The 41,261-nt window shown below is 67.2% G+C and carries 27 protein-coding genes; 11 read left to right on the top strand and 16 right to left on the bottom strand.

Translation table 11 applies throughout. The annotated features are described in order from the left end of the window. Positions 1–230: 230 nt before the first annotated feature. From fabF to O9271_RS16855, 7 genes are all read right to left on the bottom strand, one after another. The gene (gene fabF / locus O9271_RS16885; RefSeq protein WP_298272309.1) at positions 231–1,517 is read right to left on the bottom strand and encodes a beta-ketoacyl-ACP synthase II; all 1,287 of its coding nucleotides are present in this window, start codon (positions 1,515–1,517) and stop codon (positions 231–233) included. Next, the gene (locus O9271_RS16880) at positions 1,514–2,041 is read right to left on the bottom strand and encodes an SRPBCC family protein (protein WP_298272306.1); all 528 of its coding nucleotides are present in this window, start codon (positions 2,039–2,041) and stop codon (positions 1,514–1,516) included. The genes fabF and O9271_RS16880 overlap by 4 nt, the downstream gene beginning before the upstream one ends. A gap of 33 nt (positions 2,042–2,074) precedes the next feature. Beyond that, entirely contained in the window at positions 2,075–2,782 is a 708-nt protein-coding gene (locus O9271_RS16875) for a methyltransferase domain-containing protein (protein WP_298272304.1), read from the bottom strand. 11 nt (positions 2,783–2,793) lie between these two features. Beyond that, complete coding sequence (locus tag O9271_RS16870) at positions 2,794–3,267, bottom strand: flavin reductase family protein (protein ID WP_298272300.1); 474 nt, start codon at positions 3,265–3,267, stop codon at positions 2,794–2,796. Positions 3,268–3,302: 35 nt separating this feature from the next. Continuing rightward, a complete protein-coding gene (locus O9271_RS16865; RefSeq protein ID WP_298272298.1) occupies positions 3,303–4,520 on the bottom strand; it encodes an NAD(P)/FAD-dependent oxidoreductase in 1,218 nt (405 codons plus the stop codon). 65 nt (positions 4,521–4,585) lie between these two features. Continuing rightward, on the bottom strand, positions 4,586–5,392 hold the full coding sequence (locus tag O9271_RS16860) for a DUF92 domain-containing protein (protein WP_298272296.1): 807 nt from the start codon (positions 5,390–5,392) through the stop codon (positions 4,586–4,588). Positions 5,393–5,398: 6 nt separating this feature from the next. Next, positions 5,399–5,776, bottom strand: a complete 378-nt coding sequence (locus O9271_RS16855; protein WP_298272293.1) for a hypothetical protein — start codon at positions 5,774–5,776, stop codon at positions 5,399–5,401. A 135-nt stretch (positions 5,777–5,911) separates the two neighbouring features. Here O9271_RS16855 and O9271_RS16850 point away from each other — a divergent pair, with 135 nt between their 5' ends. The 3 genes from O9271_RS16850 to O9271_RS16840 are packed head-to-tail and all read left to right on the top strand — an operon-like array spanning position 5,912 to position 8,742. Then, a complete protein-coding gene (locus O9271_RS16850; protein ID WP_298272290.1) occupies positions 5,912–6,607 on the top strand; it encodes a hypothetical protein in 696 nt (231 codons plus the stop codon). Positions 6,608–6,631: 24 nt separating this feature from the next. Then, entirely contained in the window at positions 6,632–7,810 is a 1,179-nt protein-coding gene (locus O9271_RS16845; protein WP_298272287.1) for a M24 family metallopeptidase, read from the top strand. 5 nt (positions 7,811–7,815) lie between these two features. Further along, entirely contained in the window at positions 7,816–8,742 is a 927-nt protein-coding gene (locus O9271_RS16840) for a carboxypeptidase-like regulatory domain-containing protein (protein WP_298272284.1), read from the top strand. 1 nt (position 8,743) lies between these two features. On the opposite strand, the gene O9271_RS16835 is transcribed toward O9271_RS16840, so the two are convergent. The 3 genes from O9271_RS16835 to O9271_RS16825 all read right to left on the bottom strand — a co-directional run bounded on the left by O9271_RS16835 (position 8,744) and on the right by O9271_RS16825 (position 12,084). Further along, entirely contained in the window at positions 8,744–10,489 is a 1,746-nt protein-coding gene (locus O9271_RS16835; RefSeq protein ID WP_298272282.1) for an ABC transporter transmembrane domain-containing protein, read from the bottom strand. 403 nt (positions 10,490–10,892) lie between these two features. Further along, complete coding sequence (locus O9271_RS16830; protein ID WP_298272280.1) at positions 10,893–11,774, bottom strand: heme o synthase; 882 nt, start codon at positions 11,772–11,774, stop codon at positions 10,893–10,895. A 61-nt stretch (positions 11,775–11,835) separates the two neighbouring features. Then, positions 11,836–12,084 (bottom strand): hypothetical protein, encoded by a 249-nt coding sequence (locus O9271_RS16825; protein ID WP_298272277.1) that lies wholly within the window; start codon positions 12,082–12,084, stop codon positions 11,836–11,838. A 66-nt stretch (positions 12,085–12,150) separates the two neighbouring features. On the opposite strand from O9271_RS16825, the gene O9271_RS16820 reads away from it, so the two are divergent. Continuing rightward, complete coding sequence (locus O9271_RS16820) at positions 12,151–13,536, top strand: amino acid permease (RefSeq protein WP_298272274.1); 1,386 nt, start codon at positions 12,151–12,153, stop codon at positions 13,534–13,536. Between the two features lie 200 nt (positions 13,537–13,736). On the opposite strand, the gene O9271_RS16815 is transcribed toward O9271_RS16820, so the two are convergent. After that, positions 13,737–17,042 carry a carboxypeptidase regulatory-like domain-containing protein gene (locus O9271_RS16815; protein WP_298272271.1) on the bottom strand — a complete coding sequence of 1,102 codons (3,306 nt, stop codon included), beginning with the start codon at positions 17,040–17,042 and terminating at the stop codon, positions 13,737–13,739. A 321-nt stretch (positions 17,043–17,363) separates the two neighbouring features. On the opposite strand from O9271_RS16815, the gene O9271_RS16810 reads away from it, so the two are divergent. Further along, positions 17,364–20,690 (top strand): TonB-dependent receptor, encoded by a 3,327-nt coding sequence (locus O9271_RS16810; RefSeq protein WP_298272269.1) that lies wholly within the window; start codon positions 17,364–17,366, stop codon positions 20,688–20,690. Positions 20,691–20,901: 211 nt separating this feature from the next. Beyond that, positions 20,902–21,285, top strand: a complete 384-nt coding sequence (locus tag O9271_RS16805) for a four helix bundle protein (RefSeq protein ID WP_298272268.1) — start codon at positions 20,902–20,904, stop codon at positions 21,283–21,285. A gap of 102 nt (positions 21,286–21,387) precedes the next feature. Here O9271_RS16805 and O9271_RS16800 read toward each other — a convergent pair whose 3' ends face one another. From O9271_RS16800 to O9271_RS16785, 4 genes are read right to left on the bottom strand one after another with little or no spacing between them, the layout of a single operon-like run. Beyond that, positions 21,388–22,275 carry an MlaD family protein gene (locus tag O9271_RS16800; RefSeq protein WP_298272265.1) on the bottom strand — a complete coding sequence of 296 codons (888 nt, stop codon included), beginning with the start codon at positions 22,273–22,275 and terminating at the stop codon, positions 21,388–21,390. Between the two features lie 19 nt (positions 22,276–22,294). Continuing rightward, the gene (locus tag O9271_RS16795; protein ID WP_298272263.1) at positions 22,295–23,086 is read right to left on the bottom strand and encodes an ABC transporter permease; all 792 of its coding nucleotides are present in this window, start codon (positions 23,084–23,086) and stop codon (positions 22,295–22,297) included. Positions 23,087–23,125: 39 nt separating this feature from the next. After that, positions 23,126–24,211, bottom strand: a complete 1,086-nt coding sequence (locus O9271_RS16790) for an LptF/LptG family permease (RefSeq protein WP_298272261.1) — start codon at positions 24,209–24,211, stop codon at positions 23,126–23,128. Further along, entirely contained in the window at positions 24,208–25,920 is a 1,713-nt protein-coding gene (locus O9271_RS16785; protein ID WP_298272258.1) for an LptF/LptG family permease, read from the bottom strand. Before O9271_RS16785 ends, O9271_RS16790 begins: the two co-directional genes overlap by 4 nt. 195 nt (positions 25,921–26,115) lie before the next feature. On the opposite strand from O9271_RS16785, the gene sprA reads away from it, so the two are divergent. The 5 genes from sprA (at position 26,116) to O9271_RS16760 (ending at position 37,454) form a co-directional block, all read left to right on the top strand. Then, entirely contained in the window at positions 26,116–32,286 is a 6,171-nt protein-coding gene (gene sprA, locus O9271_RS16780; protein ID WP_298272311.1) for a cell surface protein SprA, read from the top strand. A 239-nt stretch (positions 32,287–32,525) separates the two neighbouring features. Continuing rightward, positions 32,526–33,089, top strand: a complete 564-nt coding sequence (locus O9271_RS16775) for a ComEA family DNA-binding protein (protein ID WP_298272256.1) — start codon at positions 32,526–32,528, stop codon at positions 33,087–33,089. Between the two features lie 14 nt (positions 33,090–33,103). Beyond that, on the top strand, positions 33,104–34,945 hold the full coding sequence (locus O9271_RS16770; protein ID WP_298272253.1) for an ATPase, T2SS/T4P/T4SS family: 1,842 nt from the start codon (positions 33,104–33,106) through the stop codon (positions 34,943–34,945). Between the two features lie 88 nt (positions 34,946–35,033). Then, positions 35,034–36,197 (top strand): type IV pilus twitching motility protein PilT, encoded by a 1,164-nt coding sequence (locus O9271_RS16765; RefSeq protein WP_343213933.1) that lies wholly within the window; start codon positions 35,034–35,036, stop codon positions 36,195–36,197. A 60-nt stretch (positions 36,198–36,257) separates the two neighbouring features. Next, on the top strand, positions 36,258–37,454 hold the full coding sequence (locus O9271_RS16760) for a type II secretion system F family protein (RefSeq protein WP_298272249.1): 1,197 nt from the start codon (positions 36,258–36,260) through the stop codon (positions 37,452–37,454). A gap of 162 nt (positions 37,455–37,616) precedes the next feature. On the opposite strand, the gene O9271_RS16755 is transcribed toward O9271_RS16760, so the two are convergent. Then, positions 37,617–40,226 (bottom strand): hypothetical protein, encoded by a 2,610-nt coding sequence (locus O9271_RS16755; RefSeq protein WP_298272247.1) that lies wholly within the window; start codon positions 40,224–40,226, stop codon positions 37,617–37,619. Positions 40,227–41,261: the final 1,035 nt, after the last annotated feature.

Raw genomic sequence — 41,261 nt, 5'->3', positions numbered from 1 at the left:
AGCCCTTCGGCCTTCTGCGGGCAGTGTGCAGCCGTCTTGTGGCGGGCGTGCACGCGATGCCAGCCCGCAGCGGGCCGCGCCCCCCGCCGCGCGTCTCTGAGGGGGTGACGCCGGCGCGCCGCGCGACAGCGCGGCGGTGCTCGGCCACCCCCAAAGCCACGCGCGAAGGGGTGGTGCGGAACCGCGGAGGGCGGGAGGACGCGAAACGCCCCCCCGACCCCATCGCCGTCTCAAGACGGCGCCCGCAACACCAGCGCGGCGTTGATGCCGCCGAAGCCGAAGGAGTTGCTCACCACCACGCGCGGCGACAGCGCGCGCCCGCTACCGGGCACGAAATCCAGGTCGCACGCCGCATCGGGCGTGCGCAGCCCCACGGTGGGCGGAATCCAGCCGCGCGCAATCGCCAGCGCGCAGATCGCCGCCTCGAACGCGCCGCTCGCCCCCAGGGCGTGGCCGTAGTACCCCTTGGTGCTCGAAATCGGAATCGTGTACGCGTGTGCGCCGAACACCCGCTTGATCGCCTCCGTCTCCGTGGGATCGTTGAGTGGCGTGCTGCTGCCGTGCGCGTTGATGTACTCCACGTCGTTGGGCGCCGCACTCGCATCGACGAGCGCCATCTGCACGCAGCGCGCCGCCTGTGCCCCACCCGGCAGCGGCGCCGTCATGTGATGGGCATCGTTGGTCGTGCCGTACCCACCCAGCTCGGCATAAATGCGCGCGCCGCGACGCGTGGCATGCTCCCACTCCTCCAGCAACAGCACCGCGGCCCCCTCGCCCATGACGAAGCCGTCGCGGTCGGCGTCGAAGGGGCGTGACGCCGCCGCCGGATCCTCGTTGCGGGTACTCATCGCGCGAATGAGCGCAAACGCGCCGAAGCAGAGTGTCGCCAGCGGCGCCTCGCTGCCACCCGCCAGCATCACGTCGGCACGGCCATCGCGGATCTGCCGGAACGCCTCGCCAATGGCCATGCTGCCGCTCGCGCAGCTCATGGCGTTCGTGGAGTTGGGACCGCTGATGCCGAACTCGATGGCCATGTTGCAGCTCGACGATCCCCCGAACACGGCCAGCGCCAGCGTGGCATCCACCGCCCGCAGCCCCGCCTCGGCAAAGCGGGCCGCCTGCTCCTCGGCATACCCCACGCCCCCCAGCGCCGTCCCCATCATCGCGCCCATGCGCTCCCGGTCCACGGTCTCCAGATCGAGCGCCCCATCGCCCAGCGCCAGCATCGCACTCACGACGGCAAACTGACTGTAGCGGTCGAGCCGCTTCACACGCTTGGCGTCGATCCACGTGGTGGGATCGAAGTCGTTCACCTGCGCCGCGCACTGCGAGCGGTAAATGCTGGCGTCGAAGCGGGTGAGGCGCTGCACCACCGACTGCTCGGCACGCAGCCCGCTCCAGAGCGCGTCCACCCCCGTGCCGATGGGGGTGACGCAGCCGATGCCCGTGATGGCGACACGTCGGCGCGACGGACCAACGCCCGAGGCGGGCACAGGAGAACGGTGGGGGTGGTTCATGAGGCGCGCTCCGCGACCTTCGCCAACCCCGCCAGGGTGCGCGACGCGATGCCGTGCACGAACACCGGGGCAATGACCTGCGTGGCCGCAAACGGGCCAATGAGTGGCCAGTTGGGGCCGTCCCACACGTGCACGATGCGCGCCAGTGTGCCGCCGTCCACCGGGGTGAAACTCCACTCCACGTCCATGCGCGTCGTGACGCCGCCAATGTGCCGGAAACGCACCCACGGCACCTCGCGATTCACCGCCATCTCGGAGAGCCACCAGGTGGGCCAGTTGAACGGGCCGAACGGCCGGTTGGCCGCCATCTCCACGATGCCGCCGCCGTCGCGTCGCGATTCGCGAAAGCGCACGTACCGGTAGTGCGGCAGATAGGCGGGCCAGTGCTCCACCGCCGCTGCCACCTCGAAGATGCGCTGGGCCGGCGCCCGCACCACCAGCTCGTCCACGGTGGTGACAAGACGCCCGGTGGGAGGCGGCCCCAGCACGAAGGGAGCGGCGGCGGAGTGCAGTGGAGACGTCATGATCATTGGGAGGAGAAGGAAGCCGTCACGGCATCATGGTGCATGATACTGCGGTGACCAGTGCGCCGTGACGCGAAAGCCGAGCCGGTGCCGAACCGTGGCGGGGCACCGGGTCGCGCGCTCGACCAGCGCCTGTAGCTCGTCACGGGTATACCCGCGCAATACCGACAGCACACCGTCGTGGCGACTCACCGGGTGAAAGCCCAGCGCGAACGACGAGACCCACAGTCCGGCCACGGCCAGCCAGCTGCGTCGCAGATCCCCCACGATCACCGCCACGCGCGCCACCCGCGTGCACTCCTGCAGCAGGTGCTCGGCCTCAGCGCCGTCGAAGTGGTGCAGCACCTGCGACATGGTCACGATGTCGATGCTGCCGGTGGCGAAGGGCAGCTGCATGGCGTCGGCGGCCAGCCCGTGTGTACAGCGCGCCGCCGCCGCGCCCGCCAGCAGCGGCGCCCGTTCGAGACCAATGGTGCGCAGCGCCACGCCCTGCGCGCGCGCCACCCGTTCGGCCGCCGCCGGGATATCGCCCAGCCCGGTGCCAATGTCGAGCAGCGTGAGCGGCGCATCGCCGGCGGGACGGGAGGCCAGCACGGTGCGCAGGGTGTTGACCACGGCGTCGCGGCCGCCGAAGAATCGGTTGGCCAGGGCAATGTCGCGCAGCGACCGCAACGAGAGCGCGGGGTCTGCGTTCGGGTCGTCGAGTATCTCCGACCCGCGGCGCCGCGCCGGGATGAACACGTGCGCCCCGGCTACCGCTCGAGCACGGCGTAGCCGCCGCGATAGTAGAGCAGCGGCTTCCCTTCGTAGGTCGCGCCCGCCACGACTTCCCCCACCACGATCATATGATCGCCCGCGGGATGCCGCGCCACGATGCGGCACTGCAGCGAGGCCAGCACCTCGTCGAGCACCGGGTCGCCCAGTTCGCCCGTGGTGTAGCCAACGCCCGCGAACCGATCGTCCACCTTGCCCGCGAAGCGACGCGAAATGGCCTCCTGGCCCGCGCTCAGCACATTCACCGCAAACGAGTGTGCCGCGTCGATGACGGGGGCCATGGTGGCATCGTTGCCGATACACACCAGCACCAGCGGCGGCGACAGGCTCAGCGACGAGAAGGCGCTCACCGTCATGCCATGCGGCGTCTTGTTGGCGTCGCAGGTCGTGATGACCGTAATGCCCGTGGCAAAACGGCCGAGGACGGCGCGGAACAGGTCGGAGTCGATCACACGAGATAGGAGAGAGGAAAGGGGGAGCGCGCGGCTCATCCGAGAAAGCGCAGCAAGGTGCGGGGAGTGAGGACGGCACTTGGCGGGACGAAATCGCCGGTCACGCCAATGAGCAGGTCGGCGAGATCACGATCGCGCGACAGCACGCGCGCCGCGTGGTTGAGCAGCGGTGGCATGCCCACCGCCAGTCCGATCAGCTGCTCCACGCGCCACTTGCCGCCGAAGGTCTGCTGCCGGGCACGCTCGTAGCCGCGTAGCGCACGCACGTGCACCTCGCGTGACGATGCGCGCACGGCCGACAGGGCGTACTCGGCGAGCAGTTCGCCACCGCGCAGCGCCGAGTAGATCCCTTCACCGGTGAACGGATCGTAGAAGTCGGCGGCATCGCCGGTGAGCATGGCCCCCGGGTGCCACGGACGGCGGGCACGCGACGCGAAGGGTCCGGTCGCGCGCACGGGGGTGACCCGCGTCGCGCCGGCAAAGCGCGACGCCAGCGTGGGGTGCGCCTCGAGCCAGCGCGTGAGATACGCTTCCGTGCCGTCGCGCATGTCGCCGGCGTGCCGGCGGGGCACGACGAGGGCCACATTGACCAGTCCGTCGCCCACGGCCGCCAGCCCGACGTATCCGCGGCGGGTCACGTGCATCTCGCCCAACGTGCCCACGCCGCTCACGTGGCGGTAATGTGCCACCAGCGCCACGCGGCGCGGCCAGCGCGACTGGTGGGCAAGGCCGAGGCGGCGCGACACCACGCTGCGCAGCCCGTCGGCGCCAATCACCAGCGCGGCGTGCACGGTGCGCTCCCCCTCCGGCGTGCGCAGGGTGGCGCCGGTGACGGTCCCGTCGGGGTGCTGCTGTAGCTGCTCCACCTTGGCCTGCTCGATGACCTGCACCCCGGCGGCGCGGGCGCGATCGAGCAGTACGGTATCGAGCACCTCGCGTCGGACCCCGAGTCCGCGATCGCGGAAGCCGCGGAAACCATGGCGCGCCACGAACTCGCCGTGAATGCGGTCGCCGGACGGGGCGTGCACGACCATCCCCGACAGTGGGGCGGCCTGCGCCTCGAGCATCTCGAGCGCCCCCATGGCGTGCAGAATGCGCGACCCCTCGGGGCTCACGTACTCCGCGCACGGCTTGGCGCGCGGGAAACGCGCCCGGTCCACCAGGCACACGTCGAGCCCTGCCTGGGCGCAATGCCAGGCAGCGGCACTCCCGGCGGGCCCGCCGCCGACGACAAGGACATGGACACGGGGCATGGAATTCACGAGAGCATAACTCCCAAATCGGCTGGTTGGTTCGCCCGGGGAACACCACGGGCCGGTCAGCGCCCCAGCAGCAGCGCAGCAAGGGCACCCGCCAGCGTGCACAGCAGGTTCACCCGGTCGTTGTCGAGCCAGGGTATCCCGCGCCACGGCTGCGTTGGCGTTCCGCACCGGTGCACGATCTGCTCCGTTTCGCGTGCGCAGCTGGCGCACCAGCGCCGAACCTGCCAGAACGCGCCCACCACGGTGTCGGCCACGGCCCCGGCGATGCCGGCCGTCGCGACCAGGAGCACCGTTGATGACGGGATGAGCCCGGTACCCGCAGCGGCGGTCGCCAGGGCCCACGCCCCCAGTACCATCCCGGCAGAACCGGCAAGGCTGACGGCTCCTGAGGTGCCGACGGGCACCGGCCCCAGCGTGCGCAGCGACCAGGGGCGTCCGCGCCACAGCGTCCCGATTTCGGTGGCCAGGGTGTCGGCCCCGGCGGCCACGAGCGCCGCGGCGCCCATAAGGGCGGCGGTGTCACCGGCGTGGGCCGCCAGCAGGCTCGTGAGGGCACAGGCGGCGAACACCCCGCCGTTGGCCAGCACCTGCGCCGCGTCGCGCTGCCCGCCCTTGGCAACCACATCGGCCGTGGCCCGCTCCTTGGTGCGCTTCCCCAGACGCGAGGCCAGCGATGCCGTGATGAACCAGAGCACGAGGAACAGCCCCCAGCTTCGCCCGGCCGTCATGGCCACCCCGCCAACCACCGTGGCCGTGAGCGCGCCGCCGCGCGTGAGGGCCCCGGTGCGCCACGCGATGGTGGCGATGACGGCGGCCGCTCCGAACCCCAGCAGTACGTCGGACCGCAACGCCGACGGCAGCACGCAGGGTCAGCCGGCCAGCAGGCGGGTCATGCGCACCCGGAACTCCGGCGAAACGCGCTCCTCCGCGTTGGCCGCGGCGCCCGCGGCGTACTCATGCAGCCGCCGTCGCAGCGCACGGACCTGCTGCTCGAGACGAGCGCAGCGCGCACAGTGCCGCAGGTGCGCGGAAATGATTTCGCGCAATGCGGAACCGGGCACATCCGTATCGAGCTCGCCATCCACGTAGTCGTGGAGGTGCAGTCGACTGATGAAGCAGTCAGCGGCCAGGGGGAGTGAACCGGCTGGGGGAGGTTCGAGGGCGGGAACTACGGTCGTGCGGTCCCGTACGGCGGCCCCGGCCATACGGTCGGAGCGGGGAAGCACGGGAAAGTGCAGCGCATTCATGCTAGGCCAACGCTGACGACCTGCCAATTGGTTCGCAAGCGCGACCATGAATTGCGCGGCACGCCCCCCAGACACGCCATCTGGCGACCGGGTCCGCTTGTTTGCCATACCGGGAACACGTTAGCATGGACGACTATGCAGCGTACGTCACTCGCCAACGATGGCCGGAGCTACCGGGCCACCCCGCTCGCGTCGGACACCGTCCTGCCGCTCAGCGGTGGGTCCCTCGACGCGCGCCTGCCGCTGGCGCTGCTGGAGGCGGTCAAGGCCATCGATACGCCGGCGGCGGAGCTGGATGCCGACTTCGTGCACGAGCTGCGCAACAAGCGACTGGGGCTCAGCGACACCGTCCTCCAGCAGATCCGCCGGTACGGCGATGCCGTGCGAGCGCGTCAGCGTATCACCTACGACGAGATCCTCGCTCTGGCCCGCCTCATTGGACGGCGTCCCGACGCCGATCTGGCCTTCCGGGAGGCAGGACGCCGCTGGGCGAAGGCCATCGTGGACACCGTGGGCGGTGCACGACGCGGGGCGGCCCGCTCGCTGCCGGCGCTCCTGGCTCGCCCCATCGCCCTGGGGGCACTGCGCCGGCTTGCCCGCCGCCACATGGACGGTACCTTGGTGCGGCAGGGCAGTACGCTTCTGCTCGATGTGCCGGCCCCCGTGTCCGCCGATGCGGCCCCCAAGGGCGCCGGATGCGGGCTGTACGAGGCGGCGTTCCGCGAATCCCTGCTGCTCCTCGCCGACGCCGATGGTGCCGTGGAGCATGTCATGTGTCGCACCCGTGGCGACAGCAGCTGCCAGTGGCGCGCCGAGTGGCGTCGTCGCTGACCCCCACCTCGTCCGATTCTCCCCATGCTTAGCCCTGAGTTGCTGCCGCGCCTGCAGCAGCTGCTGACCGACGCGGACCTCGACGGCTGGCTGCTGTACGACTTCCGCGGCACCAACGCCATCGCCGCGGGGTTGCTGGGCTTCGGCGGCCTGTGTTCACGCCGCGTGTTCGCGTTCATTCCGCGGACCGGACTCCCCGTTGGCATTCAGCACGCCATCGAACCGGGGCCGTGGAAGCAGTGGCCCACGGGCTGGCCGCTGCGCGTGTACAGCGGCTGGCGCGCCCTCGAGAGTGAGCTGGCCACGTTGGTGCAGGGCAAGCGCGTCGCCATGGAATACTCGCCGGGTGATGCCATTCCCTACCTCGACCGCATCCCCGCCGGCGTGCTCGAAATGGTGCGCGCGAGTGGAGCCACGGTGGTGAGCAGCGCGGAGCTGGTGTCGCAGGTCTACGCCACCTGGACGCCGGCGCAGCTGGCGTCGCACCAGCGGGCGGCCGAGCACATTGCCCGCATCGCGCGCGACACGATTGCCCATGCGGGCGCGTGTGTGGCGGCGGGCACCCCGGCGGCCGAACACGAGCTGCAGCAGCGCATCCTCGATGCCTTCGGGCGGGCCGGGCTCCTCACCGACCACGGCCCCGATGTTGCGGCTTCCGAGAATGCGGCCAATCCCCACTACGTCCCCTCGGCGTCCCGGCCGCGCCTCGTGCAGCAGGGTGACGTGCTGCTCGTCGATCTCTGGGCAAAGGAGCCCAACGGCATCTATGCCGACCAGACGTGGATGGCGTCGCTCGGCACGCCGGCCACGCGGGTGGTCGAGGTGTGGGAAGCGGTGCGCGATGCGCGCGATGCGGCGCTCACCCTGCTGCGGGACCGCATTGCCGCGGGGGAGGTCGTGCGTGGCGGTGAGGCCGACGATGCGGCGCGCGCGGTGATCACGGCGCGCGGCTTCGGCAAGGATTTCTGGCACCGTACCGGCCACAGCATCGATGCACGCGAGCTGCATGGCAGCGGCCCGCAGATCGACAACCTCGAGTCGCGCGACGATCGCATACTCATTCCCGGCGTTGGCTTCTCCATCGAACCGGGCGTCTACCTCACGGGCGAGTTCGGCGTGCGCAGCGAGGTCAACGCCTACGTGGGCGACGACGCGCTGCTCGTCACGCCGGGCGAGATTCAGCAGGAGCTCTGGGTCGTTTGACCCGTTTGCGGCGTCCTGCGTCCCGCCTCCTGCCCCCGGCTGCCCGTCGGGCGAAGACGCGGGCAGGTCGCAGGGCGCAGGAGACAGGACGCAGGCGCCGGTCGATCACCGGGTCGATCACCGGGCTGTTCCTGCTGCTGGCGATCGGCTGCGCGGAGCAACCCGAGGCGCGCACGCGCATCGCGGAGGTCGAGGCCACCATCGGTACGGGGCCGAATGCGGCGAGCGGGCCCAGTGACGTGCCCCGAGGCGGGTCGCTCGCCCGCGCCGCGGGGGGGCCGGCCGGGACCGACTATCGCGTGCAGGCCGCTCCCACGCCCGGTGTGGTGCTCGGCACGATCAGCGGCGGCTCGCCCAAGGACACGAGCATTACCCCCACGCACGATCTCGCCGTGTGCCGCCCCTTCAGCGAAACGCTCGTGCTGAGCCGCGAGGGGGGGGTGGGCGATGCGGTGGTGTGGCTGAGCGGCGTTGACAGCGGCCCGCGCGACGACGCCCCGCGGCGCGTGCGCCTCACGCTCGACGGCTGCCGGCTGTCGCCGCGGGTGCAGCGCATAGCCGCCGGCAGCACGGTGCTCGTGAACAGCCGCGACGCCATGATGTCCCGTCTGCAGTTCACCGCCAACGGCGAGGCCGCGCCACGCGCCACGCTGCTGCTCTCCGATGCCGGGCAGGTGGTGCCCACCGCACAGGCCAGTGCGGCCCCCGGCCTTGTGCGCGTGAGCGACGATATGCATCCGTGGGTGCGCGCCTGGCTCGTGGTGGCGCCGCATCCGTTCGTGGCCGTGACCGCGGCCGACGGCAATTTTCGCTTCGACGGCGTGCCGCCAGGCCGCTACACGCTGCATGTGTGGCACGAGCGTCTCGGGACGCGCGACGCGCGCGTGCGCGTGGACGGCGGCGTGCAAACGCGCCTGCAGCTCGCGTACTAGATCAGCCCCCGATCGCGTAGAGACGGGCGTACACGCCGTCTTCGCGTTCCAGCAGTTCGGCGTGCGTGCCGATCTCCACGATCTGGCCGGCGTCGAGCACCACCACCTTGTCGGCGCGCCGCACGGTGCTGAGGCGGTGCGCAATGATGAGCGTCGTGCGCCCTTCCAGCAGCTCCTCGAGCGCCTGCTCCACGTAGCGTTCGCTCTCCGTGTCGAGGCTCGACGTGGCCTCGTCGAGAATGACCACCGCGGGGTTCTTGAGGAAGACCCGCGCAATGGCGATGCGCTGGCGCTGGCCACCGGAGAGCTTGACGCCACGTTCCCCCACCAGCGTGTCCATGCCGTCCGGAAGGCGCGTGATGAACTCCCACGCGTGTGCCGCGCGCGCCGCGCGCAGAATGTCGGCGTCGCTGGCGCGCGGATTGGCGTAGGCGATATTCTCGCGAATGGTGCCGCTGAAGAGCACGGGCTCCTGCGGCACGATGCCAATGGCGGCGCGCAGCGTGTCGAGCGTGAGGTCGCGAATGTCGATGCCGTCGAGCGTGATGCTGCCGCCGCTCGCATCCCAGAAGCGCGGCAGCAGACTGGCAATGGTGGTCTTGCCGGCGCCGCTGCGCCCCACCAGCGCCACGATCTCTCCCGGCGCCATGGTCAGGGTGATGCCCCGCACCACGTCGGGCTGGTTGGGCTGATAGCGGAACGACACGTCGTGGAAGCACACGTCTCCGCGCAGCGGAGCCGGCAGCGAAAGCGGAATTTCGGGGTCGCGCACGCTGGGCCGGGTATCGAGCAGCTCCCACACGCGCGTGGCGGCGCCCACCGCTTCCTGAAAGTTGCCGAAGAGCGTGGCGAGTGAGCCCACCGCTGCCGCCACGAACAGGGCATAGAACAGGAACGCCACCAGGGTGCCGGCGGTGAGCTTGCCGGCGAGCACCTGCGTGCCCCCCTGCCAGAGCACGGCCGCCACCGCGCCGAAGGCCACGAAGCCCACCACGCTGAAGAACAGCGCCCGCGTACGGGCGCGCGTCACCGCCACGCCCACGAGCTCCTTGAGGGCCGCCCCAAAGCGCCGCGTCTCCTCGGCCTCGCGGTTGAAGCTCTGCACGGTGCGGATGGCGCCGAACGATTCGTCGGCCATGCCCATGGCCTCGGCGATGCGATCCTGCACGCTGGTGCTCGCCGCGCGCAGCGAACGGCCGAAGAAGATGGCAGCGCCCACCACGACCGGCACCACGGCGAGGGTCGTGAGCGTGAGGCGGAAGTTCGTGACGAACATCATGAGCGCGCCGCCCAGCAGAAAGAGCACCTGGCGGGAGAGCTCGGAGACCCACGTGCCCAGCAGCGACTGCAGCAGACCGAGGTCGCTGCTGAGGCGGCTGGTGAGCTCGCCGGTGCGCCGCTCGGTAAAGAAGGCGGGGGAGAGCCGAATGAGATGCGCGAAGGTGCGCGCGCGCAGCGCCGCCACGATGCGTTCGGTGGAGGAGCTGAGCAGGTAGACCTGCACGAAATTGGCGCCGGCCTGCACCGCGAACACCGCGAGCAGCATGATGGCGATGCGATCGAGCGCCGGGCGATCGCGCTGCTCGAAGGCCGCATCGAGCAGGAAGCGCATGACCGCCGGGAAGACCAGCCCCGCGCCGGCGGCAATGACGAGAAACACGAAGGCAATGGCCAATCGGCCGCGATACGGGCGAACGAGCGGCAGCAGCCTGCCGAGGGGCTGCAGGGAAAGAGAGGCCTTGGGCACGCCACAAGATTGCGGACGGAGAGACGGCTGTCTACCGCCGGGGCGGGCGAACTACGCGAGGGGGACAACGCGCGATCGACGACGCGTTGGCGAACACGCGTTGGCGACGACGCATTCGCACGGACGCGTTGGCACCAACGCGGAGAGGCGCAGGCGGGCACGCCGGCAACCACGACGGGCACCAACGCGGGCAACGACGAGGGGCAACGACGAGGGCGACCTGGCCTTCGGCCTCGGTCGCCCTGCGTTGGTGCCTGCGTTGGTGCCTGCGTTGGTGTCCGCGTCGGTGTCCGCGTCGGTGTCTGCGTCCCCGCCAACGCGTTGACGCCAACGCGTCCTTTCCAACGCGTCCCCGCCAACGCGTCCTCGATCGCGCGTTGTCCCCCCCGCGTCGTTAAACCCGCTACCGGGCGAGCGCCCGGTCTATCCCCATCGCCACGAACAGCAGCGCGAGATACAGCAGCGAGTACTTGTACACCCACCACGCCGGCCCCGTCCACGGCTGCCCCTGCTGCGCGGCCCAGAGCACCTTGAGCACCCCCCACATGAGCAGGCCGCCCAGCACGAGAGCGCTTGCGAGGTAGAGCAGGCCGAAGGCCCCGTACAGCACCGGCAGCACCGTGAGCGCCAGCAGAATCACGGTGTACCACACCATCTGGTGCATCGTCTCGCGCTCGCCCCACACCAGCGGCGCCATGGGCACCTTGGCGCGGCCGTAGTCCACCTGCTTGAGCAGCGCCAGCGCCCAGAAGTGCGGCGGGGTCCAGTAGAACACGATGAGGAACAGGCACAGCGCCGTCACGTCGAGCGTGCCCGTGACCGCCGCCCATCCCACCAGGGGCGGGAAGGCCCCGGCGGCGCCGCCAATCACGATGTTCTGTGGGCTCGTGCGCTTGAGGATGCGCGTGTAGATGAACACGTAGAAGTAGAAGCCCGCCAGCGCGAGCCCCGCCGTGAGCACATTCACGAAGTGCGCCAGCATCCACGTGGCCAGCGTGGCGCAGAACACGCCGAACGCCAGCACCTGCGTGGGGGACATGCGGCCGCTCGGGATGGGGCGCAGCCGCGTGCGCGCCATGACGTCGTCGATGTCGCGGTCGATGTACATGTTCACCGCGTTCGCGCCCCCGGCCATGAGATACCCGCCCACCATCACCAGCAGCACCGTCCAGAGGCTCGGGCTGCCGGCGGCGTACATGGGCGCGGCGGTCGTGACCAGCAACAGCGAGATGATGCGGGGCTTGGTCAGCGCGACGAGGTCGCGCGACAGCGGGGTGTCGGCCACAGGGCTCGGAGGAGCCCCGACTGGCGGGTTCCCGTTCACAGGGGCGATGCCGGTTGCCATATCACGCGGAGTGCATGGCGCGCCAGGCGCCATAGAAGAGAGCCACAAGGCCGGCGATCGGCAGGAGGACCTGCACGATCTCCGCCCACCGTCGCGGAACGGGCACGTCGCTGTTGGCCGGGGCGGTGGGCAGCGTGCGGAACACGGCGCGCATGATGAACCACTGCGCCACGCTGCAGGCAATCACCGCCGTCCAGAACAGGACGGTCCCGAGGGTGGTCGGGAGCCAGGAGTCGATCGGGGAGTTCATGACCCCTGAAAACTAGACGGTGGACCGAGGTGGTGAACCCCCGTCCCGTGCACTACCATAGCGCCCATGGCCAAGCCCCCGTCGTCCGTTCCCGCCGCTGCCGCCGCCCCCGCCTCGGCAGCCCCCGCCACGGAGCTCCCCCGCTCCCTCGGCCTCTGGAGTGCCATCGCCGTGCTGGTTGGTACCACGATCGGCTCCGGGATCTTCCGGTCGCCGGCTGGCATCGCCGACAAGCTGCCCGGCCCACTGCCGCTCATGGCCGTCTGGGCCGTGGGCGGCCTCTTTGCCCTCTGCGGCGCCCTTACGCTGGCCGAGCTGGCGGGGGCCATGCCGCGCACGGGCGGCTATTTCATCTACATCCGGGAAGCGTGGGGGCGGCTCCCCGCCTTCCTGTACGGATGGGCCGAATTCACCCTCATTCGCGCCGCGGCGCTGGGGGGGATCTCCCTCACCTTCGGCCAGTACGCCCTGCGCGCCGTGGGCATCGACCCCAGTGTGGCGCCGTACGACGACTACGCGCACTACCTCGCCGCCGCCGCGCTGGTGCTCATGGCCACTATTAATGTGGTGGGACTCCGCTGGGGGTCGCTCGTGCAGAACGTCACCACGATTGCCAAGTACGGCGGGCTCGTGATCATCGTGCTGCTGGCCTTCGCCCTGGGCCTCCCCAAAACGGGGGGCAATTTCACCCCCGCCGCCCCCCCGGGCAGCTTCTCGGTCTCGGCCTTCGGGCTGGCGCTGGTGAGTGTGCTCTGGGCCTTCGACGGCTGGGGCGACCTGGCCAAGGTGTCGGGTGAGGTGAAGGACCCCGAGCGCACCCTCCCCAAGGCCATCGTGCTGGGCACGCTGGCGATCATCGCCATCTACCTGCTCGCCAACATCGCCTACCTCAGCGTGCTCAACGTGGAGGAAATGCGCCGGGCGCCACTCGTGGCCGCCGACGTGGCGCTGCGCCTCATCGGCCCCGTGGGCGTGACGCTCGTGTCGCTCACCGTGCTGCTGTCGACCTTCGGGAGCGTGAACGGCTCGCTGCTCACCGGGCCGCGCATCTTCTTTGCCATGGCCGACGACGGGCTCTTCTTCAAGCAGGTCGCAAAGGTGCACCCCACCTTCAAGACCCCGTACGTGGCGATCATCATGACCGGGACCCTCGGCGTGGCGTTCGTGCTGCTGCGCAGCTTCGAGCAGCTGGCCGACATCTTCGTCACCGCGAGCCTCGTGTTCTACATCATGAGCATCGGGGCGGTGTTCAAGCTCCGTCGGCGCCCCGACTGGAACCCGCCGGTGCGCACGCCGCTGTATCCGTTCGTGCCGGCGCTCTTCTGCCTGGCGGTGCTCTTCCTGCTGGGCAATGCCCTCATGGACCCCGCGCAGCGGGTCCCCACGCTTGGCGTATTCGGCGTGATTCTGCTGGGGGTACCGGTGTATTACGCCACGGTGGGGCGGAAATAGGCGCGGGCGCGCTGAAGAGGAGCGGGCGCGCCGGGGGCGCGCCCCTGGATGACAGGGCAGGGAGCAGGCAGCAGGGGGCAAGGAAGCGGGACGCAGGTCGTCACCTGCCCCCTGCAACCTGCTTCCTGCCCCCTGCTTCCTCCCTTGTAAACAAAAGGGGAGCCGGCATTGCCGGCTCCCCCGTCCTCATCCCACAGGGATCAGTTGAAGATGTACCGCAGCCCCAACTGCATCCGCCACACGTCACCCGTGCTGGCCGTGCGCTCGAAGCTGCGCGACAGCAGCTCCGAGGCCGACTGGGTGGCCATGCGGTAGAGCGCGCGACCCTGCGCATCGGCACCGCGCGCGACGAGCGGGCGGTTGTTGACGGCGCGGAGGCCCTGACCCCAGTTGTCGTTCAGCAGGTTGCCGAAGTTCAGGATGTCGAAGCGCACCTGCAGTGAGTTCTTCTTGCCACCGAAGTTGGCGAAGATGTCCTGTGTGATGCTCACGTCGGCGAAGTACACCATTGGCAGGAACACGGCACCGCGCTGGGCGAACTTGCCGCGGTTCTCGCGCAGGTACGCGTCCTGATTGATGAACCGCTCCCACGCGTCCTGCTGCTCCTGCACCGTGAAGGTACGGCCGCCGGTGCCGGTGGTCGTGAAGGCCTCGAAATTCATCTCCGAGCGGTCACGCGGGATGTAGATGAGGTCGTTGCCCGTGCCGCCGTCGCCGTTCAGGTCGCCGTTGAAGGTGTAGCTGGTGTTGCCGGCGTTGCGCCCTTCGAAGAAGAACGACACGCCCGTCTTGCCGAAGCCGAAGTACTGCTTCTCGTACGTGCCCGTGAGGAAGAAGCGGTGGCCGGCGGCCGTACCCGAAATGCCCACGCCCGGATTGTTCGGGTCACCCGGGTGCGGGTTGCCGTTCCAGGAGCCAAACGCAATGGAGCCCGGGTCCACCGTGTTGCGCGACATGCCGTAGCTGTACGCGGCCTTGGCGAAGAAGCCGTTGCGGAACCCGCGCTCGAGCGCGAACGCGGCGTTCCACGCCTCGCCCACGTTCTGATTCTTGAGCACGATCGCGCTGGTCACATTGCAGTTGATGCGCACCTGCAGGCCGGCGGCCGGGCAGGTATCGCTGTAGCGCGGACGGCTGTCCGGGCCCACGAAGCGCTGTGTGGTGGCCGGCAGGTTGGCATCGATGTAGTAAATGCCGTTCACGTCCTTGCTGTACAGGAACTCAGCCGTGGCCGTGAGCCCCCAGAACAGGCGCCGATCGACGGCCAGATTGGAGCGCCAGATCTGCGGGAAGCGGAACGTTGGATCGGTGAGCGCCAGCTCGTACGACGCGGCCGGGGCACCGGTGATGGCGCTGGCGGGCGGCTTGTACGCATCCGGGTTCGGGTTGAACGGCCGGTTGCGCGTGTTGTCCACCGACTCGAAGCCGGTGAGCACACCGTTGTTGCCGATCTGGTTCGAGATCCACACGTAGGCCGGACGGCCCGTGAACACACCCGTACCACCGCGGATCTGGGTCTTCTGGTCGTTGTTCACGTCCCAGTTGAAGCCGAAGCGCGGGCTCCAGAGCAGGTTGGCGTCGGGGAGCTGCTCGGTGCGGTACTGCACGTTGGCGCCGGTCTCGTCACGGAACGTCAGGCCATTGGCCTGCGGGTTCGTGAAGCCGGTGTTGCCAAAGCGCGGTACGTCAACGCGGAGGCCGAAGGTGAGGCGCAGGTTCTCCCGGGCGCGCCATTCATCCTGCGCGTACAGGCCGCCGTAGAGCACTTCGAGCGGCTGGACCGGCTTGACCTGCCCCGGTTGGTTGGCCCAACGCACCTGGAAGCGCCGCGCCGTCACCGGCGAAGTCGTACGGTTGGGGTTGGCGAGGAAGTCGTTCGCGTCGGTGAAGAAGTCCTGCAGCGAGTTGTAGACGTACGAGCTCTGCGACCCCGGGAAGAACACGTTCTCCGATTCGTAGCGCTCGAGCGTAGCGCCGAAGGTGAAGTCGTGCTTGTCGCGCGAGATCGTCAGGTTGTTCTGCAGCTGGAAGCTCTTGTAGCGCAGCTCGTTGTTCGGCGTGAACGGCTCGAAGCCGAACGACGTGTACGTGGCGCCCTGCTCGAGAATGTCGACGAACGGGAACACCGTGCCGCGTGACTTGCGACTCTCGTCCTGCGAGGTGTAGCCGATGATGAAGTTGTTCGAGATGCGGTCGCCGATCAGCGAGTTCCACTCACCCACCACCGACCGGATGTTCTCCTGGATCTGGTAGTTGGAGTTCTGGAAGGAGAGGAACTGATTGTTGTTCGAGCGGCCGAAGCCGAGCGAGCCCGACGTGGAGAGCCCGACATCGGTGTTGGAGTTCAGCATGGTGTAGCGCAGGCTGAACTTGTTCTTGTCGTTCAGGTTGTAATCGAGGCGCGTCAGCAGGCGCGTGCCCGGCGTCTCGAAGTCGTAGCCAGCGTAGGGGCCGGTTTCGTAGTTGAAGCGATCGCGCAGGAACGTGCTGAGGCGGTCGAGATCCGACCCGAGCACGCGCGTCATGTTGCCCGTGATCGGGGCGCCGCCGGGGTTGGCGGTGCGCAGGATCCCCGGGCGGGTCTCCTTTTCGTCTTCGAAGCTCGTGAAGAAGAAGAGCTTGTTCTTGATGAGCGGGCCGCCAATGCGCGCGCCGATTTGCTGGTAGTTGAACGTGCCGGGGTTGAACGTGTTCGCGCCCGCCTGACGCCCAACGAAGTCCTCGTTCCGGATGAACGTATAGACCGAGCCGCTGAACTCGTTGGTCCCCGAGCGCGTCACCGTGTTCACGCCGGCGCCGGTGAAGTTGCCCTGACGCACGTCGTAGGGGGCGATGTTCACCTGAATCTGCTCGATGGCGTCGAGCGAGATGGGTGCGACACCCGTGCGATCACCGGGCTGGCCGCCGAGGCCGAACGAGTTGTTGAAGTACGACCCGTCGACCGTGATGTTGTTGAGGCGGTTGTCCTGGCCGGCGAAGCTCGACCCGCTCGCCTGCGGCGTGAGGCGCGTAAAATCGCCGATGCGGCGCGAGATCGTGGGAAGGGCCTCGATCGTCTGTCGGCCAACCGACGTGGCGGCGCCCGTACGCGTGGTACTCAGCGCATTCGGGTCGGCCTGCGTGGTGATCGCCTGCAGCTGCACCGCCGCCGTGCTGAGGCGGAAGCGCACATCGGTGGTGATACCGAGGCTCAGGCCGGGGATCTCCCGCGTTTCCTTGCGGTAGCCAAGGGCGGAGGCCGTGATCTGGTACGGGCCGCCGATACGCATACCGATGATGCTGAAGCCGCCGTCGGCGCGGCTTCCGGTGCTGTAGCGCGTGCCCGAGGGCTGGTGCACGGCGTCGATGCGGACGTTTTCAATGGGCTTGCCCGCAGAGTCGGTCACCGTGCCGCGAATGGCGGACGTGGTGACCTGCGCCTCGACGGGGCGAGCGGATGCGAGGGCGAACAACGCCACGGCACCCGCAATCCAGCTGCGACCAGCACGCCGGATCAGGTGAAACATGAAATGCTCCTGAGATCGTGAGGGGATGGGGCCGGTGGTCCGGGGAGACACCCCGCTTGTACGGAACGCACACCAGCCCACGGAATGTAACGAAACCGGTCCGGGGCCGAGGCGCAGGGTGACGGGACCAGAGGGCCGTTACGGAGCTGTTGCCATTCCAGACTGTGGAGTCTCGCGTGAGAACCTTCCGCACCGGAAAGCCGTTCGCCACGGAGGCCGAGCGCGGTTCGTTTCGGCGCACCTGTGACCCCTCTGCCGTGCCGACTGTTGCCGGGGTGTTCCCGCCCGGCCGAACATCCGGTTCTTCTCGACTCCTCCCACATGACCATGCGACACTTCCGCCAGCTTGCGATCGTTCTCTGGGCGTTCGTAGGTGCTGCCGTGGTGCCGGTGAGCAACGCTTCCGCTCAGGGCCCCACCACCGGTGCCATTTCGGGCATTGTGACCGACTCATCGGGCACCGGCCTCGAAGGCGCCACCATCACCGCCGTCAATCAGGCGACCGGCTTCCGCCAGGCCACCCAGACGCGACGGGGGGGCGCCTACACACTGCAGGCACTCGAAACGGGCACCTACAACGTCTCGGCCCGCCTGATCGGCTACCGCCCCGAATCGCGCAACGATCTGGTCGTGCGCGTCACGCAGAATGTCCGCGCGAATTTCCAGCTCTCGCGCCAGGCGGTCCAGCTCAATGAGCTCGTCACCACCGCCAGCCGCGGCGTCGCCGACTTCAACCCGTCGCGTCAGGGCGCCCAGTCGCGCGTCTCCGACTCGCTGGTGCGTCGCCTGCCCAACCTGACGCGCAACATCACCGACCTCATCCAGACGTCGCCCTACGTCGCCACCAATCCGAGCAGCGGTGGCGTGTCGAGCTTCGCGGGGCAGAACGCGCGCTACAACAACATTCAGGTGGACGGCCTCACGGCGGTCGACCGCTTCGGCCTCAACTCCGATCAGCAGCTCGGGGCCCAGGCCAACGGCCGCGGCATCACGCTCGAAGCCATCAAGGAGTTCCAGATCCTGCTGTCGCCGTTCGACGTGCGCCAGGGCAACTTCACCGGTGGCCTCACCAACATCATCACCAAGAACGGGACGAACGACTGGCAGGGGAGCCTCTCGCTCCAGTACCGCGACCAGCAGATGTCGGCGAATGATCCGCTCACCCGCAACACCAGCTTCCAGCGTCGCATGTACGCCGGCTCGCTCGGTGGCCCGATCGTGAAGGATCGCCTGCACTTCTTCGTGGCGGCCGACGTGAACAGCGAACAGGCGCCCGCTGCCGGTCCGTTCTTCGGCCAGGCGGCAAACTCGCCCGTGCCGGTGCCGGTCTCGCAATCGTCGATCGATCGCTTCAACAGCGGCGTGCAGCGCATCTTCGGCTTCAATGGTGGCGCGGGAACCGCGGTCGCCAACGAAACGCCGCTCTACAACGTGCTGGCGCGTCTCGACCTCAAGATCAACGACCAGCACCGCCTGGTAATCCGCAACAACTACAACAACAACAAGACGCAGGACTTCGGTCGTTCGAACGCCACGGCCAACCCGTTCTTCGATCTGACCAGCTGGGCGTTCCAGCGCAACGATGTCAGCAACTCGACCGGCCTGCAGCTGTTCAGCAATTTCACGAACGGCATTTCGAACGAGTTGCAGATCGGCTACAACACGCAGGATTTCGAGCGCATCCTCCCGGCAGTCGCGCCGGCCGTGATCGTCGAGAACGTGCCGAACCCGAACGGTGGGGTGTCGCGCCTGCGGGCGGGCGCCGAAAACTCGTCGCAGGGCAACTCGCTGTTCCAGGACATCCTCGAGATCCGCAACGACCTGACGGTGCCGGTTGGGCGTCACACGCTCACCTTTGGCGCGCGTGGTGAGCTCTACAAGGCGCAGAACACCTTCACGCAGAACTCGTTCGGCGTATGGACCTTCGCCAATCTCGACTCGCTCGACCGCGGCGTAGCCCGCCGTTTCGAAGTCGGTGCTCCGGTGCCGCAGGGCGGCGATCCGATCGCCCGCTTCACCGCCGCCACGTACTCGCTGTATGCGCAGGATCTCTGGAATGTCACCGATCGCCTGAGCATCACGGCCGGCTTCCGCGCCGACTGGGTCGACTTCCAGGACCAGCCGTTCGCGCTTCCCCGTCTGCAGGGCGACTTCGGCCGCAGCGGCGCGCTCCCGTCCATGCGCCTGCACGCGTCGCCGCGCATTGGCTTCAACTGGGACGTGACGGGCGATCAGAAGAACCAGGTGCGCGGTGGTGTGGGTGTCTTCATGGGCCCGCCGCCGTTCGTGTTCATGTCCAACACGTTCACGAACACCGGCAACAACTTCTCGCAGCTGGTGTGCGACCCGATCACCAACCGTGGCACCACGGTCCCGTCGCCGACGGGGAACTACGTGACCACCACGCCGCCGCCCCGTTGCCCGTCGGGCCAGGAAATTGCCGCGTTCAACCCGAACGGCACCGTTGGCACGGTCAATACGGTATCGGATGACATCCGCTTCCCGCAGGTCGCCCGCGCGACGCTCGGGTACGATCGCGACCTCGGCAACGACTGGGTAGCCACGATCGAAGGTACGTACACGTACGGCGTGAACGACTTCTTCTACACCAACCTGAACCAGGCGACGCCGACGACCACCGATCGCAATGGTCGCACGATGTACGGCACGATCGCCGCGACGGGCACGTCGGCGGGTGTCGCCTCGCGCGCCGCTGGTCGCATCGCCACGTACGTGGGTCAGGAAAACGGCGTGTTCGATGCACGCAACGTGAGCGGCGCCTGGTCGGCCCTGCTCATGACCCAGCTGCGCAAGCGCTTCAACAACGGCTGGGAAATCAACGGCTCGTACACGTACCAGCAGGCGCGCTCGGTGATCGACGCGACGTCGTCGGTGGCCCGCTCGAACTTCATCAACGGCCGCGTGCTGTCGGGCAACTCGCTCGACACGCAGCTTGGCGTCAGCGCCTTCCAGATGCCGCATCGCTTCGTGCTTACCGGCACGTACACGGCGCCGTGGAAGACCGCACCGACGGACATCGCGTTCAATTACACGCTGCAGTCCGGCACGCCGGTGGTGTGGACCGCCACGGGCAATGGCGGTCGCGGTGACCTGAACGCCGACGGCTACATCGGCAACGATCCGATCTACGTGCCGCGCACCGCCACGGATGCGGGCGAGATGCTCTTCCAGAACGCCTCGTTCTTCGTGCCGTCGGTCGGCGCCAGCCGCCCGTTCACGGCCGCCGAGCAGGCGGCGGCGTTCGAGCGCTTCGTGAGCGGGCAGGCGTGCCTGCGTAACGCGCGGGGGCAGATTCTCGAGCGCAACAGCTGCGCCAACCCGTGGTGGTCGACGCTCGACCTGAGCATTCGTCAGGGGCTGCCCGCCGTGGCGGGGCAGCGCGTGCAGCTGCAGTTCGAGGTGTTCAACCTCCCCAACCTGCTGAATTCCGGATGGGGCAAGATCCGCACGCGTGGCGCGTTCCCGTCGCAGTCGGTGCTCAACGTGGTGGGGGCGCAGAACGATGCGCAGGGCCGTCCGCAGATGGTCTACACCTTCGATCCGCGCGACGCCGACGAGACGTTCCGCGTGACGAACTCGGTGGCGAATTTCTACCGCATTCAGGCGGGCATTCGCTTCGCGTTCTGAGTAAAGCGGCGGTGTAGGGGAAGGCGGGGGCTCGTCCTGGCGGACGGGCCCCCGCTTTGTTCAAAAGGGAGGGGGCAGGGGGCGGGAAGCAGGTGGCAGAGCGCAGGGGGGACCATGTAGAAGCGACGAGGAAACGGCTTACGGCGTGGCAATGAGTCAAGGAGCGATGAAATGGTGACACCATGGCGGTGCAGCCCGCACATCGTGCGGCATGCAGAATCCCGCCAACCTTCAGGTGTACCATAGGGCGCTCGATCTTGCTGCCCGTGTACACGAGCACGCAGAGCAGATACCGTCTGGAAAGGCCCCCGGTCTGGCCTCGCAGATGGCACGCGCAGCCTCCTCCATCGCCGCCAACATTGCGGAAGGTGTGGGCCACCCGAGCCAAGGGCGATGCCCCTTCCACCTCAGTGTGGCAATCGCAAGCGCGTTCGAAGTCGAAACCCACCTCCGTCTTGCCGCCCGTGTCGTACGAGGATTCGGCGACATCAACGCCACACTGGATGAACTCCAGCAGGTCCGCCGCATGCTCTACGCCCTGCGGGAGTACAAGCGCAGGCAGCTACTCGAGCGGAAAAACAAAAGGAGGCCGTGAGGCCTCCTTCCATTGCCGTTCCCGTCACCTGCTCCCCGCCCCCTGCTCCCTGCTCCCTCCCTTTTCAACCCAAAGGGCGCGCCACCTGGCGCGCCCAATCCCTCAAAAGATCTTGAGGTTGATGTACTTCCGCGGATTCTTCCGCACATCGATCGCCAGCGAATCCAGCCGCGCCAGCAGCGTGTCCATCCGCGCGTACACCGCCGGGTCGTTCATCAGCTTCCCGGCGGTCCCAGGGCCGTTGTTCACCTTCTGCACCAGCGACTGGACCTGCGTGTTCGTCTCCCGGAAATCGCGCGACAGCTGTTCGAAGCTCGCGCTCGTCGCCCGCAGATTCACCAGCGTCGAATCCACCTTGGCCGAATCCACCGACGACAGCGTTTTCCGCAGCTGCGACTGGGTCAGCGTGAGCTGACGCGACTGCTCGGCCGCCACGGCGCTCAGCTGCGCCACCAGCTTCGTCAGGTCGGCCACCGTCCGGCGCACCTCCCGCACGCCCCCGCTGTCCACGAACTGCCGCCGCGCCTCGTCACTCAGCGCCCGCACGTTCAGCGCAATGGAATCGCCCTTCTCCAGCAGCTGCCCCACGCCCGGCGAGCCCGCGCCGGTGGGAATCGTATCCCCCACCGCCATTTTTCCGTCCACCCCCTTCACCGGCGTCAGCGCGATCAGCATATCGCCGAAAATGCCGTTCGCTTCCACCGAGGCCGTCGTGCCGCTCGGGATGCGATACTGATCCTGCACCTGCAGCGTCACGTCGAGCGTACCGTCGGGGATGAGCTCCACCTTCTCCACGAAGCCCACCTGCACGCCGGCGAGCAGCACCGGCTGCCCCTGCTTGAGCCCCGCGCCCCACGGGAAGCGGGCGTGCATCGTGTAGCCCTTGGCGAGGCCGCCGCGGGCAATCCAGATCGTACCGCCCAGAGCCAGAGCAAGGGCCACCATCAGCAGCAGCCCCACCAGCACTTCGTCGCGTCGCTTGGTAGTCATAGAAAGAAGGAAAGCAGGCTCACGCCTGGATGAACGGAGCCAGAACGGCCGCGACAATGGCGTCGAGCACGAGAATGGACACGGACGCAATCACGACCGCCGTGGCCGTGGAGCGACCAACCCCCTCGGCACCGGCTTCCGTGACATAGCCCTGGTACGAACAGACGAAGGCAATGGCCCCCCCGAAGCAGAACGCCTTGATGAGCGAGTAGATCACCTGAAAGGAGGTGAACGCCAGACGGAGGCCACTGAGGAAGTCGTCGGTGCGCACGTCGGTGGCGATGACGAGCGTGGCCCACGCACTGAATATGGCGGTCGCGTTGGCCAGCACGGTGAGCGCGGGGAGCATCACCAGCGCCGCCAGCAGCCGCGGCAGGGCCAGAAAGCCCACCGGGTCAAAGCTGAGCGTTTCCAGCGCGTCGATCTGTTCGGTGACGCGCATCGTGCCGATTTCGGCCGTCATGCGGGCCCCCACGCGCCCCGTGAGCACGAGCGCCGTGAGCAGCGGCCCCAGTTCGAGCACGATGGACTGTCGCACGATGAGCCCCACCACCGACATCTGGACGCCGGGGAAGAGCTGGTAGCGCGTCTGGAACGCGGTCACCCCACCAAGGAAGGCGGCCACGATGACGGCCAGCGGCACCGAATCCACGCCAATGTTGCGCATCTGGCGGATCGTTTCCGGCAGCCACGTCCCCGGGTCGCGCAGGCCGCGGACGATGTCGCGGGCAAAGTAGGCACGCTTGCCGAACGCGCGCAGCAGTCCCGCCACTCGGCGCTGTGCCAAACCCACCGTGTAGGCAATCGGCATCAGCGGCAGGCGGGACGGAGTGAAGGGAGCATCGTGGGGTCAGGTACGGACACGGGCCATCAGGATGATGGCGAAGCTACCCACGAGGAGGTTCGGAATCCACGCCGCCATGTCCGGGGACACGAGCCCCTTGCCGCCAATGGCCTTGGTCAGCTGGATGAGCACGAGGAAAAAGACCGTCGTCGCCAGGCTGACCGCAATGCCATATGCCGCCCCGCCGCGCTGCGAACTGGTGGCCAGCGGGGCCCCGAACAGCGCAATGATGAGGCAGGTCACCGGAATGGCGATCTTGAGCATCCGCTCCACCTTGAGCGTGTTTACGTCCGCCCCCGACCGTTCGAGCGCCTTGATGAACCGGGTGAGCTCGGCGAAGCGCATTTCGGCCGGGTCCCGCTCGGTGGCGCGCAGCTCCTGCGGTGTTTCCTTGAGTCGCCGGTCCACCAGCGAATCGAAGCTGAATGCCAGGTCGGCCGTCTCGTTGGGGATCACGTGCAGCACCCCCGACTGCAGCGTCCACCCGCGCTTCGCCGTCCAGTGGCCACGCTTGGCGGAAATGAGGAGCCCCGGCCGCTTCGGTCCGCCGCGCTCCTCGATTTCCACGTCGTTCAGCGACTTTTCCTTCACGCTGAGCGTATAGACGCGGTACACCCGCCCCTCATCGCTCGCGAAGGCGAAGTTGTACCGGTCGTCCATGGCGTTCGAGCTCGTGCCGGCCAGCAGCTTGAGCCGTTCGGCATTGGCCGGCGGTGCCACTTCGCTGAACACCAGGTCGAGCCCCATGGCGAAGGTCGCCATGACCAGGATGGGGGCAATGAAGCGGTAGAAGCTGATCCCCGACGCCTTGGCCGCGGTGATCTCCGAGTAGCGCGTGAACGTCCCGATGGAGAACACGGTGGCAAAGAGCACCGCCGCCGGCATGATCATGAACAGCGTATCGGGGATCCAGTACAGGTAGCTCAGCCCCAGCGCCTTGGCGGTGAGCCCCTTCTCCTGGTACTTGCGCAGGTTGTCGACCAGGTCGATCACGAAGACCAGCACCGGGAACCCCATGATCGTCACGCCGAAGATGCGCGTGAACTCCCAGGCGATGTACTTGTCGAGCGGCGTGATGAGCCGTTTGCTCATGCCGGCACCGCCGGCGCCTTGCGCTCACGGGCCAGCTGCTTGCGCGCGCGCCGATCGGCCAGCCAGTCGCGCAGCCCGCCGCCTCGCGACGTATCGGTGGTGTTCTCCACGCGCCAGAGCAACGCGATGCCCACCAGCGAGAAGATCACGTTGGCAATCCACATGGCGATGAACGCCGGCAGCCGCCCCTTGTCGGCGAGCGCCTCGCCACCCATGAGACAGATGTAGTACAACCCGAACACCACGATGCTCACGCCAATGGTGGCGCCCACACCGCCGCGCGGGAAGCGCAGCGCAATGGGCGGGCCGAAGAGCACGAACACGAGACAGGCGAAGGAGAGCGCGAATTTCTTGTGGATCTCCACGGCCAACCCGTCCACCACCTCGCGCTGCGCCAGCAGCTGCTGCTGCGCGGCGCGCATCGCCGTGGCGTACACGCTCACCGTATCGGCGCCCGCCATGGTGGCGGGCGGCGCCGCGGTTGCAGCGGCCCGGGCGACCGAGTCGGCGCGGGCGACCGAGTCGGCGCGAGCGGCGGAATCGGCGCGCACGGAATCGGCGCGCGTCGCCGAGTCGGCTGCCATGGCCGCTGCCGACCGCTCCAGCCCGGGCTGTGCCACGACGGCCCCCGGGGCCGGGGTGGGAGTCGGCGTGGGAGTCGGCGTGGGCACGGGGGCCGGCGGCACCGGCGGCTGCTGCACCGGCGGCTGCGCCGACTGGGCCTTGGCTTTCTTGGGGAGCAGCATGGTGGAGAAGCCGCCCAGCAGCGTCTCGCAATAGAAGGTCGACAGCACCTCCTTGGGCGGCCGGTCACGGCTCACCGAGAGCGTCTTGCTCCCCTTGCTGGCCGCGCGACTGGCCTGATCGATGTATTCGTTGCGCAGCCGTGTGAACTCGCGCGCGTTGTCCATGTACGTGCGGTGCATCTGGCACACCGTCTGTTCGCGGTCGCCCCGGTAGTTGTCCTCCGCGGTGGCCTCGAACTGCCGGATGATCCCGCGCAGCTGCACCGTCTGCGTGCGGAAGAAGCTGCGCTGCAGCTTGCGGGGGTCGGCGCGCACGAACTCCTGCGCGTGGCCGTCCATCAGCTGCAGCTGCAGATCCTCCCCTTTCGCGTCCAGCAGGAACACTCCGCTGTCGGCGTAAATGGTCTGGCGCTCCGGCCCCTTCCGCAGGTCGTAGATGGTCACGTCGTACATGCGGTTCGTCCGTGCATCGACGCGGGCCACCCGCATGAAGAACTGGTCGGTGATGGGGTTCATCACCTGTTCCTTGAGCGCCAGGGTGGGCTTGGTTTTGGCGATGTCGTTGTTCAGGATGCGCAGCGCATGATTGGTGCGCGGCAACAGCTGGTCGTTGAACCAGACCATGAACAGCGACAGCAACAGGGCGCACACCAGCACCGGGGCCATGAGCGACCGCACCCGCACGCCGCTCGCCTTGAAGGCGGTGATCTCATGCTCGGCCGCCATGCGCCCGAAGGCGTAGAGCGTGGCCACCAGCACCGCCATGGGCAGCGTCATGGCAATCGTGAACGGCAACGACAGCACGAAGAACTTGCCGATGGCGGACCAGGGCAGCCCCTTGCCGGCGAGGTTCGCCAGCTGCCGCGCCACGTACTGCAGCATGAGCAGCGACGTCAGGGCCGACAGCGCGAACACGAGCGGGCCGGCATGCTCGCGGATGACATAGCGGGTAAGGAGCTTCACGACGTAAATTCCCCGGTGACCACCCGCTTTATCAAGGGCGCGGCGCCGCTTATTCGCGGGCGACGCGCCTCTTGTTCGAGACCGTACCTCGGCCCCTCGGGCGACAGCCCGGCGGGAAGACCCGTGGTACCCCAAATCCGGAGATCGGTGCGCAGGCTGTTGCTGGCGGTTTTCCGGACGGTTCTCGTGACTGGAATGCTCGCCGGGTCGGCCTCGGCGCAGGTCCAGCCTCCCCGCCCGGATACCGCAGCCCGCCGGGACACGGCAGGCCCCGTTCTGCGCGCCCCCGTCCCCACGCGCGCCCCCGCGGCCGCCGATACCGCCACTCGGGATCTCTTCGGTGACCTCGCCAACCTCGGGGTCGAACTCAACGCCCGCCTCGAGTCCAAGCTGCAGCGCACCCGCAACGAGCGCTGCACCACCGCCCAACTCACCATCGTGGGCAACAACTGCCGCGGCCTGTTCCAGCCCGGCTTCGATTTCCAGTTCAACCTCCGGTCGGGGGGCGTGGTGGCCGACCGGGTCTCCGTGAACGTCGACTACGACTCGCAACGCGAGTTCGACGCCTCCAACAACATCTTCCTGCGCTACCAGGGCAAGGCCACCGAGAAGCTGCAGTCGGTGGAAGTGGGCAACGTCAGCTTCGTCACCCCCACCTCACGCTTCCTCACCTCCGGCATCCCGTCCAACAACTACGGCGTGCAGGCCACGGGGCAGTGGGGCGCCATGCGCTTCTCCTCCATCGTGGCGCAGCAGCGCGGCAACGTGAGCAAGGACAACCTGTTCACGGTGGGTGAGCGTACGCAGCAGCGGGTCGATCGCATCATCGAGGACATCCAGATCGAGACGCGGCGCTTCTTCTTCACCGTCGACCCGCGGCAGCTCCCCGGCTACCCCAACGTGGACCTGCTCAACCGCCCGCAGCTGCAGCAGCTGGCGGCCGCGCTCCCCGACTCGATTCGCCCCGTCCGCCTGTACGTCTACCGGCAGCTCATTGGCGCCGCCAACCAGAACCCGCGCGGCCCGCAGTTCTCCGTGCGCGGGGCCCGCAACCCGTCGCGCCAGATCTACGAGGTCCTGCGCGAGAACGTGGATTACTACGTCGATCCGTCGCAGCTGTGGATTGCGCTCGTGCGCCCGCTCAATCTCAACAACGAACGGCTGGCGGTGGCCTACGAAGTGAGCGTGAACGGGCGCCCGGGCCGCAACGTGAACACCGGCGGCACCCCCGACATCGAGTACACCGACGCGCCGCAGGTGGCCAACCTGCTGTGGGAGCCGGAGCTGCAACCCGACAACCCGGCGTACTTCTTCCGCGAGATCAAGTCGGTCTACCGTCTGGGCGGCGAGGAGCTGGTGCGCAACTCCATTGGCATGAAGCTGGTCACCGGCACCTCCGGCGACCAGGAGAAGCCGGTCGATGCGTCGCGCGCGCAAACGTACTTGCAGCTGTTCGGCCTCGCGCAGCCCACCAACTCCGCCGAGTTCGACGTGGAGAACCGGCTCTGGCCGCGCCCCAACGATCCCAACTTCCGCGCGAATTTCTCGGGTGATACGCAGCAGAAGCTCATCCCCGACTATTTCGTCTTCTTTCCGTCGGTGCAGCCCTTCGCGCGTGCCGGCCTCGCGCAGCCGCTCGCCAACCCGGCCAACGACACGCTCTACCGGTACCCCAACGAGTACCTCTACTCCGCCCAGCGCCCGCAGGCCATCTACCGCCTCGTGGTGAACTACCAGTCGGAGGGAGGCGGCAACTCGCAGGCCATCAAGCTCTCCACCATTCAGCTGCGCCCCAACTCCGAGCGGGTCGTCATCGAGGGGCGCGAGCTGCAGCGCGAGCGTGACTACAGCATCGACTACGACCTCGGCATCATCACCTTCAATCGCCCGGACACGCTCTTCACGCGACCGCGGCAGGTGAGTGTGCGCTACGAGGAGAACCCGCTCTTTGCCGTGGCGCCTGTCACCATCCTGGGGCTCGCCTCGCAGTTTGCGCTCGACAACGGCGAGATCGCCTTCACCGCCATCTCGCAGCAGCAGCGCTCCGCACTCAACCGGCCACCACTGGGCTTCGAGCCGGTGGGCGCCCTCATGGCCGGCGTGACCGCCAACATGAAGTGGGACGCCTCGGCCCTCAGCTCGCTGCTCACCCGTCTTCCCGTTCGCACCGCCAACACCGCGTCACGCATTGCGGTGCAGGGGGAATTCGCCATGAGCCGACCCCAGCTCAACTCGGCCTTCCAGGCGTTCGTGGAAAGCTTCGAGGGCGAGGCCGAGCGCGTGCTGCCGCTGCTCGAAAGCAACTGGTACTACAGCAGTCGGCCGGCACTTGGCGCGTCGCTGGCGGGGGTGGGAAGCAGTGTCTTCTCGCTCAACCGCGCCACCACGCTGGCATACCAGAACAACGGGGTGGACAACACCGGGGCCGCGCCGCAGTTCACCATTCAGCAGATCGATCCTGCCGTGCGCGTGGTGGGGAATGGTCTCCTGGCTCCGGAGCAGCTGCTCTGGCTGACGCTCTACCCGCTGCGCACCGGCGGCATCCTCGACGTGGAACCCGGCACCGCCACCCGGCGATTCGCGTGGACCGTGGGGAACACCAGCCAGGCGGGCCCCACCCCCAGCGGCCGTCGCTGGCGCTCGCTGCGCACGGTGCTGGGGGCCAGCGGCGCCGACCTGTCGCGCATCGAGAACATCGAGTTCTTCGCGCTGGTGAAGAGCGAGGAGGGGAAGGTGCGTACCAACCCCACGCTCGTGCTGGACTTCGGCGACCTGAGCGAGAACAGCGTGACCTTCGCCCCGGAGTCGCTCACCATTTCGCCCCCCGCGCGCGCCGGGTTTCCCGTGGACAGTACGTATCGCGGAAAGCGCTTCGTGGGCTTCAACCGGCTCGACAGCGAACGCGATTCCCTGTCGCGTGCCTTCAATGCCGTCGAGAACGACCGGGGGCTCGCGGGCGATGTGGCCGATACGCTCGTGGTGGTGAACCGCACCGGCGGCGCCCCGGTGGTGACGGTGGAAACGAAGGTGCCGTTGTGTACGCAGTCGCTGCAGGCGGTCCAGCGGCTTGGCGACAGCCGTGCCAACTGCACTGTGCGCAACAACCGGCTCGACGAAGAGGATATCGACCTCGATGGGCGTCTCAACTTCGACGCCGCCGCCATCGAGCAGGAGCAGCTCAAGCGCTTCGTGGTGGACCTGGGCGATCGCCGCAACTGGACGCGTGTGGGGCGCTGCTTCGCGCAGCGCGATTCGTCGGCGGCGGGGGTCACCGCCGATTCCGTCTGCTGGGTGCAGGTGCGTCTCAACTGGCGGGCGCCGGCGGAGGAGCTCAACAGCCCCAATGAACGGCGCATGCGCGCCATGCGCCTCACCGTCATGTCGAGCCCCACCGCGGGGGACGACGCGTTCACGCGCGTGGCGCTTGCGCGGCTGCGCCTGGTGGGAGCGCCCTGGCTCAAGCGCAGCGCCGAACCGCTCTCCGGTATGGCTGGCGACTCCAGCGCCACGCTGGGGGGCTACGTGATCGCCAGCGTCGTGGGCACGCTCGACTCCACCAACGTGCTGCCGTACTCGCCGCCGCCGGGGGTGCTGGAGGTGCCGGAGAACCGGCAGACGGGCTACGAAGTCCAGCAGATTCAGGTCAACGAGCGCGCCTTGCGCCTGCAGACGGGGCTCCCCGGACGTCAGTTCCGCCCCTTCGATCGGGCCGAGGCGTTCTTCCGCTTCCCGGAGGGCACCAAGACCTTCATGGGCTATCGTACGTTGCGGCTCTGGATGCGCGGGCGTGGCAATGGCTGGGGGGTGAACGGCGAGCTCAATGGTTATGTGAAGATCGGCCGCGATGAGCACAACTTCTACATGTATCGCACGCCGCTGAACGCGGGGCCCAGCCAGAGCGATTGGCTCCCCGAGGTGCGGGTCGACCTCACGCGGTTCCAGATGTTGCGCGCGCGACTGGAGAACGCCTTCCTCACCGGCAGCGCCGACTCGGTGCAGTGCAGCGGGGCCGATCTCGAGCTGGTGCGTCGCTCCGGCACGCCGCGCGGGCTCGCACTGCGGCGGTATGCCGTGTGCGAAGACGGCTACATCGTGTACAGCGCCGATCCGGCGGTCACGCCGCCCAACCTCGCGGGTGTGCAGGAGCTCGCCGTGGGCATCGTGCGGGTGGACAGCATGCCGCGTGGCGGCAGCGCCATCATGGCGGGCGATTCGCTGGAGCTGTGGGTGAACGATGTGCGGCTTGCCGACGTGGTCAATGACGTCGGCTTTGCCGGCGAAGTGGGGATGAACATGAACGCCGGCGATCTCGCCGATTTTCGCGTCAACCTCAGTCGGCGCGACCCCAACTTCCGGCAGCTCAACGAGACCCCCACCTTCCTCACGTCGAGTGGCGTGAGTGTGGGCACGACGCTGCAGCTGGGGCGCATGCTGCCGGCGCGGCTCGGACTCGCCATGCCGCTCTCCATCGACTACACGTCCACCGGCGTCGACCAGCTCTTCATCAACAATACCGACGTGCGGGCCAGCGGCATTGCCAACGTGCGTGACCCGAGTGACCGGCGCGTGAACTACGCGCTGTCGGTGCGCCGCATTGCGCCATTGGCGAAGGGCTGGTACGCGCCCCTCGTGAACGGTCTCTCGCTGAATGGCAGCTGGTCCACGGCGGCGGCGCAGAGCGCCTTTCAATCGCTGCGTGCCAACAGCTATGCGGTGGGCGGTGGACTCACGATTGCCAACGAGACCCGCGAAAGCCGGTTGCCGCGCGCCGTCGATGCGCTGGTGGGACTGCTGCCACGCCGGTGGCGTGAATCGGCTGGGGTGAAGGCGTTCCGCGAGCAGCGCATTCGCTGGTCACCCACCGCCTTCCGCGTGAGCAGTACGCTCGCCCGCAATGACAACGCGGTCACCTCCTTCACCAAGGCCGCCACGTCGCTCACCGACACGGGGCAGGTGACCAACGCGCTCACGCACATCTGGCAGAACAACGCGTCGCTCGAGTTCCGTCCCACCACGGCACTGGGCGCCAGCATCAGTGCACGCCAGCTGCTCGACCTGCGCGACTATCGCACCCTGCGCGGTGTCCCCGACAGTGTGGACCGCGGGCAGACCGCGTGGGCCGAGCGGTCGTCGCTGCTGGGGGCCAACCTGGGGCTCGAGCGCGACCGGTCGCTCACCTCCACCTTCAATTTTGCGCCGGCCAGTGCGTCGTGGCTGCGCCCACGCGTCGACTTCACCAGCACCTTCTCGCTGGTCAAGGATCCGAACGGGCGCACCCTGCTGCGCGAGCGTGACAGTACCGGCGCCTTCGTGCTTCCCAAGCGGCTGGGGGCGGCACAGTCGTTCAACCTGGGGACCACGCTGGATGTGGCGCGCTTCGTGTCGGGGCGCACCACCGAACGCAGCACCCTGCGCCGGCTGGGGAGCGTCTTCGCCCCCTTCGATGTGCAGTGGCAGCAGAGCCTCACCTCCAACTACGACAACACGGCCTTCGTACCGGGCTTCGGCTACCAGTTCGGGTTGGGTGGGGTGGATGCCTTCCGTGGGCTGTCGTCGCAGCTGGCCACCACCGCCGGCCGGTTGCGGCGCGCCACCCTGTCGGGGGCGCTCAATCTCCCCTTCTCGCTCTCGCTGCAGTCGCGGCTGGAGCAGGGGAACACGGAAACCTGGACGCGCCGCACGCTCGACGGCTTTCAGGCGGTCATCACCAGCGACCAGCTGGTGCGCCCCGACATCACGCTGCGCTGGAGCTGGCGCCCCGTGCGCCTGCGGCGCTTCGTGTCCATGGTGAATGTGAACGGCCGCTACCTCATCTCGGAGCAGGAAACCACCATCCCCAACGAAACCGGGGGGCTGGCCGACCGCAGCCGCACCGTGGCGCGCAGCCAGCCGCTCTCCACCAGCATCACCTGGGCCGCGCTGGGCAACCTCGCCACCAGCGCCTCCATTGACCGGCAGCGCCGCGAAGACCTGCGCCCCGGCGCGGTCATCAACGGCGACACGCGCCGCCTGTCCTTCGACATCACGAGGTCGTTCCCGCTCCCCCGCAGCTGGAACACGCGCACCGGGCAAATGCGCACCTCGCTGTCGTACCAGAGCGAGGAGACGTCGAGCATTGTCACCGGGACCTCGGTGGCCGGCACGCCGTTGCTCAATGCGCTCGTCCCGGCCCAGACGGCCGTGCTCACCAACAACGGGCGACGCGCCTTCAATCTCAACGCGAACACCGATCTGTCCGACCTGGTCAGCTTCACCCTCACCGGCAGCCAGATCCTCAACTTCGATCGCAACTTCAACCGCCGCACCAACAATCTCATCTTCTCGGCGGTCATGCAGCTGCGCTTCTTCGCGGGGGAGTTGCGCTAGCGCTCGGGAGCGCCCCCCCCGGTTTGCGCTCCCCGCCCCCCCCCTGCCTCCTGCCCCCTAATCCCCGCCTCCTGCCTCCTGCTCCCTGCTCCCCGCCTCCCGCTCCCTGCCTCCTGCCTCCTGCCTCCTGCCTCCTGCGCAGACCCCGACCCCGACCCCGACCCCGACCCGCGTAATCCCGATCCTCCCCGCACGATTCCGGTAACGCTCCCCGCCGCCGGTACCGTTACCCTGCGTTCATGCCCACCGCGCAGGAACGCCACGCCCTCGCCTTTCTCACCGGACTCGCCCTGCTCGCCGTGGGCGTCCGCGCGCTGGGCGTTCAGCGCTTTGACGCGCACGTTGCCGCCGCCAACGCCGGCCAGGCCCCGCCCGCATCGCTCGCCGAACGTGCCCTCGCCGCCCAGGCCGCGGCAGTGGACTCCGCGGCCCGCGCCCCTCGTCGGGGGCGGGGCGCATCCCGCCGTGACACGACACGGCGATCAAGCCGCGGTGCCCGTGCGCCGAAACTACCAACGGCGTCAGCGCCGCCACCGCCGCCCGCACCGGTCAACGTGAACACGGCCACCGCCGAAGAGCTCGAACGGCTCCCACGGGTGGGGCCGGCCCTCGCTCGCCGCATTGTGGAATGGCGGGAACGGCACGGCCCCTTCTCCGCCGCCGATGACCTCCGTCACGTACGTGGCATCGGTCCATCCACCGTTCGCCAGCTCGACACGCTGGTGACGTTTTCCGGGCGGCACAGTCCACTAGATGGTGAGGGTCCCCCCTCGCCGGCATACCACTCCAGCTCCGCGTTCTGACGGAAATCAGGTCTATGGCCGCACCCGCTGCACCGCTCTCCGGTCGCGCCGCCGAACGACTCGGCGAAATGCTCATCCGCGAGGGTTTGCTTACGAAAGAGACACTCGCCAAGGCGCTCCAGGAGCAGGCCAGCAGTCCCGGTCTGCGACTGGGGCTCATCGTCGTCAAAATGGGACTCGTGCCGGAAACCGAGGTGGTGCGCATGCTCGCCCGCCAGTTCCGCATGCCCGCCATAGACCTTTCGCGCTTCGAGGTGGATACCCGCCTGCTCAAGCTCATTCCGGCGGAGCTGGCCACCAAGCACACCGTACTCCCCCTCAAGCGCGACGGCCGGCAGCTCACCGTGGCTATCGCCGACCCCACGGCCATGTCCGTGGTGGAGGACCTCAAGTTCATCACGCGCTACGACATCGTCCCCGTGCTGGCGGGCGAGTACTCCATGCGCGCGGCCATCGAAAAGCACTACGAGGCCAACGAAATTCACATGCAGTCGCTGCTGCAGGACATTGCAGCCGCAGACGACGACGTGGAGGTCCTGGAAAGTCAGGAGGAGAACGCCGACACCGGGGCGCTCGCCGCGCAGGTGGACGAGGCGCCGGTGGTAAAGCTCATCAACGCCATCCTCGTGGATGCCGTGAGCAAGGGCGCCTCCGACATCCACTTCGAGTGCTTCGAGCACGACCTGCGCGTGCGCTATCGCGTGGACGGCGCGCTGCAGGAAGTCATGAAGCCGCCCATGAAGATGCGCGCGGCGCTCATCTCGCGCTTCAAGATCATGGCCTCGCTCAACATCGCCGAGCGTCGCGTGCCCCAGGACGGGCGCATCAAGCTCAAGGTGGGCAAGAAGGTCGTCGACTTCCGCGTGAGCACACTGCCCACGCTCTTCGGCGAAAAGGTCGTGCTGCGAATTCTCGACAAGGGCAACCTTACCCTCGAACTCGAGAAGTTCGGCATTGAACCGCGGGCCGAACGTGACCTCATGGAGGCCATCTCCAACCCGTACGGCATGGTGCTCGTCACGGGGCCCACGGGCTCCGGCAAGACCACCACCCTGTATTCGGCACTCTCCAAGATCAACACCGGCGACACGAACATCATGACCGCCGAGGATCCCGTGGAGTACAACCTCCACGGGATCAACCAGGTGCTCGTGCGCACCGAAATTGGCATGACCTTCGCGGCGGCGCTCAAGGCATTCCTGCGGCAGGACCCCAACGTCATCATGCTCGGGGAGATCCGCGACCTCGAGACCGGTGGCATTGCCATCAAGGCCGCGCTCACGGGCCACATGGTGCTGAGCACCCTGCACACCAACTCGGCACCGGAAACGATCGTACGTCTGCTGGATATGGGGCTCGAGCCGTTCAACGTGGCGTCGGCACTCAATCTCATCCTGGCGCAGCGTCTGGTACGGCGCATTTGCTCCAAGTGCAAGACCAAGTACACGCCTGACGTGGCCGAGCTTGCGGGGGCCAAGGTGAAGCCTGACACGACGCTGGGGTCACTGCGCTTCACCGAGGAAGCGCTGCTCAACGCCAAGCTCAGGGCCGCCCCCGACGCGCTCCCCTTCCTCACGAACCTCTCGCTGGAAACGCGGATCGAGGAGTTGCCCTTCTTCAAGGGGCTTGGCTGCGACGCCTGCGGCGGCACTGGCCTGAAGGGTCGCCAGGGTGTCTATGAGGTCATGTTCATGACCCCCACCCTCAAGAAGCTCATCATGCAGAACGCGGATGTGCAGATCATCCGCGACTCGGCCATCGACGAGGGCATGCTCACCCTCCGCATGGACGGCTGGCTCAAGGTGCTCAAGGGCGTGACCACCCTGGAGCAGGTCATCCGTGAAACATCATCGTAGGAAATTGTAACGGTGGCGTGCCGATACGCCGGCCGATTCGTCCATTTCCCGGAATGTGATTGCGTTCCGTGCCACCTCCCGTGATCCCATGACCGCGTCCGACCAGTCTCCAGTTTCCCTGCGCACGCTGCTCGACGAAATGATCGAGCGGGACGCCTCCGACCTCCACATCACGGCCGGTGGTCGTGCCAAGCTGCGCGTGGATGGCGACATCACGAACTCCGCGCAGGACCATCTCCTCACGCCGCGCGACACCCTGCAGCTGGCGTACTCGGTGCTCACCGAGAATCAGAAGAAGCGGTTCGAAATGGAAGACGAGCTGGACTTCTCGTTCGGCATTACGAACCTCTCGCGTTTCCGCGGCAACGTGTTCAGACAGCGCGGGTGCGTGGCCATGGTCATTCGCCGCATCCCGTTCCAGATCAAGACATTCGACGAGTTGCAGCTGCCGACGGTGATTGCGAGCTTCGCCGAGAAACCGCGCGGGCTGGTGCTGGTCACCGGGCCCACGGGCTCGGGCAAGAGCACCACGCTGGCCGCCATGATCGACAAGATCAACGCGGAGCGGCGCGGGCACATCATTACCGTGGAAGACCCCATCGAGTTCATCCACCGCCACCAGACCTGCATCATCAACCAGCGCGAGGTCGGGGCCGACACCAAAAGCTTCGCCTCGGCGCTCAAGTACGCCTTGCGCGAAGACCCCGACGTCATCCTCATTGGCGAAATGCGCGACCTGGAGACCATTCAGGCGGCGCTCACCATTGCCGAAACCGGTCACCTCGTGTTCGCCACCCTGCATACCAACAGCGCGGCCGAGGCCATCAACCGCATCATCGACGTCTTCCCCAGCCATCAGCAGACGCAGGTCCGGGCGCAGTTGGCGTTCGTACTGGAGGGGATCATCACACAGGTGCTGCTCCCCAAGCTCGCGGGGCGCGGTCGGGCCATGGCGGCCGAGGTGCTGGTGGTCACGCCTGCCATTCGCGCGCTCGTGCGCGACGACAAGGTGCACCAGATCTATTCGCTCATGCAGTCGGGCAAGAAGTTCGGCATGCAGACCATGAACGACGCGCTGTATCAGCTGTACCTGAACCGTGTGGTGAGCGCGGACGAGTGCGTGCGGTCGTCGGGCAACCCCAACGAGTTCCTGCGCATGATCGGCAAGGGGCCCACGGATGACTCGCTCAGCGCCGCCACCCCGTCTGATGTCGCCAAGTCCGGCGGCCGCCTCGCTGCCGGCAGGCGCTAGCGCCGTCCCTCGGTCTCGCTCCCGGTTTCCCGGTTCCCGCCTCTTCCGCACCTTGCTCCGATGCCCACGTTCAGCTATACCGCGCGCACCCAGAACGGCGACCTCAAGTCGGCGACCATCGATGCGCCCAGTCGTGACGATGCCGTAGCGCAGTTGCGGCGCCAGCGGCTCACCATCATCAAGGTGGACGAGTCGAAGGCCACACCGCAGAAGACCAGCGGGTCGGTCAAGATGCGTGACATCGTGATCTTCACGCGACAGTTCTCCACCATGATCAACGCCGGTCTGCCGCTGGTGCAGGCGCTCGACATTCTGGCGCGGCAGTCGGAGAACAAGGTCTTGGCGGCGGTGGTGCGGCAGGTGGTGTTCGACGTGGAGTCGGGCAATACGGTGGCCGACGCCATGCGCAAGCATCCCAAGGCGTTTTCGGACTTGTACACCAACATGGTGGCGGCTGGTGAGGCGGGCGGTATTCTCGATACCATTCTCAATCGTCTCGCCATCTTCATGGAAAAGAACGACGCCCTCGTACGCAAGGTGAAGGGTGCCATGATTTACCCTACGGTGATCATGTGCGTGGCGGCGTTGTGCGTGGTGGTGCTGCTGTGGAAGGTCATCCCCGTGTTTGCTAGCATGTTCGGCAGTGTGGGGATGGAGCTGCCGCTGCCCACCAAGGTCGTGATCGCGTTGAGCGGCTTCCTCAACAGCTACTGGTGGGCGCTCATTGGCGGCATAGGGGGCGGCGGTTTCCTCCTCAAGCAGTACTACGGCACCTCGCAGGGGCAGCTGGTCATCGACAAGCTCATGCTCAAGGTGCCGGTGCTGGGCGACGTGCTGCGCAAGTCCAGCGTGTCGCGCTTCACGCGTACGCTGGGCACGCTCATCAGCTCCGGCGTGAGCATTCTGGACGGTCTCGAGATCACGGCGCGCACCTCGGGCAACCGGGTCGTGCAGGACGCCATCATGGGCAGCCGGGCCAGCATTGCCGGTGGTGACACCATTGCCGGTCCGTTGCAGAAGAGCGAGGTGTTTCCGCCCATGGTGATCAGCATGATTGCCGTTGGCGAGCAGACCGGTGGTCTCGACGAAATGCTCAGCAAGATCGCCGACTTCTACGACGACGAAGTGGACGCCGCGGTGAGCGCGCTGCTCAGCCTGCTCGAGCCCATCATGATCGTGTTCCTGGGCGTGGTCGTGGGCGGCATGATCGTGGCCATGTACCTGCCGATCTTCGACATGGTGAACGCGGTGAAGTAGGGCGGGTGTGTTGTGGCGGCGCAGGTGGTTTGGAGCACTGCCGCGCCACATAAATGGAGGAAAAGGCGCACGATAATTGGAGCGGGGCCGGTCGAGAGACCGGCCCTGCTTGAGCTTTACACGACCAGAGTATTCTGAGAGCCTTCGCTCCACGCTGTGCACTCAGGGCCCTGACGGCGGTATCGGTCGCCGACTCACATGCCTGAGCTCCGTTAGGGCAACCCCGTACCGCTCGCGTAAGCGCGCGTGCAGATCCGGCCGAATGATCAGGTCTGCCCCCTCGCACGTCGCGGGCTCAGCATCGTCCTCCTCCGGATTACGGATCCACCATTGGCGCATCACCACAGCTGGCGCGCCCTCTGAATCGTGCCAGCTCAGCGGTTCGCCGAACTGCGGGGGAGTCAGGGTCAGAAGGCTGAATAGCGAGACCGGTGGAACGATCACGAGCGGACCTCCAAGCCAGTCTGATTCGCGCGTGAGCCCCACCACAGGACCAAACGGAAATTCCGCGCGGTCAGTCGGATTGATTCGTTCGGGCCGCCACCAGTCACCTGCACTGGCAACCCTGAACGGAAACGCATCCGGAGGCGCGGACCTCCCGAGCGGAACGGCGACGGCGCCGCACATCACGGTGACCCTCTCGACCGGCTCTCCGCGGTAGCTCTGAGCGTCGAGTACATACTGGTGTTCCCAGAAGGCTAAGCGCGTCCAGCCAGCGTACCGGGGATCTTCGTCCCCCGCCAGCGGGAGCTGACCCGTCCCTTGAACTACAGACACGGCAGCGACCCACTCAGGTCGAACTGTTCGGCTGGCCGCAAATGCTAAGTGCAAACGAGTGTCAGGCAGAATTCCGTCGGCTAGTTCGTCCTCAAGCCCATTTGCCCATTGACCAGTCGCCCACAGATGCGACCTGAGCCCAGACAGCACTTCGTGCACGGCAACTTGGCGGAGTTCGGTCTCCCAATAGAGCGTAGGTGTCGGGGGAAACGACTTTCCGTCTCTCCCCAACGAAATTCGGAAGCGTGATCTCGCTCGCTCGCGATGACCTTCGGAGTCTGACAACTGAGCGAAACGAAGCGCCACCTTTTCACCGACGTCGGGCCAAAGAGTCGAGACCTGGTCCAGCTCCCTCATGCCGACATCTGAACGCCGTGAACCATCATCATCCTGAACATCCGCTGCGAGCTGCATCCCCTGGGAACTGCTGACTGGGGCACTCGTTTCTTCAACGTGTATTGCCTCTACGAATGGCACCGCTGCTCGCTCAAGTAACTGCGCCGCTATTCGCCGCGCGCCCCATACAGGGCAGTTCGCATACCCCTGCAACTCCTCCGACAAAGCGACCGTAATGCGAAACGATGGCGGTTCGGCCTGGCGTAGAGCGTCGAGAACAAGCAACACGGACGTGACAGAAGTGTTCCGCGCGAGCCACCATCGCAAAGGCTCGATCACGACTTCAGGACGTCGCTGAATCGCCCGGACAATACCAGCTAGCGCGCCCACCTTACATGCGAGGCGTGGGTTTCCGACGCGGGCGAGCAGCAGCAGAACAAGGGCCTCATCAACCGACCAATCCACGAGGGGCCAATCGTCCTCACCGTGAATGCGGAGATTTGCGAACCACCCGCGAACTGGTGCAAGCGGAAGCCTATGCTGCACTACGGAGAAGGCCTCTCGCCATGCCTCCTCGGCCTGGGCCGAGTCTCCCCACGCCGCAAGCCGTTCAACCATGTGTCTCGACATGCCCCCTACGTACGAAGGACGGCGAAGGCTGTATGCGACCTCGTCGGCAATTGTTCGACGCGCAACTGCAGCGTCCAGCTCGATTGCTCGGTCCATGAGAAAACCCTCGGTCTGATCTCCCATTCGGAGCCAGCCATCGCCGCCGCGAGCTTTGGAGTACGAGAGCGCGTACGCCATCGCGGCGACGCTGTCGTATCCCGCTGCTTCGAGCGCACCCGCGATGACCACGAGGGGCTGCACGTCCTCGCTATCTGAGACGTAGACATCTCTTGCCAAGAAACGCAGCAATCGACCCACGTCCTCCTCTCGCCCTGAATCGATGAGTTGGCCAAAATGGTAGCCGAGAGCCGACGCAACGTCTTTCCACCGCGTGGCGTTGTCTATTCGACCATCAGAGCCCGCCCGCCGAAGTCCAGTGAGCAAGTCGACAAGCGTGGCGTCGGAAGGAAATGGAGGGATCCGCATCAATGGCAACAGCGACTGATCGGACCGCCCCGAACGACCGGAATCGCTCGCACTCCTGCTCTGAGCGCCCACGTCGGCGCGAGAGATCTCAGGAATTGAAAGCCCATTCTCAGCAGCGACCTGCGCGACTCGCACGGCGGCCTTGTCATTGTACCGACGGCCATCGCCTGTGACCTCTGCGGCAACGCGGCGCATCAAGATCGTCGCGAACGTATGCTCGCTAGAAGCCAGACGAAGTATCGGTGCCACTCGCGCGTCCGCGTCTCTGGTAGCGCTGTCTTCGTACTCCACCTCAAGTCTCATGGTCGCTAGGACAGAGTCAATAATGGAGGGGTCGCCACCATCCGCAGCAAGGTCCGCTACATCGCCGAGCGCTTGAAGATTCGGCCAACTATCAGAGTCGTCCTCCTCCGTGAAGGTTCGAGCGAGCAGGCCGATAGCGAGAGCCGGATGCACCTTGAGTAAGCACCGGAGCCAAGAGTTGGGTGCTTGCTTTGTCGTTCTTCCGTCCGTGTGCGAGACGACAGCATGAGCGAGCGGCTGCACATCCGTGAGAGCACGCACCGCATCCTCCCGCGACGAGGCCACAAGCGCCGGAGTGCTTTCGATGATGTCGAAAACAGTAGCGTCCTTGTGCCACCCGTAAGCGCCTGCGAAGACTGCTCCGCGCGACCAGGCCTCCCGTGCTCTCTCGACGTCTCCGGTGGCGAGACGAAAGCGAGTCAATCGCATCGCGCACTCCGCATGCGTTGGATAGTACGACCCTGAACGCTCCATTCGAGCCAGTTGATGCTCCGCAGCGCGACACACCGCCGGGCCACCCAAAGGGTCTGCAGCGAACGGAAGCAACACTTCAAGCAGGCCAGTAATCGGGAGAGGCCCCCCATCCTCCCTGTCCATCCTTGACGCAGTTGCTTCGCTGGCACTGGTGAGGGAATCCAGTGCGAACTGCCAGTCATCCTCCGTCCTGAGCAACGAAAGTCCCCAAGACAGAGACTCTTGAATCACGCGCCGGATCGCCCACAAGTCGCAAGCGCGAGGCTTGCCGCTAAACGGTCGAACATCTTTGAGGAGCTGTGCAAAGGCGCCTTGAATGGCCCCTTCATCCCCGGCGCGCCTACTCGCATCAACCTGCGCGAGGTCCAGCACGAATCGGAGCCAACAGCGATACCAACCCTCGCCGGCGACCCGAAGGCGCTCTGAATCGAGGAGTCCCAGGCCGCTTTCAACGTCCGTCGCAATCAAGCGCACGGACGAGACCCATTCTCTCAAATGTGAGGCCTCGTGGATATATGCGTTTGAACCGACCCCGATCTCAATGACGGAAGGGTCTGCACCTTGCAGAATCGGTGGCAGCGGCGCGCCATGGTTGAGGCATTCCACGACCAACTCTGGCGTATCCGCGTGCTCGAGAGCTTTTGTCGCCGCTTCGCGCGCGGCGTCGCGATCACCGTTGCGTGAACCGCACCGGCTTTCGTGGAGACTCGGTTAGTTGAGTGCCAAGCGCTCCGCAGGAGCCGCTTGGGTGCGGTAATACTGATCCTCGAACTCCGCAGGGGAAACATATCCCAAGGGCTCGAGAATGCGGCGGGTGTTGAA

It is taken from the genome of Gemmatimonas sp., assembly GCF_027531815.1.
In the GTDB taxonomy this organism is placed as follows: domain Bacteria; phylum Gemmatimonadota; class Gemmatimonadetes; order Gemmatimonadales; family Gemmatimonadaceae; genus Gemmatimonas.
The sequence above is the reverse complement of the archived record's forward strand: the minus strand, read 5'-3'. Positions and strand labels throughout refer to the sequence as shown.

Coding starts and splice junctions, on each gene's coding strand:
- fabF (WP_298272309.1), bottom strand. CDS start 1,517: ATGAACCACCCCCACCGTTCTCCTGTGCCCGCCTCGGGCGTTGGTCCG.
- O9271_RS16880 (WP_298272306.1), bottom strand. CDS start 2,041: ATGACGTCTCCACTGCACTCCGCCGCCGCTCCCTTCGTGCTGGGGCCG.
- O9271_RS16865 (WP_298272298.1), bottom strand. CDS start 4,520: ATGCCCCGTGTCCATGTCCTTGTCGTCGGCGGCGGGCCCGCCGGGAGT.
- O9271_RS16855 (WP_298272293.1), bottom strand. CDS start 5,776: ATGAATGCGCTGCACTTTCCCGTGCTTCCCCGCTCCGACCGTATGGCC.
- O9271_RS16850 (WP_298272290.1), top strand. CDS start 5,912: ATGCAGCGTACGTCACTCGCCAACGATGGCCGGAGCTACCGGGCCACC.
- O9271_RS16845 (WP_298272287.1), top strand. CDS start 6,632: ATGCTTAGCCCTGAGTTGCTGCCGCGCCTGCAGCAGCTGCTGACCGAC.
- O9271_RS16825 (WP_298272277.1), bottom strand. CDS start 12,084: ATGAACTCCCCGATCGACTCCTGGCTCCCGACCACCCTCGGGACCGTC.
- O9271_RS16820 (WP_298272274.1), top strand. CDS start 12,151: ATGGCCAAGCCCCCGTCGTCCGTTCCCGCCGCTGCCGCCGCCCCCGCC.
- O9271_RS16815 (WP_298272271.1), bottom strand. CDS start 17,042: ATGTTTCACCTGATCCGGCGTGCTGGTCGCAGCTGGATTGCGGGTGCC.
- O9271_RS16810 (WP_298272269.1), top strand. CDS start 17,364: ATGACCATGCGACACTTCCGCCAGCTTGCGATCGTTCTCTGGGCGTTC.
- O9271_RS16805 (WP_298272268.1), top strand. CDS start 20,902: ATGCAGAATCCCGCCAACCTTCAGGTGTACCATAGGGCGCTCGATCTT.
- O9271_RS16800 (WP_298272265.1), bottom strand. CDS start 22,275: ATGACTACCAAGCGACGCGACGAAGTGCTGGTGGGGCTGCTGCTGATG.
- O9271_RS16795 (WP_298272263.1), bottom strand. CDS start 23,086: ATGCCGATTGCCTACACGGTGGGTTTGGCACAGCGCCGAGTGGCGGGA.
- O9271_RS16790 (WP_298272261.1), bottom strand. CDS start 24,211: ATGAGCAAACGGCTCATCACGCCGCTCGACAAGTACATCGCCTGGGAG.
- sprA (WP_298272311.1), top strand. CDS start 26,116: ATGCTCGCCGGGTCGGCCTCGGCGCAGGTCCAGCCTCCCCGCCCGGAT.
- O9271_RS16775 (WP_298272256.1), top strand. CDS start 32,526: ATGCCCACCGCGCAGGAACGCCACGCCCTCGCCTTTCTCACCGGACTC.
- O9271_RS16770 (WP_298272253.1), top strand. CDS start 33,104: ATGGCCGCACCCGCTGCACCGCTCTCCGGTCGCGCCGCCGAACGACTC.
- O9271_RS16765 (WP_343213933.1), top strand. CDS start 35,034: ATGACCGCGTCCGACCAGTCTCCAGTTTCCCTGCGCACGCTGCTCGAC.
- O9271_RS16760 (WP_298272249.1), top strand. CDS start 36,258: ATGCCCACGTTCAGCTATACCGCGCGCACCCAGAACGGCGACCTCAAG.